We start from the raw sequence: 50,022 nt of genomic DNA, 5'->3' as shown, positions 1-50,022 counted from the left end.
AGGCCAGGGACCCAAGCATTACGTCATGATCTCGGATTACGCGGAGGGCAAATTCATGACACTCTTTCCGGCAGACAAGGGCTACGTTATCGAACGCGAAGTGATGGGCATCGACGACAAAGGCAAAGTACACAAGGAAAAACTTGGGCCCTTGCCGCAAGCCGATTTTTACGCAGCGATCCGCACCGTTCCTCTCGATCAGGCGAAAAAACTATCCGATCGCGAAATGGATGGACGGCTCGTCAGCGGCTTTCAATTAGTCGCAACACGCGAACGCGCCGCCGGCACGTCGACGTATACGCGCACCTACTGGGTCGACCCGCGGTCGAAGTTGCCGGTGCGTATCGAAACCACGATCCGCTCCACCGATCCGAAGATGTCGAACAGTGAATTCGTGCAGCGCGACATCGTCTTCGACGCCCCGCTCGATGAGGCGCTCTTCAGCACCGATCCGCCCGCAGGCTATCACGATTTGTCCGCGGCGACTGACGAAAAAGAGTAGAGCCTCACGGACTTGAGTGAGCTCGCATGCGATCGGAAAAACATCACCGGTGTTTGTTCAGGCGTTCCGCTGGTTCGAGGTAAAGTCGAGTGCGTACTCATCGTGGGCGTACCGATCGTAGAGTTCTCGCAGGGCATCGCGCACATTGCCCGCGTGACGCGCGAAAAGGGCCGGAACCGAGAAGGGAAATACGGCCGCCGGCTCGTTCAGCAGTCGCCGGACGATCGATTCGAGCAATTCCGGCGTGGTGCGCGTTTCGAGCAGCGTCGGCAAGCGACCGGCGCAATGGGTCGTCGCAATCAGCACACCCGCTTGACGGACGCGGAAGCGAAATCTGCGCCAGGCGAGCGGGTTCAGTTGCTCTGCGCCATCGCACAGGACGGCATCTTGCGCGCCGAGACGCTCGCTCAACGAGCACATGGTTTCGCGTGGGATCGTACGGCGTTCGGCCGATAGGCGCAGCAAGTACACACGTTGGCCGCGGCGCTCCAATCGCGCCGCAATGTCCTCGAGCAACGTCGTCTTGCCCGACCCGTGCGGGCCGACGATCGCGCCGCGTCCGCCAAGTCGCTCCAAGCGCGCGAGCAGGTCGTCAAGCGATTCGCCCGGTAGCTCGTAGCGAATCTCGAGCACGCGATCCACGGCAAAGGGATTCTCGCGGGCTTTCATCGTCGCGTACCGTCGAACGGGTCGTCATCTTCGCCGTCATCATCATCGTGGTCGTCGCCGACGATCGAGCTGGGTGGGCGCCAGGTGTTCAGCACGACTTCGCACGAGAGTGGAGAGACGACGATGTCGATCTGTTTCGACTTCGCCGCGCCGAACAATTCCAGCCGCACGGCCCAGATGAGTGAAATGAGTGTGCCCGAAAAGCTGTAGGGAGCCTCGGGCAGGTGCAACTTCACCGTGCGGCGGTCGTTGGCCTGGGGAGCGTCGAGCGTGATGGTATCGACCAGCGAGCGGTCGGTATCCCCCTTGCCGCGCGTGTACCAGAGCAGCCGCACCTCGGCGCGCTCGGGCGCCGGCGAACAGGCCCATTCGGCAACGAGCTGGATGGTTTCGCCTGGCTCGAACGCCTTGCGACCGTCGGTAACGCGCAGGCTCGATTTCGTCATTGTTGCAAATCCAGGGCACCGACGTGGGGCAAGACGATGATGGGATATTCCTCGCTGACGTCAGGCCAGAAGGCGACTTCCCCCTTGATGTGCAAGTGCCAAACGATCTTGTTGCGACCGCTATCGAACGAGTGCATGGAATGGGTCGGCACGCGAAAGGTCGTCGTGCCACTTTCCATCTCGACGGAGTCCGTGGTGTCGACGACGGTGATGCGCGCGAAAACGCTCTTGTCGGTGCTGGTCGAGGTGCCGCGGCGATAGGTGGCCTCTTCGCGCCCTTCCAGTTCGATCAAAACGCGATTCAGGCGACTCGTCGCGCCGGTAAAGACCCAGGTGAGATCGACATCGGCGCCGAGCGGAGCCGCGCCCGAGCTGAGCGTCATCGTCGGCACCGGATTGAAGGTCTGTAGAAATGTGTAGACGATGCCCCACAGCAGTGCCAGCCCGATGGCGACAAAGGGGAGCAGAAGGAGCGAGAGCGCCCAGTTGGGCGAGCCGCGCAGAAAGTCATGGGCGACGCTCCACACGCCCAGGCCGATGACGCCGTTCCAGCAGGCGCCAAAAACGAGCAGCGTGAAGAACATCGTCCAGCGACCGATCGTGGCCTTGAGCGTAATCGGCTCGGAGGTGATGCGATCCCAACCCAGCGGTCGCCAGTCGCCGCTTTCTTCATCGAGTTCGTCGTCGACATCGTATTCGTCGTTCGATTCTTGTGAGGGCATGGAGATCTAGAGTGTCCGTGGAGAGACGAAGAGAACCTAGAGCAATGTAGCGACCGACGCGCTAAGCCGATAAGTGCTGCCAGAAAAAAGGCTCATACGGAGCCGCGGAGAAGCTGCGGGAGGAAATGCTAGAATGGGACTGATTCTGGTTGAGGATAATAATGGATCCAGTCGGGCTGCTCATCAATTTCGGCGGAGCCACCATGAAGGAAGGTCTGCACCGAATCGTCAACAAATATGCCCCGACAACAAGTGTCGATGAGCGCGCCTACCAATACCAGGCAAGGCAATTAACCCTTTCGACTAATCCTCAAGCTTCTATCTCCGCGTCTCCTCCTCGCTCCGCGACTGCGTGACACGTATGCTCCCCGCCGTTATGCTACCGGCTACATGCAGCCAGAGAATCCCACCGACGATCCCGTCATCGCCCCGCCCCTCGATGGCCGCACCCTCGCGCCGGTGCTGGGGCTCTTCACCGCCGTCACGATCGTCGTCGGCGGCGTCATCGGCTCGGGCATCTTTATCGTGCCCAACCAGGTGGCGAAAGCGACCGAAGGCTACGTCGGGCTGATCCTCGGCCTGTGGGTCTTCTGCGGCATCGTCAATCTGTGCGGCGCGCTCACGCTGGCCGAGCTCTCGGCCATGTTCCCGCACGCCGGCGGCACCTACGTCTTCCTGTGCGAAGCCTACGGTCGCCTTTGGGGCTATCTCTGGGCCTGGGCCGAGTTCTGGGTCATTCGCAGCGGCTCGACCGCCGCGCTCGCCGTGGCGATGTCGATCTCGATGGTCGGCGTGTGCGAAGCGGCGGGCTTCACCTTCACCGACGCGAGCCGCGGCTTGTTCCAGAAGGTGACCGCCGCCTGGGCGATTGGCTTCCTGGGCGTGATCAACATCATCGGCACGCGCTGGGGCGGTGTTGTGCAGAACCTGACGACGATCGTTAAGGCGGGCTGCGTGGCCGTGCTGGCCCTGCTCCCCTTTATTGCTGCCGGACACGAACGCGTGGCCCTCACCGGGCTCTGGCCCGAGACGTGGACCTTCGGGCTCATCAGCGGCATCGGCCTCGCCCTCTCCGGCATCATGTGGGCCTACGATGGCTGGGGCATGGTCACCGTCGTGGCCGAAGAAATAAAAAACCCCAAGCGCAATATCCCGCTGGCCCTCGGCGGCGGCGTCATTCTGCTCACGGTCCTCTACGCCGGCGCGAACCTGGGTTACCACCTCACGCTTCCCTCGAGCGCGATCGCGGCCGCGCCGGTGCCGGCCGTAACGGTCGTCGAGACCCTCATCGGCCCCTGGGGGCGGAACGCGGTGCTGGCGCTGATGATGATCTCGATCTTCGGCGCGCTAAATGCGAATATCCTGGTCGGTCCGCGCGTGCTCTTTGCCGTGGCGCGCGACCACGCACCGCTGAAACCGCTACGGCACATCGACCCGCGCACCGGCACGCCCACCGTGGCGATCGCGGGCCTGTCGATCTGGTCGTGCGTGCTCGTATTGGCCGGCGACTTGAGCCCCGACCCCGATCACACGCTCTTCGAGCTACTCACCAGCTACACAGTCTTCGGGGGCTCGTTGTTCTACTTCGCCGCGGTAGCGAGCGTGTTCCTCTTCCGCATCCGCGATCCTGAGCGTGTGCGGCCCTATCGCACGTGGGGCTACCCGCTGGTGCCGCTCGTGTTCATCGCCTTCTATGTGTTCCTACTGGTAAGCATGGTCTGGGCGACGCCGCTGGTGTGCGTGATCGGACTCGGCCTAATCGCCACCGGTTTTGTACCGTACGCGTGGACGAATCGGCGCGGGCGCAGGTGATGCAGAGGGCTAGGACCATTAACGATAACGAACAAGCCACCAGCCATATTCGTCAAGCGGAATCGCCGAACGCATGGTAAGCGGCGATCCCAGGCCGCTTGTATACGACTTCGGTTCGCTGCCGCCAGGGTGAAATTCAATCTGGTATTCTGCCGGTCCGGTGACTGCGAATCGCAGCGCCTCCTCATCGGATCGCTCGATCAAGTGACCGAAATCGAGACGCCGAGGATTACCACGACGTTGGTACAAAGCCAACAGATTGGGATGCTCGTCGGGGTACGCAAAATACTCGCCAGCTTCAACCAACGTTCCATGTTCGGTTGGCCAGTGTCGCGATAGATCAACCGCCACGACGCGAAAACGGGACAACTCACGTCGAACGTGTCGCACTACGGCCCACTCATGAAGCCGATCGTACGAACTCCAGAACGCAAGCCAAACGCTCACGATACACACGATTGCCAACATGCGGCGGATCGTCCCGCGCAGTGCGAAGTGAATCATTGCTCCTATCGCGGCGAGAGTTGCTATCAATGCCAAGGCGCCGAAGAGCACGAGTCGCGGGCCGAGACGATCGCGTCCGCGCGCCAGCTCCATGACGAAATCAGCGGATGGATTGTTCTCATACGCGAGCACTCCCATCTGCCACTTTGCCAAGTGCAGAACTCCGGAGTACTGCGCATCCAGATGCATCCAGATCAGATACGAGGCGAGTATGCCGAGTGTCGTTGCGCAACACACGGCAAAAGATGGGACCGGGATCCAATGCCACCATCGCCGAGTCTGTGAACTCCGGGACTTTTCGTAGAGCGGTGGGGAACTCACACCACAGACGTCCCCCAAGCGCGGTGGCTCAGCATCAGTATCTAACATCATTATTCTTGCGTGCCGGAAACAAGTCTCAACTCGGCAATCGACGGCTCTACCTCTACATGAATGGTAGAATCACAACTGCATTCCAGTTTGTTGCAATGGCGGAGTCAAGAATTCATGCGGCAACGTCGCCTGTCGCGCGCCGCCGCCGTTCGTTGATTCCCCCATTCCACCTTCGTGGGTGGACCTCACCGCTTATTGAGACTGAACTTGGATGCGTTCCCTGCCATAAAACGCGCGATATCCACCCGCGCGGCTGGATTGCGAGAGAAACCGTGTATAGCCATCCAATAGCTCAAGCCCCGCTCGTAATCTTCACAGCGAACACCACTTGCACTACGTGCCAAAAAGAATCGGCCACCCGCGACCCACGCAAAGTGCCGTGGAATCGACCGCTCAAAACCACGAAAACGCAAAAGACCATCTTGAGACGATTCACACGCAAGACCGCGCAGCGAATTCGCATGAGCCGGCCCAACGAACGCCAAAAACCACTACGCCATTCGCGCCACGACTTCCAGCACCAGCTCCCGGAACCTGCCGGGGTTGACGTTCGGGTTGCGCTTTTTGGCCTGGCCGATCAGATTGCCGGCCGCTTGAAGTTTGCCCTCTTTAATGTCCGCCACGATCTTCGGGTTCGCCGCCAGCAGCTCTTCGCACAACGCGACCAGCTCGCTCTCGTCCACCTTCGTGATGCCACGGGCCTGCATCGCCTCGTCGGCCGATTGCCCCTTGTCGAGCATGTCGACGAAGACCTCGCGGGCACGGCTCGTGTCGAGTTCTCCCGCGCGGACTTTTTGCAGCAGACCCGCCAGACGATCGGGTCGCATGGAAAACGCCTCGATCGAGAGGTTTTTTTCCGACAGCGTGCGGAGCACGTCTTGCTGGATCCAGTTGCTGGCCATCTTCGCGTCCCCCACCAGATCGGCCAGTTCCGTGAAGTATTGCACCAGCGGCAGACCCTGATTCACCAGCACGTCGCTATCGTAAGCCGTAATGCCACGTTCTTTCACCAGGCGATCTCGCAGTGCCGCGGGCAATTCGCCCAGGCCGGCTCGGGCCGCTTCGATCTCCTGTTCGGTCACGGTCACCGGCACCAGGTCCGGCTCGGGGAAGTAGCGATAGTCGCTCGACTCTTCCTTGTGGCGCTGGCCGCGCGTGACGTTCGCGGCGTCGTCCCAGCCGCGCGTCTGCTTCGGCACGTCGCCGATCTTGTTGCCCGTCTCGACCCACACGTCGTACTGTCGCGCGGCTTCGTAGGTCAGCGCCCGCTCGACCGCGCGGAAGCTGTTCATGTTCTTCACTTCGACGATTGGCGTGGCGATCTTCCCCTCGGGCAAATGCACGTGCAGGTTCACGTTCGCATCAACCCGCAGGCTGCCTTCCTGCATGTTGCAGTCGGAGACGCCAAGATAGGTGAGCAGCAACTTGAGCTCGGTGAGGTACGCCTTCGCTTCGGCGGGGGAGCGCATGTCGGGCTGGCTGACGATCTCCAACAGCGGCGTGCCGGTGCGATTCAAGTCGATGCGGCTATCGGCGCGGCCGGCCACTTCGTCGTGCATGCTCTTGCCGGCGTCTTCCTCGAGATGCGCGCGGATGATGCCGATCCGCTTCGGCTCGAAGGCACCTTTCGCGTCGTTGATCTCGAGCCAGCCGTCGTGGCTGAAAGGCAAGTCGTATTGGCTGATCTGGTAGCCCTTCGGCAGGTCGGGATAGTAGTAGTTCTTGCGGTCCCACTTCGTGTAACCGGCGATCTGGCAGTTCAGCGCGATCGCCGTGCGCAGCCCCAACTCGTAGGCGCGGCGGTTCATCACCGGCAGCGTGCCCGGCATGCCGATGCACACGGGGCAGGTCTGCGTATTCGGCGGCGCGCCGAACTTCGTGCTGCAGCCGCAGAACAACTTGCTCGCGGTGGCAAGCTGCACGTGGACCTCGAGTCCGATCACTACGGTGTAGTCGTGCTTGTCGCTCATCGGAGGTGGGGCCTCCGCGTGTGCCAGTCGGTGGCCTGTTGGAACATGGCGGCGCCGCGGAGCAATCGTTCTTCCTCGAACGCCGGCCCCTGCAGTTGCAGGCCGATCGGCAAGCCACTCGCGCTGAATCCGCAGGGGAAGGCGATGCCGCCGATGCCCGCCAGGTTCGCGCTCACTGTGTACAAGTCGACGAGATACATCGCCAGCGGATCGTCGACCTTTTCGCCAATCTTGAACGCCGGCGAGGTGGTGACGGGGCCGACAATGAGATCGACCTGCTGGAACGCCTCGTCGTAGTCGCGGCGAATCAGGCGACGGACCTTGAGGGCCTTCAGGTAATAGGCGTCGTAGTAGCCGGCGCTCAAGGCATACGTGCCGAGCATGATGCGGCGCTTCACCTCGGCGCCGAAACCTTCGGCGCGGCTCTGGCGGTACATCCGCACCAGGGCGTTGTCGTGGTTGGCCAGCGCTTTCTCGTTGCCCGCCTTCTCGAGTGCGGCGTGCTCTTTTTCGAGCCGCGCGATCATCGGCTCCTCGGGCGTGCGATAACCGTAGTGGGCCGCGTCGTAGCGGGCCAGGTTGCTCGAGGCCTCGCTCGGGGCAATCACGTAATATGCCGCCACCGCGTACTTGCCGTGCGGCAGCGAGATCTCCTTCACCTTCGCGCCCAGCGACTCATACACGCGCACCGCCTCGCGCACCGCCTGCTCGACTTCACTCTCGAGCCCTGCTCCGAAGTGCTCGCGCACCAGTCCGAGTGTCAGCCCTTTGAGCGGCTGCCGGGCGCTCGCATGATAGTCGGGCACCGGCCGATCGACCGAGGTGGAATCCTTGGCGTCGTGTCCGGCGATCACTTCGAGTAGCAACGCCGCATCTTCCGCCGTGCGGGCGAGCGGACCGATCTGATCGAGACTGCTCGCAAAGGCCACGAGCCCGTAGCGGCTCACGCGGCCATAGGTGGGCTTCAAACCCGTCACGCCGCAGAGACCGGCCGGCTGGCGGATCGAGCCCCCCGTGTCGGTGCCGATCGACAGCGGCGCCATCGAGGCAGCGATACAGGCCGCGGCGCCACCGCTCGAGCCGCCAGGAATGCGCGTCACGTCCCAGGGGTTGCCCGTCGCGCCATAGGCGGAGTTTTCGGTCGAGCCCCCCATGGCGAACTCGTCCATGTTCGTGCGACCGATGAGCACGGCGTCGGCCGCCTTGAGCCGCTCGATGACGGTGGCGTCGTAGGGTGGACGGAAGTGTTCGAGGATCTTCGAGCCGCAGGTCGTCGGTTCGCCCTGGGTGCAGAGCACGTCCTTCACCGCGACCGGCAATCCGGCGAGTCGGCCCAGCTTGGCGCCACCGGCGCGGCGCTGGTCGATTTCGGCGGCACGAGCCAGGGCGGCGTCACGATCGACGCGCAGAAAGGCATGTACCGCGCCGTCGTGCGCGGCGATCCGATCGAGAAACGCCCGGGTCACCTCGACCGACGTGACCTTGCCGCTCGTCAGTTGAGCGTGAAGTTCCGTGGCCGATAGCTCGATCAGAGACGACATGGTTCAACGCACTCGCAGTCTGCTATTCGCCCAGCACGGCGGGCACGAGATAGCATTCGTCGTCGTGGTGGGGGGCATTCGCCAGCGCCGCTTTGCGGTCGAGCGAAGGGGTGACTTCATCGGCGCGAAAGACGTTCGACATCTCGACCGCGTGCGCCATCGGCTCGACGCCGTCGGTGTCGAGCTCGGCCAGCAGGTTCATGTAGTCGACCACCTGGCTGAGCTGAGTGGTCATCGTGTCGAGCTCCTCGGGCGAGAGGAGCAATCGCCCCAGCAGAGAGACCTTCTCGACATCGGCACGCGTCAGACTCATGGCTTACTCGCCATCCTGAAAAAGAGTCGATCCACAGATTTCACAGATTACGGATGATCGAGGCCGTTGGGAACCCGGTCAAACCCGTGGAATCTGACGCGGCGATTCGAAAGAACACTGGCATCGCCAGTGGCACCCCGGAGCCTGCGGCCAGAACTGTTTGAGCCAATGCCCGAGGCCCTAGGCCGTGCTGGTGGGCAGACGGAAGGGAGCCGCGGCGATGCGCTTCGTCACGGCGCCACTGCGGATACATTGCGTGCAGACGCGCAGGGTCTTGTTCGTGCCGTTCACGGTGACCCGCAGCGTCTGCAGGTTCGGCTTGAACTGGCGACGCGTAATGCCGGTGACTTTGGTACCGACGCCGCCGAGGTACTTGGCCTTACCGCGCGTGGTGACCCGATTGCCGACCTGGGGGCCTTTTCCGCAAACTTCGCAATTCCGAGCCATCGAACCTCTCCGCGCGCCATGCCATAGCCAAGATCGTTAATAAGTGTCGAACCGCCCAGTATATCGGTTCAGCGGGTGTACGCAAGGTGAGCCGTCTCCCGTCCGTCGGTCCATGGCCGGCCACGGCGAGGAGCCCGGGAAAGGGCATAAATTGCCTCGTCAGCGGAACTTCCGAGTGGACAAGTCCGTACAACTTCGCGACCATTGAAGGGCCAGGACCGCGGCGAGCGGCCCTGCTGCGTGCCTCGGACGCTGCCGAGAAGAGGCTGTCCCTTGGGCACCGTCCCCCCTCGCCCCGGACGAGAAACGCCATGCTGAGCCGCTGGTTCAATGTCGTGGTCGGGCTGTTCTGGCTGACGACCATGGGCTGGCTCATTTTGGCCAAGGTCGTCCCCTCGCTGCTGGTCGGAGAGCCCCCCACCTACCGCACGATCTTCGCCGGCGCCGAGCAAACGCCCGAAGAGGCGACTGTCGGTTGGAATATCTTCTGGGATGACCAGCCCGTGGGCGAGGCCGCCAGCACGGCGCGGCGCAATCTCGACGGCGTCATGCAGGTCGAATCGCGCGTCGATCTGCGCCAGGTACCCCTCGACAAGCTCAGCCCCTTCCGGCTCGGGGCGTTCATTAACCTGTTCAAGGGCGTGCCGCGCGACCTCGATATGTCGGTCGAAACGCTGCTCGAGATCGACCCCTTGGGACGCCTGGGCAGCTTCGAATCGATCCTCAAGGTCGGCACGCTCCCCGAGGCCGTCCGCCTGCGCGGCGTGGTCGAAGACAACCAGTTGCAGTTGAATCTCAGCTCGGGGGGATTCCACTATACGACGCGCGCCTACCTGGCGGCCGACAGCGTCGTGAGCGATTCGATGTCGCCGCACGCCAACCTCCCTGGCTTGCGCCTGCACCAGCGCTGGACTGTGCCGGTCTACAGCCCCTTCCACCCGCCCAACCATCCCATGGAGGTCTTGCACGCCGAGGTGGCGCGGCGCGAGCCGATCATCTGGGACAACAAGCTCGTGAATGCCTGGCTCGTCGTCTACCACGACGACAACCACGCCCACGGCGCCGAGGATCAATCGCCACGCGGCCGAGTCTGGGTTCATCCCGATGGCCGCGTCCTGCGACAAGACGCCGAGATGATGAATGGCTGGCTGCGATTCGAGCGGATGACCGTGGCGCCGCCCCCCGTCCCCTCGAAGGCCGCGGGCGGAATCCCCCAAGAGGCGGCCGCACCATGATCGAAATCAAGCAAGTCGCACGCAGTTACGGCCGCAAGACGGCCGTGGCGGGACTCGATCTCATCGTGCCCACGGGCGAGCTGTTCGCCTTTCTGGGGCCCAACGGCGCCGGCAAGACCACCACGATCAAGATGCTCGTCGGGCTGCTGCGCCCGACCGCCGGCAGCATTCAACTCAGTGGCTACGACGTGGTCCGCCAGCAGCGCGAGGCCAGCCGCGTGCTGGGCTACATTCCGGATGAGCCCTACCTCTACGAGAAGCTGACGGGACGCGAATTCCTCGAGTTCGTGGCCGAGATGTACGGACTGCCGCGGGCCGTCGCCGAGGAACGCATCGCCCGCGAAATCGCCTCCTTCGAGCTGGACGACTTCGTCGATCAATTGACCGAAAGCTACTCGCACGGCATGAAGCAGCGCGTCGTCTTCGCCTCGTCGCTGCTGCACGATCCCGAGGTACTGGTGATCGATGAGCCGATGGTGGGACTCGATCCGCGCAGCGTCCGACTGGTGAAAGACCTGCTGCGCCGCAAGGCAGACGAAGGGGTGACCATCTTCATGTCGACCCACACGCTCGACGTGGTCGAAGAGATCGCCGACCGCTTCGGCATCATCGATCACGGCCAGTTGCTCTTCCTGGGCACGGTGCCCGAGTTGCGCGCCGCCCTCGAAGTCCACGATGGTTCGCTCGAACGATTGTTCCTGGAAATGACGGCGGCCGCCGAGGAACGGACCCGCCGGGGGAGTTGACCAATCGAAGTGGCACGGGCCGCCGGCCTGTGCATAGCCAACACCAACACCGCACAGGCCGGCGGCCCGTGCCACTTTCACTTTCAGTCCGGTTCGTTCTCGCCCGTTGGCAACCGTTCATGTCCAGCCATCATCCAAGTCGCGCCGCGCTGCTCGATGTACAATCCGAAGCGCGCGCATTTCATCGCCTGCGGGCCAGGCTGGTGACGAACGGCTTGCGACAGACGCTCGCCGCGTCGCGGTTGCGGGTCACGCTCGTCATCTTCTTGACGGCCATCTTCTGGCTGGCGCTGTTCGTGCTCTTCTTCGACTCGTTCATCTTCTTGCGGTCGACGATGACGCATACCGCCACGCACGATCAGACCGTGCGGGCCATCTTCAGCATCTTCTTCGCCTCGTTGATGGTGATGCTCATCTTCTCCTCGGCGATCATTCTCTATGGCGGGCTGTATCGCACGCGCGAGGTCCGCTTTCTGCTCACCACGCCGGCGCGCAGCGAGCGCATCTTCCTGCACAAGTTCCAAGAGGCGATGCTCTTCAGCAGTTGGGGCTTCGTCCTGCTGGGCAGCCCCATGCTGCTGGCCTACGGGCTGGCCGCCGTCGCCCCCTGGTACTACTTCGTGCTGGCGATTCCCTTCCTCGTCACGTTCATCTACATCCCGGGGAGCATCGGCGCGATCTTGTGCATGGTGATCGTGCGCTGGCTGCCGCGCCGCTGGCGCCAGGTGCTCATCGCCGCGGGCCTGGCCGCCGTCGTGCTGACGCTGTGGGTGGCCTGGAACAACTGGCGGGCCCCCGAGGCCCGGCTGATGACCCCGGACTGGTTTCAAGACGTCATCTCGCGCCTGTCGTTCAGCGAGCATCGCCTCTTGCCAAGTTGGTGGCTGGCGACCGGCCTGCTGACGGGCGCCGCCCACGATCCGGCCGAAGCGATGATGTTCCTGGCCGTCACCCTGTCGAACGCGCTCGTGCTGCATCAGTTGGCCGTCTGGGCCTCGGGCTACCTGCTGCGCCCCGGCTATTGGCTCGTCGAGGGACAGGGGAGCAGCCGCACGCGCGCGGCGGCGCTGTGGTTGGATCGCATCTTTGGCTGGGGGCTGTTCTTTTTGCCCCGCACGATGCGCACCCTGATCGTGAAAGATCTGCGTCTCTTCCGCCGCGACCCGGTGCAGTGGTCGCAGTTTCTCATCTTCTTCGGATTGCTGGGGCTCTACTTCCTCAATATCCGCCGCCTGAGCTACGACATCAACCATAAGACCTGGGTCAACATGGTCAGTTTCCTCAACGTGGCGGTGGTGGGGCTGATTCTCTCCACGTTCACAAGCCGCTTCATCTTTCCGATGATCAGTCTCGAAGGGCGGCGCTTTTGGATCCTGGGGAGATTGCCGATCGATCGCGATACGATCTTGTGGAGCAAGTTTCTCTTCGCCTCGATCGGCGCCATCATCCCCTGTGCGACGCTCGTGCTGTTGAGCGATCTCATGCTCCGCGTCGAACCCCTCATCCTGGCGATTCATCAGGCGACCTGCCTGCTGCTGTGCCTGGGTCTCTCCGGCATCGCGGTGGGGCTCGGCGCGCGCATGCCGAACCTGCGCGAGGAATCCCCCACGAAGATCGCGGCCGGCTTCGGCGGCACGCTGAACCTGGTGCTCAGCGCCATTTACATCGTGGCCGTGGTGCTGCTCACGGCCGTGCCATGCCACTTCTACCTCGCCACGCAAGATGGCGATCCGCAGGGCATGGTCTTCGATCCCGAACGCCTGCGCTGGTGGATCGGCATGGGAGCGATGGCCAGCCTCCTGCTGGGCATCGCGGCGACGACGATCCCCCTCTCGATCGGGATGCGGGCCTTCCGGCGCTTGGAGTTCTGATCGCGCCTCTGGAAAGCTCACGCAGCCGCGGAGGGAGCAGGAGACGCGGAGTCTTGTAACGCAGAGGAGCCACCAGGGACAAAAATGGCACAGTGGCACCGGCTGCCAACCTGTGCGGGATTGTTGGGGAAGTCCTGTGATTGAAACGCACAGGCCGGCGACCTGTGCCACTTGCTTCCTTGCTTTGTATCGAACGAATATCCCTCGCGCTCCCCTCCGCGCCTCCTCCCCCCTCCGCGTGCGGCCTTCCTCGAAAGGCCGGTTATCTCCCTCGACCAACTGCGGTTGAAGTGGGGGGCCGCGAGCGTCGTTGCGGGCCGCAAGCGAAACTCTATAATCGATTTAGTGAAAGTATTCACAAGCGTGTCCTCCCCTTTGCGACACCCCGGGCACGCGGCAGGAAGGATCGGTAGCCCGATGAATGCGCGACCGAGAATCCGCGTCGGCGCGGTCAATTATCTCAATACGAAACCGCTGGTCTATCGACTGGGGGAGCTCGCGCCGCAGGCCGACGTGATGTTCGACTTGCCGAGCCGCCTGGCCGACCGGCTGTCGGCGGGCGAGTTGGACGTGGCCTTGATTCCCGTGGTCGAGGCCTTTCAAGACCCCGGCTACACGGTTGTGTCCGACGCTTGCATCGCCTGTCGCGGACCGGTGCTGTCGGTGAAGTTGTTCAGCCGGGTACCGGTCGAGGAAATCCGTACCCTGGCGCTCGACGAAGGCTCGCGCACCAGCGCCGCGCTCGTGCGAATCCTGCTCCGCGAGCGACACGGCATCGAGCCGACGTTGCTGCCCCTCCCCATCGGTCAGACGCTCGCCGATACGCAAGCCGATGCCGTGCTGTTGATCGGCGATCGCGCCATCCACTCCCCCGGCGGACGATTCGCCTTCGTGTGGGATCTCGGCGATCAATGGTGCCGCTGGGCCGAACTTCCCTTCGTGTTCGCCATGTGGACGGCGCGCTCGGGGGTCGAGTTAGACGGGCTCGACGCGGCCCTGGCCGAATCGCGCGATCAGGGAGTGACGCATCTCGAGGAGATCGCCGCTGCCGAAGCGTCGCCGCTCGGGCTGACGACGCCCGAGTGCTTGAGCTATCTGCGAAACAATCTGCATTTCTACTTGGGCGAGCGCGAACAGCGCGGCCTCGAGCTCTATCACCGCCTGGCCATCAAACTTGGGCTGGCGCCGCAAGGAGTCGAACTTGGTTTCCACCATTGCCGGACTGCTGGATAAGGCGGTCGCCGGCGAACGTCTCACGCCGGACGAAGGCCTGCGCCTGCTCGAATCTCACGATCTCACGGCGATCGGCCACGCGGCCGAGGCGGTGACGCGGCGACTCCATCCCGAGTCGTATCGCACCTACAACATCGACCGCAACATCAACTACACGAACATCTGCACCGCGGTCTGCGACTTCTGCGCCTTCTATCGCCAGCCGAAGAGCCCCGAAGGATACGTGCTGTCGCGCGAAGAGTTACTCACAAAAATCCAAGAGACGGTCGAGCTCGGCGGCGATCAGATCCTGATGCAAGGAGGCCTCCATCCCGAGTTCAAGCTCGAGTGGTACGAGGAGCTGCTCCGCGACATCAAGTCGCACTATCCGCAGGTCAACATCCACGGCTTCAGCCCCCCGGAGATCCACCATTTCACTAAGGTCTCGAAGCTGCCGCTGCGCACCGTCCTCGAACGCTTGCAGGAGGCGGGCTTGGGAAGCCTGCCCGGCGGGGGGGGCGAGATCCTGGTCGATCGCGTGCGCGCGGCCATGACCCGCGGCAAGGTGATGACCGACGACTGGTTGAATGTCCATCGTGTCTGGCACGAGTTGGGGGGCCGCAGCACCGCCACCATGATGTTCGGCCACATCGAGACCCTCGCCGAGCGGATCGAGCATCTCGAACGACTGCGCCAGTTGCAGGACGAAACGGGGGGGTTTACCGCTTATATCTGTTGGACGTTTCAGCCCGAACATACCGAAATGGCCGACGTCCCCCCTTCAGGTTCGTTCGAGTATCTGAAGACGCAGGCGGTGAGCCGCCTCTATCTGGATAATTTCCCCAACATCCAGTCGAGCTGGGTGACGCAGGGGCTCAAGATCGGTCAATTGGCCCTGCTTTATGGGGCCAACGACATGGGCAGCCTGATGATCGAGGAGAACGTCGTCGCGGCCGCCGGCACCGTCCACTACCTCACCCTCGACGAAATACGCGAGGCGATTCGCGAGGTGGGTTATACGCCCCGCCGCCGAAACGTCTTCTACGAGCTCGTCGATCAGGACGAGCCGGCGACAACCGCGGGCGTGTAAGGTACGTTGGTCTATAGGCCTTCGGGCGGCTCACTTCTTCCGCCGCTGGCCCACGGAACCCGCGGCGGGCCCCTTTCGTTTCCGGCCCCTCGCTGCAACAGACACACGATGGCTCGCCGCCGCGCCCCCCCAGCGCGCGGCGACGACGGACCTCTATGATCCACGTCCGCCAGCTCACCAAGTCGTACGACGATCTGGTCCGCGGCAAGTTCGTCGCCCTTTCCGGAGTGAGCTTCGAGGCGCAGCCGGGCGAGATCTTCGGCCTCCTCGGTCCCAACGGCGCCGGCAAGACGACCGCCCTGCGCATCCTGAGCACGCTGCTGCGGCCCACCTCCGGCACCGCCACGATCAACGGCTTCGACGTCGTGACGAATGCCTCGGCCGCCCGGCACCAGATCGGCTTCGTCTCGAACAACACGGGCGTCTACGATCGCATGACCGCCTGGGAGATGGTCGAGTATTTCGGCCGCCTGTACGGTCTCGAGTCCGACGAGCTGCACGCGCGGATGGAGGCCATCTTCGACCGCCTGCAGATGAACGAGATCCGCGATCGACTCGGCGCCAAGATGTCGACCGGCATGAAGCAAAAGGTCTCGCTGGCCCGGGCGCTGGTTCACGATCCGCCGCTCTTGATCTTCGATGAACCGACGACCGGCCTCGACGTGCTGGTGGCGCGGGCCCTCTTGCGCACCATCGCCGAGCTGCGCGAGCAGGGCAAGTGCATCCTCTTCTCGACGCACATCATGCGCGAGGCCGAGAAGCTATGCGACCGGATCGCCATCCTGCACCGCGGCACTATTCTGGCCGAAGGAAGACTCGACATCCTCCGCGAGGAATATGCCGAGCAGGATCTCGAAGAGCTGTTCTTCCGATTGATCTCGCAACACGATGCCGCGCGTTCGCCCGGCTCGCACCCGATCGAAGCTTGAGTTACCCGGCCCGCACCAAGAAGCGTCTGACGCCACCACGATGAACTGGACGAACGTCAAGCTGATACTGCTCCGCGAGGTCCGCGACCAGATGCGCGACCGGCGCACGATGTTCATGATCTTCGTGCTGCCGATTCTGCTCTATCCGTTCCTGGGAATGACGTTCTTCCAGGTCTCGCAGTTCGTACGGCAACATTCGACGGACGTGCTCGTCCTGGGGTTCGAGGAACTACCCCCCGATCAACGCCTGATCGAAGCGGACACGAAGCAATTCCGTCCCGAGTACTTCGGCTCGATCGATCAGGCCGCGTTGCTGAAACTGCACTTTCCGGAAACGCCGGACGGCGCCGACGCCAAGAAAAACGGGACGAAGGACGCGAGCCCCCTTCAAACGGCATCTTCGAGCACAACGCCCGATGCCCGCATGGCCGCGGCGGAAAACGCCTTGCGCGACGGGACCTACGAAGTCGTGCTGCTGTTTCCCGCGGGCTTTGGAGAAAAGCTGGCGCACTTCCGCGAGGAACTCGCGAGCCCGGGCGCCAATCCGCAGCAGGCGCCGGCTCCGCCCGAGGCCGAGGTGCTGTACAACTCGGCCAAGGAACGCTCGCTGATCGCTTTTGCGCGGGTCTCCGACGTGTTGCGCGAGTGGCGCGACAGCATCCGAGAGGAGAACCTGGCCCAGGCCGCCGCGCAGCATCTGGCGGCGTCGCCGCTCGATATCGAGACGGTCGACGTGGCTCCCCCCGATCACCGCGATGCCGCCGTCTGGTCGAAGGTCTTTCCCTTCCTGCTGGTGATCTGGGCGCTCACCGGCGCCTTCTATCCGGCGGTCGATCTTTGCGCCGGTGAAAAAGAGCGCGGCACGCTCGAGACGTTGCTCTCCAGCCCCGCCGAACGCACCGAGATCGTCTGGGGCAAGCTCCTCACGATCATGCTCTTCAGCATCTCGACGGTGATTCTCAACATCGCCAGCATGGCCATCACCGGCACGTTCATTCTGTCGCAGTTAGAACAGTTCGGCGCGCCGCCGATCTCGGCGCTAGGATGGCTTTTCGTGGCGCTCGTGCCGGTCTCGGCCCTGTTCAGCGCGTTGTGCCTGGCGCTGGCCGCCTTTGCCAAGAGCAGCAAAGAGGGGCAGTATTACCTGATGCCCTTGTTGCTCGTCACAATGCCCCTGGTCGTGCTGCCGATCTCGCCGGCGGTCGAGCTGAACCTGGGCAACAGCCTGGTCCCGATCACGGGGATCGTGCTGCTGCTGAAGGCGGTGCTCGAAGGGAACCACTGGCAGGCCTTGCCGTTCGTGCCGCCGGTGGTGGCGGTCACGCTCGGTTGTTGCCTGCTGGCGATCCGCTGGGCGGTCGACCAGTTCAACAGCGAATCGGTGCTCTTCCGCGAAGGGGAGCGTTTTCAACTCAAGGCCTGGTTCCGCCACCTGCTGCGCGACCGCGAAGCGACGCCGAGCGTTTCGGAAGCGATCTTCTGCGGCGTGCTGATCCTGTTGATCCGTTTCTTCCTCAGCTTTGCCGCCTCGTCCCCCGAGTCGTTCCACGACTTCATGAGCCTGGCCCTGGTGAGCCAGTTGGTGGTGATCGCGACGCCGGCCTTGTTCATGACGATCATGCTCACGCGCAGCCCGCGCGAAACGCTGCTCCTGCACGCCCCGCCGTGGGCTACGGTGCCGGCGGCGGCGCTGTTGGCGCTGTCGCTGCACCCCGTGGTCTTGTGGTTCCAGCAAAGCGTCATTCAACGTCTCTATCCGCTGAATCCCGAGATCGCCCAGGCGCTCGAAGGATTCATGAGCGAGCCAGGCACGTTCTGGCAACTGCTGATCGTCGTGGCCATCGTTCCGCCCCTGTGCGAGGAGTTGGCCTTTCGCGGCTTCATCCTCTCGGGCCTGCGGCATCTCGGCCACAAATGGCGCGCGATCGTCATCAGCAGCATCTTTTTTGGACTGGCGCACGCCCTGTTGCAGCAGTCGATCGTCGCGTCGCTCGTGGGGATGGTGTTGGGTTACCTGGCCGTGCAGTGCGGCAGCCTGCTGCCGCCGATTCTCTACCACATGTTGCACAATGGCCTGGCGCTGGGGGTCAGCCGCGTCACGCACGAGGCACTCGACGAGTGGCCTGTGCTGCGGCTGCTGTACGTCGATCAAGAGGGCACGCTCATCTATCGCTGGCCCGTCGTCGTCATCGGGGCTGCCGTGGCGGCGCTCGTGCTCTACTGGCTCCATCGCCGGCCGTACGTGCGAACCGCGGAAGAGCGGCTCGAAGAATCGATCGAGCGGCATGCCGGGCGGGGCTTGACCCTCTATAATGCGGAGGACGGAAACTCCGACGACTCGCGCACCGATTTCGCGAGCAACGCCCACCGCTAGATCTTCGCTCATGCAAGCCCCCCACGGCGTCTGGCGTCTCAAAGCCCGCTACGCCTTTCCCGTCTCGCGCCCGCCAATCGAAAATGCGCTCGTGACAATCGCCGGCGGGCGCCTCGTCGAGGTGGCGTCCGCCACGCCGCACGTCGACATACCCGACACGCTCGATCTCGGCGACGTGGCCCTCGTGCCGGGCTTGATCAATGCGCACACGCATCTCGAGTTCAGCCATTTTCGCCAGCCGTTGGGGCAGCTCGGCCAGAGCTTTCCCGATTGGATCCGCGAGGTCGTCGCCTGGCGGCGCCGCGGCGCCGCGCCCCCCACGGAACGGCCGGCCACGACCGGGCTGCGAGAACTGGCCGCCACCGGCACGACGACGGTCGGCGAAATCGCCACCGCCGGCTGGTCCCCCGACGACTTTGCCGCGTCGCCGGTCGCGGCCACCGTCTTCTACGAATTGATCGGGCTCGATCGTGCGCGAATCGAACCCAATCTTGCCGCGGCCTGCGACCATCTCGCACGACGCCGTGTGGCGAACGATGTGGTGAACTGGCAGGCGGGCCTCTCGCCGCATGCACCCTATACCGTACACCCGCAGCTTTTCGCACGGCTGACGACACTCTCCGCGGCCGAACAGATCCCGCTGGCCTTTCACCTGGCCGAGTCGCGCGAAGAGCTAGAGTTACTCAGCACGGGGAGCGGTCCATTTAGGACCTTGTTGCAAGATCTGGGTGCGTGGCAACCGGGGGCCATCGCGCGCGGCACGCGGCCGCTCGACTATCTGCGCGAGCTGACACGCGCGCATCGTGCCCTCGTCATCCACGGCAATTATCTCACCGAGGAAGAAGCCGCTCTGCTCGCACGGCACGCCGATCGAATGGCCCTGGTCTATTGTCCTCGCACGCATGCGTACTTCGGTCACGAGCGTTATCCGCTCGCGCGCCGACTCGCCGCGGGCGTCGCGGTCGCACTAGGCACCGATAGCCGAGCGTCGAATCCGGATCTCAGTCTGTGGGAAGAGCTACGCCACGTGGCGGCCCACCATCGCGAACTTTCTCCCGCGCAGGTACTAGAACTCGGCACGCTTGCCGGCGCGAAAGCACTCGGTTTGCAGGCCGACCGCGGAACGCTCGAAGCAGGCCGGCGCGCCGATCTCGCGGTGATCGCCCTGACGCAAGCCACCGGCGCCGATCCGCACGAGTTGCTCTTCGCCGAGGGCACCAGAGCGATTACCACGATCCGCGCCGGCAACGTCACCGCGGACGAATCGAATTTGCTGAGCCGAATCAGCAAGCTCCCTTGAGCACCTTCGCGATCCATGCCCTCCAAGCACGGCGGGCGTTCACAACCAACACACCGGCGCGGGCCTGTCGAAGATGCCGCTCAGTGATACAGAAACAGGGGCCGCGAGCAGGCGGTCAGCACCGTATTCGTGGCGGAACCCAAAATCAGATCGCGGATGCGCGCCTGTCCGTAAGCCCCCATCACGACCAGGGCCACGTCCAATTCCGAGGCGACGCGCACGATGATTTCGCCGGGACTACCACTCGTCTCGACGTGCAATTTTGCCTGCACCTTGTGGTGATTCAGATAATCGAGGGCCAACTCCCCCGTCTTGGCGGCCACGACGCGATTTTCTTCCACGGCCAGGACATGCACCGGGGACCCCGCGAGCAGACCCGACTGCTGCCACGCCTGCAAAGTCCGCGCGGCCTGCAAGCTGCCGTCGTAAGCAATCAGCACCCCGCTGCCGTCAGGAGTCTGTTCGGGAACGGCCACCACGGGGCGTGGCGGCGCGTGCAACAGGTCCCACAGCGAGCTGGCCAAACCCAACCGCGGCGCGTGCTGCGCACGAGCGGTCCAGCGCGGCGCGACGATCAGATCGTAGCGCTGCGCGAACTCGGCAATCTGCTCGGCCGCGTGCCCCACGCCTTCGAGCAGCTTGCACGATACCTGCTGCGCGGCACAGCGTTGGGCCAGTTCGGAAAGCACGGTCTCCGTGTTGACATAGGCCGCTTCGAGGCGTGCCGCGTCCAGCTCGCGCTTCGCCTGCCCACCACCGAGCGGCACCGCCTCGCGCGGATTGACCGCCGACTCGTCAATGATGCCCAGCCCCACCAGCAGGGCCTGATGCTGGAGTGCCCACTCCATCGCCACGCGCGTCGCGGCATGCTCGAGACCATCCGCGTCGAACGCGAGCAGAAGAGTGCGTAACATCCGTAGATTCCTTTTTGCGTCCGTCGACGCGATTCATCTGCATCGCCGCGGCACGCCAGCAAGCCGACCGCGCTCTTTACCGGCGTGATGCCAACGCCATTCTATCGGAATGAAGCGAAGCTTAGAACTCGTCGAACAGGCAGAACGATGGAACGTAGCCACGGAACGATTGCCGCGGTGCTGACCCCTCTTGGGCTCGCGGCAACACACCGACCGATTGTGCCTGAACTGGCGGGCAGGCTGCCGAGCATGTACGGAAGCCCCAAAGGGGCGATTTAAGACAGCCCAGGGCAACGCCCTGGGGGCAACTCGCCACGTAATGGCGCACGCTAGACAGGTTGGATTCGGAAACTGCAAAAGCTCCGTAGCCTGCTTGCCAGGCGAAGCCACGAAACTCTTGACCCTGCGTTTTAATCCACTTGGATGTGGACTTCTTTACGCGCTCGACAACGACGCTCACCGCCACGGTGCGTGCCAAGTCGAAGAGTAAATGGATGTGATCTTCTACAGAATTAATCAGCACGGGCCTGCATTCGATATCTTGCAGCACTTTGGCCATATAAGCGTGCAAGGAATCGCGCACGGCATCCGTGATCCATAGCTCGCGGTGCTTCGTGCTGAAAATGACATGGATGTGCAGACGCGCGAGTGATTGCCCCATCGCCGCCCCTGAATCGCCCTTACAGGGCTTCGTTGTTGCTTTGCAAAAGCCCCCAGGGCGTTGCCCTGGGCTGGCGTAACGCGCCCCTACGGGGCTCCAATACATCGTAAATTGCCATTACGGCGCCGCGTCGTCGACCAGCGCAATCAGCCGCTCGACATCCGCATCGTTCCACGGCTTCTCCGTCGTCCCCAACGGCGCTCGCGGCGGACCGATGTCGAGATCGAACTTCTTCTGCATCGAGGCGCGATGGAAACTCCACATCGCCCCGGAGCTCAGGATCTCGTCGATCGCCTTCTGAAAGGCAAGCATGAACCGTCGCGCCCCCTCGACGTTGCCGGCGATCATGGCCAGCCGGGCCTTCTGACAGCTCACGCCCCACTGATTGTAGAACGTGCCGATCGCGCCGACCGCGCCGCTCAACACGGCGTGGCACACCAGTTCATCCGCGCCGCTGAGGATGCGAATCTTGCCCGCCGTGTACGAGTGCAGCAACCCCATCGTATAGAGATCGTGGTCCGTGAATTTCATGCCGGCGATGTTCGGGATCTCGAGCAGACGCTCGGAGTAAATCCGCGCCGCGGGCAACGACTGCGCCAGGAAGCTCGCGTGGTAGGGGAAGAACGGCAGTCCCGTCGACGAGCCGATCCGCCGGTAATGCTCGAACACCACGTCGGCTCGTGCCGGATAGTAGATCGGCGGCACGCTCGACACCGAGTTCGCGCCGATCTTCTCGGCATGACGCGCCAGCTCGATGGCGTCTTGCGTGGCGACCGCTCCGACATGCACCATGATGTGCAGGCCGCCGCGCGCGGCGCGGACGGCGCGTTCGGCCACGGCGCGGCGCTCGTCGAGATCGAGCAGCACCCCTTGCCCGGTCGAACCGAGCACGAAGAGCCCACCAAGCTGCTGCTCGGCATAAAGCTCGACCAGCCGATCGATGACGGGCAGGTTGGGTTCGCCCGATTCGGCCAGAGGGGTCAGCAGGGCGGGCCAGACACGTCCTTCGACAAACAGCATGGCGAACAACTCCTCGCGCGCGTTGGGGAGCGGGCAGTACCATTGAGCTGCCGGCGCGAGTTCGTCAGCCGGCCGCTTCGCGCGGATAGGTGACGCTGCCCGGTTCGCGGATCGGCAGGATCACGGCCAGCGTATCTCCCACCGCCACGTGTGGAAAGGTCCGCAGCAGCAGAACGCGTCCGGTATCCGCGGCCAGCACGTCGTGGCGCTCGCGCCCCAACTCGTCGACGATGTCGCCAAGCGATTGTCCACGCTCAACCAGATCGCCCAGCGTAACGCAAGGCTCGAAGCAACCCGCCGCCGGTGCCGGATGTTGAATCTGCAAGTATCCGCTGTTGTCGCGGTCATCCTCGACGGTGTAGAGCACCTGGCTGATCGACGCCGGTCGGTCGATGAGCCCCAGCATGCCAGCTACATTCAAACAACCCTCGACGTACGCCTCGACCCCTTGAGGATCGCAGAGGCCACTGCCGCCGTACTCGGCGTAGATGGCAGGCACGCCAGCATCGCGCGCGACCGACAGCGAACGACCTTCAAGCCGAGCATTCGTACCCCACACCACGGGCAGATTCATGGTCTGCGCCATCCGGCGTTGCACGTCGAGTACCGCAGCGTCGGCGTGCAGCACGTACCCGGCCAGGGGCAGCAACTGCATCGTGGCGCCGCCACTGTGAAGATCAATGTAGAAGTCGACCTCGCGAATCAGGGCCGACAGATCGTGAGCCGTGCGCTCGGTGACGGAGCCTGCGGCGCTACCGGGGCAGGTGCGTGCCAGATCGAGCCCATCTTCCGCCGTGCGCGACCCGCGCTGGAAGGCCGCTCGATTCACCACGGGCACCAAGGTGACGCGGCCCCGCATCTCGCTAGCGGGCCAGCAAGAGATCAAGCGGCGAATGGCGACCATGGGTTCGAACTCGTCCCCATGCACGCCCCCGGTGATCAGCAAACGGCGACCGGGACGCGGTCCGACGATATCGTGCGTGCAAATTCCCATCAAACCAGCTAGCTGCTCGAACCGTGACGATCCTCGCGCGGCACCCCTGCCGCGCGCCTGCCCTTACCCTGTTCCGTTGCGCCGCGAGATTCGCTGACCCCGTGACGCACCGCAAAGTCTTTGCTGGACAGAGGTTTACTCATCAAGACGGCTTGGCGACGGATGCTGCCGTAGCGACTCTATGGATGTATCCACCTCGACGGTCGGCAGTTTCGGAAAAATTTAGTTCAACAAGTTGGGCCCGTTGGGGACAGAATTTTGAGCCGTGTCTGGCGTTTCGTGGGAATTTACGTAAACTCAGAGCCACTTCTGGGAGTAATATCGGGACCCCCTGACGCGTAGTTCTTGGCGTCAGAACGGCCGGCGAGCATGGCGCTCGTCATCGTCCCCCCGACGCGGCGAACGGACTCGGTTGAGCGTTGTTGCCGGCGCCGGATTGGCGGCGCCTCGGTTGGCACGCGCGTGACCGGACTCGCTTTCTGCGCCGGTGTCAGGTTCGCCGGTCGCACGATCCCGCCATTAAGTACGTCGCCCTGTCGGCGCACGCGCGCCGCGGCAGCCTGGCGGCGTTGCCTTGAGTCACAAGCTGTTCGTTCAGCGATAGTCTGCCCTTTTATTTGTTCGAGGAGACAACGACCGTGAAGAAACTAGCCCTGGCGGCCCTGACCGCGGCGCTCTTGTGGGTAGCGCCCTCCGGCGCTCGCGCCCAAGACGAGCCGGATATGAAGCCCTTGTTCGTCGTCAGCTTTGCCGGCTGGCAAGAGCTGGTCGATGACATCGAACTGGTGGGCAAGGAAACCGACGACCCCGAGCTGGCGCAAGGCATCGAAGGCCTGTTGACGCTGGTCACCCAGGGGCAGGGCCTGCAGGGACTCGACAAGGAACGTCCCTGGGGACTCGTCGTGCAGACCGATGAACTGCAGTTCCAGATCCTGGGCTTCCTGCCCGTGACGGATCTCGACAAGTTCCTCGAAGCGCTGGCCGCCGTGGGCGAGCCCGAGGACCTGGGCGACGGCGTCTTCAAGCTCGACATCCAGCCCATGCCGATCTTCTTCAAGCAGTCGGGCGACTGGACCTACATCAGCATCGGCAACGAGTTCCCCGAGGATCTGCCCGAGGATCCGGTCTCGCTGCTCGACGGTCTGAACAAAGAATATGACATCGCCGTCCGCGCCTACATCGCCAACATTCCCGAGATCTTCCGCCAGTTGGCGGTCGAGCAGTTGAAGATCGGCATGGAAGAGGGCTTTGGCAACCTGCCGATCCCCGGCCTCGAGAACCTGCCGATTCCCGAGCTGCCCGAGAACGAGTTGGCCAAGAAGATGGCCCAGGGTCAGATCGAAAGCCTCATCGAAGGCATCGAAGACACCGACCAGGTGACCTTCGGCGTGACGATCGACCGCGACGCGAAGAAGTCGAAGTTCGACATCGTGGCCACCGCGGTGGAGGACAGCAAGCTGGCCGAAAGCCTCGGCCGCCTGAAGGGCCAGACCACCCGCTTCGGCGCCTTCATGGTGCCCGATGCCACGCTGTCAGGCACCTTGTCGGCCACGCTGAGCGACAAGGAAATCGAGAACATGCTCGCCTCGGCCAAGACGCTGCGCGAAGAGGCGAACAGCCAACTCGACAAGGTCGATGCCCTCAGCGATGAATCCATCCGCGATCGCGTCAAGGAATTCGTCGGCAAGGTCTTCGACATCGTTGACGATTCGATCGAAAGCGGCCGCGCCGACGCGGGCGTTGCCCTGCTGGGCGATGGCCCCTTCACGCTGGTCGTCGGCACGCACGTGGCCGAAGGCAAGCAAGCGCAGGCCCTGCTCGACGAGTTCGTCGAGACCGTCGAGAACGAAGTCGGCTTCTACGGCTTCCAGCGCGACGTGGCCAAGGTTGATGACGTCCGCTTCCATCAGGTGGTCGCTCCGCTGCCGGGGGGCCCCGAGGCCGATAAGATCGCCGAGCTCTTCGGCGACACCCTCTCGCTCACGTTCGGTGTCGGCGAGACGAGCTTCTATCTCGGCATTGGCGAGGAAGGCCTCGACAAGCTGAAGGAGTTCGTCGAGAAGTCGAAGGAAACTTCCGACAAGGAAGTGGCCCCGTTGCAGTTGACCCTGAAGCTCAACCCGCTGCTTAAGCTGGCCTCGGAGCAGGAAAACGCCGATCCGAACCTAGCCACCGCCGCCGCGGTGCTCAAGGACGGTCAGGATCGCGTCAACGTGACGGTCAACCCGCTCAAGAACGGCGTGTCGATTCACGTCGAAGGCGAGCCCGGCTTGATGAAGCTGCTCGGCACGGTCGGCATGTCGCTCGGAGCGGGCCTCGGCTTGCCGACCCCGTAACGGCGAAAGATCGCTCGGCGCCGTCGTTGCTTCGATGAAGCGGCGCAGTGACCCAGCAATCTCGATCGCAACTCAACCACGGTACGGTGCCACTCCCATCGTGCCGTGGTTTTTTTGTCGCTGTAGCAACTGCCGAGGTTTGCACGATATACTTCTATTGAAATTGACCCGCAGGCTGAACTGGCACCGTATGGTGTTCATTCCCGCAAAACGGGATAGGCAGGCGGGTTTTTTCGTGCGCCCAGACTGCTTTCTTGCGTCTAGTCCTCAGGGACTAGTGTTGCGCAGCGATAAGCCATTGCCTTACCCATAGAATCGCAGAGGCAAGACTGACTTTCAGCAGCGAGAAACTATCATGCGAAAGAAGCGGGCAGCGGCTTTTGGGGTGATCGCGATCGTCTCCACGCTATGCATCTCCACGTGCATCTGCAGTGGGTTTTTCAGCGAACCCGAGGTCGTTACAACGATCAAGTCGGTGATGCGCGATGGCGACCGAGAAGTGCTATATGAATCGCCTGATGCTTTGGACACATTCCCAGACTGGGCATTCTACGCGAGTGCGCGAATGTCTCCGGACGAGTTTCAGGAACTTGTCGAGCGACTAAATCTCAAACCACGGGAAGACTGCGAGGCGACCGAGGAACAAAAGGGCTGGATCAGCTGGCGAATCGGTCAGTGGCTATCGCCGAGTTGGTGGCATCCTTCGGGAGACTTATCCGGAACCTATTGTGATGTGGATGGCGATGTCACCGTGTTATGCAAGTTGGAGGATGGCATTATGTACTACACCGAGTTCTCGCACTAAGGCCGGGCTAACGCCGAAGTACGGTTCCACCCCCCGCCCCCTTGGAGCCCGTTTTTCCCTCTGCTAGGCTGCGAACGCCCTCTGGCGGCGTGTGTCTTGTGTCGCATGACTTCCGCACCTTCGCACCCCGATCGACGAATTCCCCATGTCCACGATCGCTTCCCACCTGCGTCATGAGATTGCCGGACTCGACGCGGTCGAGCTGGCCCGGCGGTTTGGCACCCCCACGTACGTCTATGACGCGGCCAAGATCGTTGAGCGGATCGAGGACCTGCGGCAGTTCGATTTCATCCGCTACGCCCAAAAGGCCTGCTCGAACCTGGCCATCCTCGATCTCATGCGCCGGCACGGCGTGCTGGTCGATGCGGTCAGCGCCGGCGAGGTCCGCCGCGCGGTCGCCGCAGGGTACCGCGTGCATGGCGATCCGCCGCCGGTCGTCTACACGGCCGATATCTTCGATCGAGACGCGCTCGACCTGGTCGTCGAGCAGGGGCTGCACGTCAACTGCGGCTCTCCCGACATGATCGACCAGCTCGGCGAGCGGGCCCCCGGCCGCGAGATCACCCTCCGCATCAACCCCGGCTTCGGCCACGGTCACAGCCGCAAGACGAACACCGGCGGCGAAGGCTCGAAGCACGGCATCTGGCACGAGCAGCTCGACGACTGCCTGCGCCGCGCCGATTATCACGGCCTGGGCATCACCGGGCTGCACATGCACATCGGCTCGGGCACCGATCTCGAGCATCTCTCGCAGGTCTGTGCGGCACTCGAAACAACCGCCCTGCAGATCGGCCGTTCCATCCGCTCGATCAGCGCCGGTGGCGGCCTGCCCATCCCCTACCGCCCCACCGATCAAACCGTCGACATCGACGCCTACTTCCAACTCTGGGATGCCACGCGCCGCCGCCTGGCCGACAAGTTCGGCCACGCCGTGCAGTTGGAGATCGAGCCAGGCCGTTATCTCGTCGCCGAAAGCGGCTACCTCGTGAGCGAGATTCGTGCCGTGAAGCGGATGGGCGCGAACACGTTCTACCTCGTCGATGCGGGGTTCAATAATCTCGCCCGGCCAATCCTCTACGGCTCATACCACCCCATGTCGATCGCACCGGCCGATGGCAGCACCAGCCCGCGACCGTTGGCAGACGTGGTCGTGGGTGGCCCGTTGTGCGAGTCGGGCGATATCTTCACGCAGGACGAAGGGGGCTACGTCGCCACGCGCTCGCTGCCGGCAGCTCAGGTGGGAGACTTCCTGGTGATCGAATGTGCCGGGGCGTACGGACAGGTCATGGCTTCGAACTACAACTCGAAACCGACCGCCGCCGAAGTGCTCATCGTCGAGGGCCACGCCCACGAAATTCGCGCCCGCCAGTCGTTCGAAGACCTGATCCGCGGCGAACGAATCGTTCCGGCCGGGTAGTTCATCCACAGATTTCACAGATTACGCAGATTTGAAGAGACCGTGGTGCGGTTGCCGTACAGCGCGCCGGCTCCGTTTCGTCATGCACCAAATCTGTGAAATCTGCGTCATCTGTGGATGAATCCTCTGGTCTGGCTCAGAGTATCGCTCGCAGCACACTCGGAATCGCACGCATGAACGCGAAGCCCACGGCGGCTACTCTGCTGGCTCGGCTCTCGGCCTGGTTCCAGCGTCACTGCAACGACGATTGGGAGCACGAGTACGGCATCACGATCAAGACGTGCGACAACCCCGGCTGGATCGTGCGGATCGACCTGCCGGAGACGCCCTTGGCTGAAAAGCCGTTCGTGCCGGTGCTCGACGGTGTCGACGAAGAGGGCTGGCAGCTCGACGATGAATCCCCCTGGCTCCACTGCATCGTTGACGAAGGGGCGTTCCAGGGGGCTGGCGACCCCACGCGGCTGGAAGAAATCTTGGAAACGTTCCTGGCCTGGGCCGACGCCTGAGGGGCCAATGGACGGGAAAAACGAGCTGATTGTCCTCTGGGCTGGCCAAATTCGGCCCTGGGGTGCGGTTGGCCGCTCGGGCTTCAGGTCGTATCATTGAGCATGTTCGGTCGATATTAGCTTTACCCGGCGCTTGCACCCGCCGGATATCTGCCCAGCGAGGTTCACGACGCATGGCCAAGCAAGGCCCCCGCAAGAAGCTCCCCAAGGAGCTGGCGGTCATCAACGCCGACAACTGCACCGGTTGCGAAGCCTGTCTCGAGGTCTGCCCGGTCGACTGCATTATGAAGATCCAGCAGTTCCCCGGCATGCCCAACATGCAGAGCTTCTGCCAGATCGACCTCGAGCGCTGCGTGGGCTGCGAGGTCTGCGTCCACATCCCGCGCAAGAAGACCGACCCCTACGACCTGACGGTCTGCCCCTGGGACGCCATCGAAATGGTGCCGACGGAGAAGGTGGCGCAGGTGGTGGCGCAAGTCGGCGGCCCGCCAGAATACATCTACGAAAACTGGGACCGACTGGTCGGCACGGCCCAGCACTTGGCCGAACTCAAGGTACAAACGGGCTGAGCCTGTCGGACTGCTTTCTGGCGATCGCCGCCGACTGGGGTGATACCCCATCGAACGATTATTGCGGTGCAACTTCTTCCGACGGCTCAGGAATGCTACCGGATTGGAGATTCCCTCCAGTTTGGAGCGGTCGTTCGACGTCAAATTCTTGGCTCCAGATGGTCGTGTCGTACGTGCCCAGCCAGCATGTCGCAAATGATAAACCTGCTTTGACCTTCTCCGCCCGCTCGCGTACCGGTACGTTATAGACGACTGACGCACCGTTCTGAAATCTAAACTCATCGGGGAACTCTTTTTTCCACGATGGTCCCATACGCATCCGTTGTGCGGACCACTCCCATGTGCCGTCCACGAAATCGAGTGATTCCGTATCCGGGCTATTTAACGCAGCACCCCGATACCACAATGAATGTCCGGAGTGATTCGTGACGCGCACTATCGCGATCAGACCTGGTGGCTCATGAATTGCCTGGGGCACGTAGCTAAAACCTTCCATTTCAAACGACACCCTCGCGTAACCGGGAAGCAGATTACCGGGTCGTAAGGTGTATCCAACTAGCGATAAAAGCAACATCGCTACCAGAAGTGTACGAAGGCTGAAACGCACTCTAGACACACGAAAGAGAGTCGAGAGTTTCTCCGGCATTGCATGTCAGTCCAAATAGACAAACTCGTTCGCGTTGAACAATGCCAGCGCGAAATCGACGAGTGCCGCAGCCGCATAGGGATTCTCGCATAGCGATGCGTCGATATCGACCGGCAGCGCTAGCTCTGCGGCCGTTCGCCCTTCACTACGGAGTCGATCAGTCTGTTGGGACAAGAACAGTTGCGCTTGTTCCACTTCCTCTGCCGTTGGCACGCGGTTGAGGATGCGCTGATAGGCGCCTCCGATCTGTTGCTCGACGTCGTCGGGCGCGGCGCGGACGAGTTCTCCGGCGAGCCATTGGGCGCATTGCAGACTGAATTCTGAGTTGAAGAGCATCAGCGACTGTGTCGCCGTCGTCGACTCGTGGCGCATGGCGCAACTGGCGTTCGTGTCGGGGCGATCGAAGACGTCGAAGAGCGGGTAGCGCAGGTTCCGCCGCACGAACAGGTAGATGCTGCGGCGGCGGTGATCGTCGCTATCGCCTGAGATGTTCCACTGGTCCTTGAGTAGCGTCACCGTTACTTCCGGCGGCAGAGGCGGGCGGATGCCAGGTCCGCCGCGGCGATCGGAAAGATTTCCGCTGACAGCCAGCATTGCATCGCGAATCGATTCGCCATCGAGTCGCACACGCCGGCGCCGCCACAGCCATTTGTTGTCGGGATCGGCGGCCGACGAGCGCGCGAAGATCTCTTGCGCCGCGTGCGTCTCCTCGGCCGACCAGTTCGCGTCGTACGGTCCGCTCGCGAGTTGGTACGTTTTGCTCGTGACGAGCAGGCGATGCATCGCTTTCATGCCCCAGCCATCGGCGACGAAACGCCGGGCGAGCCAATCAAGTAGCTCCGGATGCGTCGGCGTCGAGCCCATCACGCCGAAATCGCTCGACGAGGCCGCGAGCCCCAGACCGAAATGCCACTGCCAGAGTCGATTTACCATGACGCGCGCCGTCAGCGGGTGCTCGCCACGGGTGATCCAAGCGGCCAGCGCGACGCGCGAGGGTATGGCATCGTTCTCAGAATCAGCCTCTACCGTAGAGTCCTTCTCTTCCGCCGACGCCAGAACTTGCGGCAGCCGGCAGGCAAGCTCCGGCCCTTCCTGCCGGAAATCGCCTCGCAAATAGAGATGCCCCGCGCGATGCTTGCCGTCGCGCACGACGCGCCCCATAGGCAGCTCGGGCAGCACCGGCAACTTGGCCACTACCTCGACCAGCTCCGCGTGCTCGGTGCGATCTTTCTCCTTCAGCTCGGCCAGTGCCTGCTCGAGCGTCGGCCGCTCGTCGGGGTTCTTCTCGCGGAACAGCCGTCGCGCCGTGTCTTCCAACTCGCGGCGGCGTTTGTCGCGCTGATGGTCCTCGGGGGCCCAGGCCGTTTCGGCGGCTTCGCGCGCCGCTCGTTCCTCGGCCGTGGGAATCGGGTGATCGCGGAAGATATCGACCGACTCGAAGTAGGCCCGCAGGTGATAGAAGTCGTGCTGCGTGATGGCGTCCCACTTGTGATCGTGACACTGCGCGCAGCCGAACTGCAACGCGAGCAGCGTCGAGCCGACCGTGGCGGTCATTTCGTTGAGCACGACGTGACGGCGTTCTTCCTGCAGATTGATGTCGGGCATGTCCGGCCCGCACAGTAGAAAACCGGTCGCCACGGCCGCCGCTGGATCGTCGGGCCGCAGGAGATCGCCCGCCAGTTGCTCGCGCACGAACTGGTCGTACGGCAGATCTCGGTTCAGCGCGTCGATCACCCAGTCGCGATAGCGCCAGGCGTTCGGTCGCAGCAGGTCGTGCTCGAAGCCGTCGGTCTCGGCGAAGCGGGCCAGGTCGAGCCAATGCTGCGCCCAGCGCTCGCCATACGCGGGCGAGGCGAGCAAACGCTCGACCTGCTTCTCGTACGCGTCGGGCGATGGGTCCGCCAGAAAAGCGTCGAGTTCCGCCGGCGTGGGGGGCAGCCCCGTCAGGTCGAACGAGAGTCGCCGCAGCAGCGCGGCTCGTCCTGCCTGCGGCAATGATTCGACCCCTGCCTCGTCCATGGCGGCTTTGACGAAACGATCGACCGGGTGCCGGCTCCATCGCTCGTCGTCGATGTCTGGGGGAGCCGGATGAGACATCGGGTGATAGGCCCAGTGGTCCCGTTCGCCGGGGGTGATCGTGCGTTCGACGGAAGTTGCCGATGTTGAGTTCTCGGCAGCTCGCAACACATGTACCTGAACAGTACACGCAACGCCGATCACGACGATTAGCCACCAGGAATTCCTCATGCGAGAATCTCCTTCACTACGCGACCGGCAACGTCGGTCAAGCGCTCATCGCGACCGTTGTGCGTATAGGTGAGAGACTCGTGATCCAAACCCAGCAGGTGGAGGATCGTGGCGTGCAGATCATGCACGTGAACTTGTCCCTCGACCGCGCGTAGGCCGAACGGGTCGGTCGCACCATAGGCAAACCCACGGCGTACCTTGGCGCCGGCGAGCCAGACGCTGTATCCCCAGGGGTTGTGATCGCGTCCTTTCCCCTGCTCGCTCATCGGCATGCGGCCGAACTCGCCCCCCCAGATGACCAGCGTGTCGTCGAGCAGGCCGCGGCGCCGCAGATCGCGCAACAGCCCCGCCACCGGCAGATCGGTCCGCCCGCAAAACAGGCCATGATTGCGCGCGACGTCATCGTGCGCATCCCAACCGTTCGTATCTCCCGAGTAAAGCTGCACGAAGCGCACGCCGCGCTCGACGAGCCGCCGCGCGAGCAGGCAGCGCCGACCAAACTCGTCGGTCTGCTTCTCGCCGATGCCGTACAGCGCCAGGGTCTCCGCCGTCTCATCGGCAAAATCGACCGCCAGCGGCGCGGCCGATTGCATGCGGTAGGCCAGCTCATAGGCCTCGACGCGCGCCGCAAGCACACTGTCTCCCCCGCGCAATTCGCTATGGCGGCGATTCATGCCGCGCAACAGTTCGAGCGTGCCCCGCTGTTGTGCGCCGCTGATCGAAGGTTGTGGGCGCAGGTCGACAATCGGCGTGGCGCCGGGGCGTAGCGTCGTCCCTTGATAGGTCGCCGGCAAGTAACCGTTGCCCCAGGCGAGCGGGCCCCCCTTCACGCCGCCGCCGGGATCGGGCAACACGACAAACGCAGGCAGGCTGTCGTTCTCGGTCCCCAGCCCATAGCTGACCCAACTCCCCAGGCTCGGGCGCCCCATCAGGATGCTGCCCGTGTTCATCTGGTAGACCGACTGCGGATGATTCACGCTGTCGCCGTGACATCCGCGCAGCACGCACAGTTCGTCGGCCAGCTCGACGGTGTGGGGCAGGAAGTCGCTGATCTCGAGCCCCGACTGCCCGCGCGGCCGGAAGGGTCTGATCGGCGCCAGCAATGGATTCTGCGCCACCTTGCGCCGCGTCATGACGGGGCCGACGCTGTCGGGCAGGGGTTGGCCGGCGAGTCGCTCGAGCTCGGGCTTCGGATCGAGCAGGTCGACGTGGCTCGGCCCGCCGTGCATGAAGAGATAGATCACCCGTTTCGCGCGGGGCGCGAAATGGGGTGTGCGCGGCGCGAGCGGGCTGGCCACCGTCTCGCCGGCGCGCAGCGTACGACGGCGATCATCCGTCAGCAGCGCAGCCAGGGCGACGGCCCCCAGCCCTGCGCCGACATCGCAAAGAAACCGGCGGCGGTCTCCCACGGCGCTGGCGATGGTCGACAGATAGCTCGCGCGATGCTGCACGTGAAAGGCCTCTCGCTCGCCAGGCGATGCCGAAGCAAGCCGTAGATAAATCGGGCGGGGGCTCGCGACCGCCCTGCATCAACCTAACGTGCGGCTGCGCGAGACTCAATTGAAACGGTGGATTTCAACGCCCACAGGCCACGATGCCAACGAGCAAGTAGGTCCGGTGCGCCGTACCTGACAATGCTCGACGTCGCTAACTCGAATGATTGTCAGGTACGGCGTACCTGACCTACGAAGCCTGGCGAGCGGGGCGGTTAAAGTGCGGCCGACTTGATTTTCAGCAGCGACTCGTATGCCCGCAGAATCTTGGGCCACGAGAATTGCTCCTCGAAGCGCCGCACGCTCGCACCGCGCATCAGCGACAGCTTACGCTCGTCGCCGAGCAGCACTTCGAGCTGCCGCGCGAAGTCGTCTTCGTCGTAGAAGTAGGCCGCTTCGGCCCCCGCCACCCAGCGGTTGAAGACGTTGTCGTGGGCCAGGACAGCGCAGCCGGCGCCGAGCGCTTCGACGAGTGCCGGGTTCGTCCCCCCCACGGTGTGCCCGTGGAGGTAAAGCCGGGCGTGAACCCGCAGGGCTGCCACAACGGCGGCATCGTAGACGCCACCCGGGAAGATCACCTCCTCGCTGGCCGCGGCCAGCGTCTCGCGGTGATAGGCGTTCTTCTCTGGCTCATACCGGCCGAGCACCATCAGTTTCATGCCGCGCGGACGGCGCGAGAAAGCTCGGACGATCTCGAGCAGCGAGTTCTCCGGCTCGGGGCGCGCCACGACGAGCGCGTAACGATCCGGCGTCACGCCGTAGGGCTCGAGCAGCGCGGGATCGGCCTCCTCAATACGGTCGGCCCCGTACGGAATCATCGTGATCTTGCGGATCGGCATCCGCGACATCAGGTGCAGCTCGATGCTGGGATGATCGGCGATGACGTGATTCGCGAAGCAACCGGCGCAGCGCTCGTTCAGCCAGAGCCACGCCTTCTGCGGCCTGCTCCATTTCTTGCGCTGCCACTCGAGGCCATCCATATTGATCAGGTTCGTGCGACGGTGCAGACGATACAACGCCGAAAAGAGGGCCGTGTTGTAACCCAGGGTGAGAATGGTCCCCTTTTCGCGGGCCGCCATGCGCGTCGACTTCCAGTCGAAGATCACCGTCCCCACGGCATCGTCACGCTTTACCGGGATGTGGATCAACCGGACGCCGTTCCAAGTATCTTCCCAGACGCGCGAGCCGGTCGACTCCTGGCAGTAGACCGTCACCTGCCAGCCACGCTCCACCATGTACTGCGAGAGCTTCTCGGCGAACGATTCGAATCCGCCGTGACGCGCCGGAATGCCGCGCGTCCCCAAGATCGCCAGGCGACGATTCGGCGCGGCCGGACTAAGGGCTGTGCTCTCGCCGGCCACCGTCGCAAGCGCGGAGCTTTCCGTCTGCATACCGACCGGGAATTCGAGCGGAGGCAACGTCGGCTGCAGCGGAGGGGGGAGTGTCTGGCTCATCGTCGTTCGTTCGTGACGGGGCTAACGTGGACTCTCAGATGCGCGGCAATCAAACGCTGGTCTGCAAGGACTCGGGATCGGCGATGGCCGTGGCATGCTTGTCGTGCTCGACCAACGACGTCCGTGGCATGCGGCCACGCGCGGCCAGCACGCGGCGATAGACTTCGGCCACTTGCTGATAGTGAATCTCGGGATTGAATTGCGTCTCGATCTTCTGGCGTCCGGCGATGCCCATCTCGACGGCTTCCGCGGGATCGCGTGCCAGGCGGCGCATTTGGGCAGCCAGGTCGTCGGCGTTGCCTGGCGTGACCAGCAGGCCGTCGCGCTCGTGCTCGACCAGTTCGGGAATGCCGCCGATGCGCGAACCGATTACCGGCCGGGAGAGCGCCAGCGATTCGAGCACCGACATGGGGCAGTTGTCGTAGCCTTCGGAAGGTAGGATCGTCGCGATGCTGCCGCGAATCGTTTCATGCAACTCGGCGCCGCCACGGAAACCGAGCAGGCGCACGTGGTTGAGTCCACGGCTCTTCACGATCTCGGCCACCTGGGCATCGGCGTCCCCCGTGCCCACGATCCACAATGGCACGTCGCGCACCTGTTCGGCGGCGGCGAGCAACGTGAAGATACCCTTGAGTTGCTCGACGCGACCGAAGTAGAGCAGGTAGCCTCCCCGTCCCGTGGCGGGCTCGAATTGCGCGGGATCGGCAAAGTTGCGCACGGTGGTCATCTTCTCCGCCGGCACGCCCAGCTCGATGCACTTGCGACGTTGGAAGTCGCTCACCGTGATGAACTGGTCGATCCGCCTCTCGGCGCCGAGCCAGTGCGTCAGATAGGTCTCGGCGGCGCTCAGGGCCGAGCGGGTGAGCGAGCCGCGATTGCAGCGGTTCGTCACGGCGCGATAGAAGTGCTTCCCCTCGCACGCTTCGCAGATCTTGCCGTGCGACAAGAGCGAGTAGACCGGGCAGACGAGCTTGAAGTCGTGCAACGTCTGAACGATCGGCACGCCGGTGTCATCGAGCGGCGCGAGGATCGAACCGGTCAACTGCCCATAATAAATATGCAGGTGGGCCAGATCGATCTTCTCGTCGGCCAACAGTCGGCGGAGGGCCCTCTTCGCGGGTCGCGAGTAGAGAAAACGGGCAATGTCGCGCGGGCCCGGCTTCTGAAAATCGACGCCGGCCGGAAAGTAGCGCGACCACTCGCTCGGCTCATCCTTCGGCTGACGCGAGGAGAAGGGAATTACCCGATGGCCATGCTGTTGCAACAACTCGCTCAGCACGAAAAAGTACCGATCCGATCCGCCGCGCACGTAGAAATTCTGCGAGGCGTTCAAGATCGTATAGCTGGCGTGATCGTCGATGGTGCTCATGGGCTACTCGTCGCTGGTTTCTGGCTGTTGGGCGTCGCGGCGTGCGACTCGGGACTGGTGTCGCTGGTCCACAGTGCTTCGACCCAGCGGGCCAGGGTCTCGCCTGCCACGCGCTGTCCCAGGACGTTGTAGTGGGGATCGTCGGGAAAGACGTGCGACGCCTGTTCGCGCGTCACGGCCTCCTTGAGGGCATCGGTCAGGTCGAGGTACGGAATACCCAGCCGCTCGCAGATCGGGGCGACCATCTCGCGCCCCATTTCGAAGCGGCGCGGCCCCAAGCAATAGGGATCGTCGTCGACCGGCGGCTTCCAGTGTATGGCGCCCTCGCGGGCCGCTTCGATCTCGAGCATCGATCCGCGGTAGGCGATCGCCAGGCGCGTCCCGTTCTGCTCGCAGAGGGCCGCCGTTGCGGCGATCGTCTTCTCGATCAGCTTCCACGTGAGCTGCTCGCGCTCTTCCAGCGGCAGCTTGAGCAAAGGATCGGTGACTTCCGGATGCTCGATCAGCGCGGCCTCGCGAAGTGGCATGTTCAAGTGGTCGGGAATGTTGTTGCGATTGATCAGGAAGCCGCGCTGCAGGACGAACCAACGAATGACGTCGGAGTGCATCGCCAGGCGCTTCCAGAAATCGCGTTCCCAGAACTGCGGCTGGCGGTAGACCAACTCGTCCTGGGGGCCCAGCACGTAGCTGGCAATCTGCGGTTCGATCGACACGAGATACGGCGACGTGTCGTAAGGATCGTTCTCGACGAACAGCAGCACGACCAGATCGGGCTCATAGTCCAACGCGTAGTGGCGGATGACCTGGTATTGCTGCGCGCTGCCCCAACCCGAATTACCCAGCGCGTACCACTCGACCGGGCGTTCGGGGGTGGTCATCGCCTGCTCGGCGACGTGGAACATCGATTCATCCTGGTTGACTTGCAGCGCTTCGACGAACGAATCGCCCACGAGCACCACGCGGCGCGTGCCGGGGGCCTTGGTCGTCGAATAGTCGCGCGACGCATTCCAGCCTTGCGCATTGAAGTGGTAGTGCGCGTCGATGTTGTTCCCCGAGACGAATCGTCCCGCGGTGTTCGGCACGCGGCGGGGGCCGACGACGGGATCCCAGAAATACTCGGGCGTGGAAATGACGGGCACGAACAGCCGGAAAGCAAGCTCGACGATCAACGCGGCGGCTGCCAGCGCCAAGGCGAGCGCAATGTTCCCCATCACAAAGCGGTTCGCGCGGCGCCGTTCGAGGCGCGGCTGCCGGCGCGGACTGTGTGTCGCCGTTTCTTGGGGATCGTTTTCCAACAGAATCGTCACGAAGGTATTCCCTCGGGAGTGCGCGACCATTCCCACCAGGCTCGGCGCGCCGACACATGCGTACGACCTGGCCGTCGGCACTTATTGGTCCGAAACCTGCCCTGGCCTTGTGGATATGGAAACCTAGGTCACCCCTGATGGGACTCGTTGCCTTACGGAAACATGCCCCCGCGACAGCATCCACCTCCGTAAACCAAGCTGCCAATAGTGCCGAATTTGCCGCTCGTAGGGCGCCAAGGGCTCGCGGCGGGCAGGGAACGACCACTCAAGTACGCGCGGGCATGTCACGATTCCTCGTTGCAGAACCGTCGGCGTTCCGTCGCCGCCGATCCGCTACCAGGGTGCAAAGCATGGCGTCGCGACCGTGCGTGCCATGCCCTGTGCTCAAACGCTCTTGCCGAGACACGGCAAGACTATGAACCGCGAAAGACGGCCATTTCGCAGGAAATGCAGTCCTTGCTCGGCGGCGCCAAGGACCGTGGCAGCGAGGCTTTCCGTCGGTTTCTCGGGCAGCGCGTTCGGGCTATAATCCCTGGTTCTCTTGCCCACCCAACATCCCGCTTGGTTGCCCTGCCGATGAAGCTTGCCTTCAGCTCGAACGCCTATCTGCATTTCTCGATTGAAGAAACGGTCGCCGCGGTCGCTTCGCTGGGTTACCAGGGAATCGAGCTTCTGGCCGACGTCCCGCACGCCTGGCCGGCCGGCCTGCTCGATGCGCAGCGGCAGGCGATTCGCGAATGCCTTTCGCGACATGGGCTGACGATCTCGAACGTGAACGCGTTCATGATGAACGCCGTGAACGACCCGCGGCAGCCCTACTGGTACCCCGCCTGGACGGAGCCCTACGCCCCGTATCGTGCCATCCGCCGCGAGCACACGATCCGAGCGCTGCAACTGGCGGCCGACCTGGGGGCGCCGAACATCACGACCGAGCCCGGCGGCCCGCTGGCCGAGGGGCAATCGTGGAAGGATGCCGCCGCACTCTTCTACGAAGAGTTGATGCCCTGCATCGAGGTGGCCGAGCAGGTGGGCGTGACGCTGTTGATCGAGCCAGAGCCCGAATTGCTCATCGAGAAGTTCGACCAGTACCTCGAGTTTGTGTCGCGTATCGACTCGCCGCGCGTCGGTTTGAACTTCGATATTGGCCATGCCTACTGCGTGGGCGAGGATCCCGAGAACTGGGTCGCCCGCATGGCCGAGCATACGGTGCATTATCACTTCGAAGACATTGCCTCGACGCGCGTCCACAAGCACCTGATTCCCGGGCGAGGCGCCATCGACTTTGCCGCCACGCTCCAGGCCATCGCGACGACGAACTACGACGGCTGGATCACCGTCGAACTGTATCCTTACATTGACCGTCCGGACGATGCCGCGCGTGAAGCGCACGCCTATCTCTCGAAGCTCATGTCCGACTTGGGGCTGGCGACGAGCTAGCCCGAGGACGTTTGCACCGGCGGTCGGCTGCTGAACGGCGTCCGGGTCACAAGTTTCAACGATGCCCCAGGGCCGCGCGGAAAGCAAACGACCATGAAACCGAAGGCCTACCTGCAGCTCTTCCGCCTGCCGAACGTCTTTACGGCGCTTGCCGACATTGGGCTAGGCTACTGGCTCACGCACGAAGGACTCGGCGACTGGGCTGTTCTGGCCCTGCTGGCGTGTGCCTCGGGCCTGCTCTACACGGCCGGCATGGTCTTGAACGACGTCTTCGATCTCGAGGCCGACGCGCAGTCGCGCCCCGAGCGCCCCCTCCCCTCGGGGCGCATCGATCCCGTCTGGGCGCGTTGGCTGGGCCTCGAGTTGCTGCTTTCCGGCATCGTGTTGGGCTGCCTGGCGGGCTATCTCGCCGGCACCATCCGGCCGGGAATCACGGCCGCGGCGCTCGCCGGCATGGTGCTGCTCTACGACTACGTGTTGAAACGTACGCCCGTCGCACCGCTGGCCATGGGCGCCTGCCGCACGCTGAATGTCTTGCTGGGCGCCAGCGCGGGGGCGATCGCGTGGCACACGATGCACGTCGTGATCGCGCTCGGCGTGGGGCTGTATATCGTTGGGGTGACGTGGTTCGCACGCACCGAGGCCTCGACGAGTCATCGCCCCCCTCTCACGGCGGCGCTCGCGACGATGTTGGCGGGCATCGCCATGCTGGCCCTTTACCCACATTGGTCGAACGATGCGCTCCCCGACTGGGCGCAACCTGTCTATGCCGAGAATCTGCCCGATCGTTGGCAACTACTGTGGCTGGTCTTGGGTGTCTTGATCGGTTGGCGCTGCGTGTGGGCGATCCTCGACCCGCAACCGTTTCGCGTCCAGTACGCCGTGCGGCAGGGTATCTTGTCGCTGGTGTTGCTCGACGCGGCGGCGTGCCTCGGCGTGCGGGGGACCGAAGCGGCCGTGATGATTCTGTTTTTGATCTTGCCGGCGATGTTTTTGGGGCGCTGGATCTATTCCACGTAAAGAAGTTTCGCGAGAGACGAACCCGAGGTCGAGCTAGCGATGTCCGCGCGAGTGATCCTGCTGTCGATTCCCGGCCTCCGCACCGAAGATCTGGCGGCGATGCCGCATCTGCGCGCCATGGCCGCCGCAGGGGAACAAGGAACGCTTGTTCCCAGTTTTCCCTGCGTCACGTGTCCCGTGCAGGCCAACATGACGACCGGTCGCTTGCCGCGCGAGCATGGCGTGATCGCCAACGGCTTCTACTACCGCGAGCGGCACGAATTCGAGATGTGGACCGCTTGGAACGAGTGCATCGAGGCGCCGCAGATCTGGGACATCCTGCATCGCGAGCGCCCCGGCACGACGTCGGCCGTGTGGTTTCCGCTGCACAGCAAAGGCTGCGGCGCGGACTACATCTGCACGCCGGCTCCCAAGCATAATCCCGACGGCACTGAATCGCTCTGGTGCTACACGCGGCCCGAGGACTTGTACGAAGAGCTCTTGCCGCGGCTCGACCACTTTCCGCTGCAACACTTCTGGGGGCCGCTGGCAAATATCTTTTCGACCGAGTGGATCGCCGATTCGGCCATCGAGGCGGCACGACGCTACCGGCCCGACTTCTTCTACATTTACCTGCCCCACCTCGACTACGCCGCGCAAAAGACCGGCCCCGACAGCGAGATTGCCCGCGTCTCGGTCGGGCAGTTGGACGAAGTCATCGGCAAGCTCCGCGCGGAAATGACAGTCGCTTACGGTGAGCCGGAGCCCCTGTGGCTCGTGGCCAGCGAGTACGCCATCGTTCCGGTCGATCACGTGACGTACCCGAACCGCGTCCTCCGTGAAGCGGGCCTGCTTACCATTCGCGAGGAAGTTGATGGCGAATATGTAGATCTCCACCGCAGCCGCGCCTGGGCCATGGCTGACCATCAAATCTCACACCTCTTCATCGAAGGGCGCGACGCGCGCGTCATCCAACAGGTCGTCGAATTGTTCACCGGGTATCCAGGCATCGCCGAGGTGCTGCACGGCCCAGGCCTTGCCCGCTATCAACTCGATCATGCCAACTGCGGCGACGTGGTCCTCGTCTCCGAGCCGCATAGCTGGCAGGCGTATTACTACTGGCTCGACGATGCCCGCGCCCCCGGCTTCGCGCGGAAAGTGGATATCCACCAGAAGCCGGGCTACGACCCGGTCGAGTTGCACGTTGACCTTGCCCGGTGGAGCATTCCACTCGATGCCACGCTGGTCCGGGGCTCGCACGGCGCGCCGGCGGTGACCGATCAGCAGCGGGGGCCGATCGTGGCCTCGCGGCAAGGGGTGCTGGGGACTCATATCGTGGCCGACACCGACGTGGCGGCCATCGTGCTGCGACAGTTCGGCGTGGACCCAGGTGTGGGGTAGTGTTCTGTCAAAGCCATCCATTCGGGCGGATACATCTTAACCCGAAGCGTCAGCGAGGGGATTTCTGCAAAGAACGTCGAGCAAAGTGTTCCCTCGCTCACGCTTCGGATTACGACTCAGCGAAAAGCGCAACTTCAAAACGGATGCTTCGGGTTAAGCCCCGAGTTCCGCGAATCCGCCCGCCCGGGGTCGATTTTTCTCTGCTACCGGCGAAGAATGCTCCAGGTGGCGGGCGCCGCCCCTTGCAGACGCCCGGGCCGCCATGTTTCCTTAAGGAATATGCCTGTCGCACCGATCGAGCCGACCGGGGCAGTAAGCTAACTTGGTTCATCCGACCTCAGTTGTCGACTTCCGACGAGGATCTCTATGAAGGCCCTGGCCTTGCTGAATAGTTTGCTGCGTACCTTCCTGGCGACGGCCCTGGCCGCGGTCCTGGGCTATGGCGCCTGGTTGGGCTATCAGACCTACCACGCGCACGAATTAGCGCTGCAAGCCAAGGACGAGGAGCTCGCCGAGCGCCAGGCGCAGATCGACGCCCTCGAGCTCGACGTGGCCGCCAAGGCTCAGCAGATCGAGCGTCTCGAGACCGCCATGCAACTGCTCAAGGTCGACGAGCGCGTGGCGCAGATCGTCGTGCTCGATCAGACGGCGCCGCGCGAAGGCGATCACGGCAAGACGCTGTTTCGTTTCAGCGAAGTTGACCAAGAGGGCAATCCCATCGGCGACGCCAAGACGATCACCATCGAGGGTGATATCGTCTATCTCGATGCCTGGGTCGTGAAGTACCTCGATGAACACGTCGAGCAAGCCGATCCACTGCGTGCCACGTCGGTCTGCTTGTTCCGGCGGATCTTCGGCGAGTTCCAGCAACCGACCGAAGGTTTTGTGATCGATGCGCAAGGCTCGCGTCCCTCCGCCTACGGCGGCGCCGAGATGTCAGACTTCGAGCGCGAAATCTGGGCGAACTTCTGGGAGTACGCCAACGATCCCGAGCGAGCCAGGGCGTCGGGCATCCGCGCCGCGCATGGCGAGGCCCCCTCGATCAAGCTGCAGGCCGGTAAATTGTACCGCGTGCAATTGCGCGCCTCGGACGGCTTGTCGATCGTGGCCGACGATCTGCCCGCCGCCTTGCGCGGCCCGGCGCTGTAGTGCGTTCCGACACCTTTCATGTGCGATACCACTTGTGAAAGCAGGCGCCTGGATCGAGGCCGAATAGCGCATCGCCGGAAGCCCCAACGGGGCGGACTAAGGTAGCCCCAGGGCAACGCAATGAGCGAGCTGTACCGCCTGGTTCGCGACAAGTTCCTGCGCCGCGTGCGCCGCCGCCTCCAACGCTGGCCCGCCTATGCCCTCCGCGGTCACCGACTGCTGCCGGGGGTGATCGCCTCGGGCGAGCGTGCCTATCGCTGTGCCGGCGGGCAGATTTATCTCGACATCCGCGAAAAGCCCTGGATTCGCACGATCGCGATCGAGGCCTTCGAACGCCCCAAAGTCCACGCCTTGGCCCACTTTCTGCGGCCCGGCATGACGCTCGTCGACGCCGGAGCGAACATCGGCTTCTTCAGCCTTGTCGCCGCACGATGCGTGGGGCCGACGGGGCGCGTGCTCGCCGTCGAACCCGAGCCCCTCAATCGCGCCCGTATCGCGCGGAACGTCGAGCTCAACGCCTACGCGAACATCGAAATCGTCCAGGTCGCCCTGGGCGATCGCAACGGCGAGGTCACCCTGCACCTGGCGACCGATCACGGGCATCACAGCCTGTTGGATTGCTCGCCCGATCGCGCGGGTAGTACGATGCTGGTGCCCATGCAAACGCTCGACGTGCTGCTCGCGTCGCGGAATATCGGCCGCGTTGACGTGCTGAAGATCGACGTCGAGGGATTCGAAGTCGAGGTGCTGCGCGGGGTGGCGGAAACGATTCGCTCGAACCCGGAGATCGTCATCCTGATGGACGTCCACGAATCGCTCGGCGTAAACGCCGCCGACGTGTGCGGTCTGATCGAGTCGTACGGACTGTCGACATACGAAGTCCGCGCGCCGTATAGCCGACCGACCTCAGCCCGCTGGCATCCTTTGGAGCTATTAGCGAAGCGCTCAACCAGGTGATCCGATGGCACGTCGACTATCTCTCGCCGCGGTGGCCGTTTTCGACGTCGCGATGCTACTTGCCATTGGCGCCGTAGCGTTCGGTTACTTTGGCCAGCGCACTTGGATGAACCTGAACGACCAGATCACCTTATGGACTCCACTCGCAGTCGCCGCGCTCGGCTTGGCCTCAACGATGTGGGTGCTGGGCAGATCGCTTCGTGCCGCATGGGTGACTTGTGGGGCGGTTTTTTTCGCCCTGCAAATCCAATTGGTAGTGATGGCGGCTTACTTGTCGAGTCATTATCACTTGATTGCCCACGATGGCACTGCTTACTGGGGGCTCATGTTCATTCCATGTCTGCTTGTCGGCGCACCACTTTTGTTCGCTGCACTGATGGTCGGCGGAAGCGCGGACATCATTCGCGCCGTTCGCAGAAGAAAATCCGACGCTTCAGTCGGTCAGGTACTCCGTACCTGACCCTGCTCGACATGGCCAACTCGAAGGATTGTCAGGTACGGCGTACCTGACCTACGAAACGAGCGGTCACTCGTCGTTCACTTCCCCGACCTCGCCCATGGCGGGCACCAGCTTGCCCAGCACGCCGCGGAGATCACGGAGCTTGATCGGCATCGACAGCACGAGACGATGGTCGCTCGTCTCGGCCTTGGCGCGCCAGGCAGCCTGCTTTTCGCCGAGCAACAACACGGCGGGAATGCCCCGCGTCGCCTCCTCGACCCCCAAGCGATTGAACGCCTCGAGCGCCGAGGCCCCCAACTTGCCGGTGCTGAACACCACGCAATCAGCCGCCTTGGCGTCGTTGGCAAAACGTCCCAGCGCCCGCTCGGGATCGCTGGTCAGCAGCACGCGGTAGCCGCAGCGTTTCAGGCCGTCGCGGAAGATGTCCTGCATGCGGCTATCCGATTCGACGAACATCAGTACCTTCCGCTGCGAGTCGGGCAGGAACTGGGCCGCCTGCTTGCGCTCTCCCTCGGTGATCTCGATGACCGGCTCGCCCGAGCCGGCCGCTTCGGTTTCGCCCGCCGAGAGCCTGGCCATGGCGATGTTCAGATCGACGAGCATCTCTCCCGGCGACTGGTAGCGCCGCGCGGGATCAAGCTCCATCGACTTATTGCACACGGCCGCCACGACCCGCGGAATCTGCGGATCGAGACGGTGGATCGGCACCACGTCGAGAAATCGCGATTTGGCCAGGCGCTGGATGCGCTCCTTCGTCTCCAGCAGCGCCGGCTGGCCGGAGAGCAGGTGGTAATAGATGCAGCCCAGGAAGTAGATGTCGCTACGGTTGTCGTCCTTGCGCACGCCGGTCGCCCGTTCGAGCCCCGCGTAGTCGATCGTGCGCGGATTGGCCAGTGGATCTTCGACCGATCCCTCGTCGGCGCCGGCCAGGCCGAAGTCGACCAGCTTCGCCTGGCCGCGGCTCGAGATCAGCACGTTGGTGAGCTTGAGATCGCGATGCGAGATGCCCCGATCGAAGGCATATTGCAGTCCGGCCGCGGTGTCGGCGATGAGGCGCGTCGCTTCGAGCGCTTCGACCTTTTTTCGAATGCGGATGAAGTCGCGCAGGTTGCCCCCTTCGACAAACTCGAGCACCAGGTAATGCTCGCGCCCTTGGGAACGCACCTCCAGCGTCGGCACGATGTTCGGGTGCCGCAGCGTGCGGCCCAACTCCCCTTCCTGCAGGAAATGCTCGACCTGGGTGGTGTCGTCGCAGTAGCGCTTGCGCAGTACCTTCAAGGCGACCACCTTGGCCGAGTCTTTGTGGACCGCGCGATACACCCGGGCAAAACTGCCGGTGGCCACGCGGTACAGGGCCTTGAAGTCGCCGTAGAAGAAGCCGGTGCGATCACCATTGAGCAACCGCTCGACCTGGTAGTTGGTCAGCAGCTCGCGCCGGACGAGCATCTGGAGAAACTCGTCTCCCGGCACGTCCTGCCGGCCGAACTCGCCCCACACCTCTTGCAACTGGCGGTCGCTGATGAGGTTGAGGTCCGTAACCCGCTGGGCAATTTGTTCGCCAGTAAGCTCGCCCATGCCAGGTATCGTCGTCGAAAGCGGTCCGGAAAGGGCCCGAGCGCCAGCGGGCCGAGATACGGGGCGCATAGCCGTGGGGGTGCGCCCGCCCTGCTCGAGCCCGGTTCCCCTAGCCCATTCATACTAGCGCCGATTCGCGCGCGCCGCAATCCGCCAATTGATGCGGGTAACAAGGGGCCCGTCAGGTACCCCGTACCTGACAATCCTCTGAGTTGGCCCCATTGAACACTGTCAGGTACGTGCGTACCTGACTTACGGGCCATTAGTTGCCGTGGGCGTCTTCCAGATAGGTGTAGCCGCGCAGCCCCTCTTCGTAGAAGCGGAGCAACTGCCCGGCCTGCTGGAAGTCGAGCTTCCCTTCGCGGACGGCCGTTTCGACATCGGTCCGCAGCCGGCGCACCAGCGCCGAGGGTTGAAACTCGACGTACTCGAGCACCTCGGTCACGGTGTCTCCCTCGATCACCGCGTCGAGCACCACCTCGCCATTGCTGTCGAGGCTGATGTGTACGGCGTTCGTATCCCCCAGCAGGTTGTGCAGGTCTCCCAGGATCTCCTGGTAGGCGCCGACGAGGAACACGCCCAGGTAGTAGGGGTCGCCGTTAAACTGGTGCAGCGGCAAGGTCCGCTTCACGTCGCGCAGGTCGATGAACTGGTCGATCTTGCCGTCCGAGTCGCAGGTAATGTCTCCCAGCACGGCGTGCCGCGTGGGGGGCTCGTTCAAGCGATGAATGGGCATCACCGGGAAGAGCTGCTTGATCGCCCAACTGTCGGGAATCGACTGGAAGAGCGAGAAGTTGCAAAAATAGGTGTCCGAGAGCATGGCGTCGAGTCCCTGCAACTCCTCGGGCACGTACTCCATCTGCCGCACGAGCGATTGCAACTTGCGGCAAATGGCCCAGAAGATGTTCTCCGCGCGGCTCCGCTGGAGGAGGGGCAGGTAGCCGCCGTTGAACAGGTGCATCGCCATCTCGAGCGCCTGCTGCGCGTCGTGGAACCCCTCGAGCGCGTTGCGCGTCGTGAGGTTGCGATATGTCCCCAGCAGATCGACGAGGGGCTGCTCGAGCGACTCCTCGTCCACCTCGGTCGGAATGCCGTTCTCCCCCTGCCCCGACACGCCCAACACGTTGAACACGAGCGCCGAGTGGTAGGAGACGATCGCGCGTCCACTCTCCGAAATGATGTTCGGGTGGGGAATGCCCGCCTCGTCGCACACCGTCTGCACGTGGTAGATCACGTCGCCGGCGTATTCCTCGAGCGTGTAGTTCACGCTCGATTCGAAATTCGTCTGCGAGCCGTCGTAGTCGACCCCCAGTCCGCCCCCGACGTCGAGATACTCGAGCCCCGCGCCGGCCCGGGCGAGCTCGGCATAGACGCGAGCTGCTTCGTTGAGCGCCTCTTTGATGTGGCGGATGTTCGGCACCTGGCTGCCGAGATGGAAGTGGAGCAGCTTGAAGCAATCTTCCATGCCGTGCTGCTTGAGCTCGTCGAGCGCTCGCAGGATTTCGGTCACCGTGAGCCCGAACTTCGAGCGGAACCCCCCCGACGACTTCCAACGCCCAGCACCGGCGGTGGCCAGCTTGACGCGCATGCCGATCTTCGGCCGCACGCCTACCTTCGCCGCATACTCGAGAATCAATCCCAGCTCGGTATACTTCTCGACGACCGGGATGATGTTGCGGCCGATCTTCTGCGCGAGCATCGCCATCTCGATGAACTCGGCATCCTTGAAGCCGTTGCAGATGATCGGCGTGTCGTTCGATGCCACGGCGACCACCGCCAGCAACTCCGGCTTCGAGCCCGCCTCCAGCCCGAAGCCGAGCGGCCGGCCGAACTCGACCACCTCTTCGACCACCTGGCGCTGCTGATTCACCTTGATCGGGTAAACGCAGGCGTACTTGCCGTGGTAGTCGTTCTGCGCGATCGCCGTCTGGAAGGCATCGTGAATATCTTGCAGCCGATGCTTCAAGATATCGCCGAAGCGAATCAGGATCGGCAACTGAATGCCGCGCAACTGCAGGTGATCGATCAACTGCTTGAGATCGATCGCGCGCTGCGGATTCTTCTCCGGATGCACGCAGACGTTGCCCAGGTCGTTGACGGAAAAGTATCCTTTGCCCCAGCGCTGCACCTCGTACAACTCCGAGGCATCGAGCGCCGACCAGGACTTGACCGTATCGAGCGTCAGCTTGTTCGAACCGATAATAGTGCTCATAGCCTGTTAATGATAGCGGCTTTTCCCCTAGCGTCGAGACTCTCATGACGACCCGCCTGAACTGGCAATCCCCCCGCGCGCCGAGCTGCTGGCACGCCTGCGCGGCGCTCGCCACAGGCGCGTCGCTCGTCGATCCAGCGCTCGCCCAGGCACTCGCGATCCCCCTGGCCGAACTGAGCGCCGCGATCGAAGCCGCCGGCGCCACGCCGCGCGATTTTCTGGCGCAGCTTCCCCCCCTGTGCCTGGACACGGCCAGCTCGCGCGAGCTGGCGCTGCTAGCGCTCACCAGGTTGCTCGGTCGAGAGAAAGCGAACGCCTCGGCCGAGTCGCTCGCCGGTTGCCTGGGCGCCCTCCGGCGCGCCTACGACGAACGGCGTCCCAAGCTCGACGAAGAGCTGTCGTTGCGCGCCGGCCCCCTCACCGAACAGTGGCAGGCGCGCGGTCCTGGGCTGCTCGCCGCGATCCGGCGACTGGCCGAACCGGAGCTCTTGCCGCCGGAGGCGAAGGTGATCCTCGTCGAACCTGCATTGGGAGGAGGCGGAGAGGCGTTTCCTCGTTCGAACGTCGTGACGTTCGAGGCGCTGTTGGCGAACCCCGAACCGCGGCTCCCCGAGGTGCTGCGCCTGTCGTGGCTCGTCGCGCAGTTGAATCTCGACCTGCCGCGCTACGCCGACCACCTGCACGCCGCGCGACTGCACCGCGCGGCGCGCCTCGCGCTCGTGCCGCTGGTGCTGGCGGCGGCCGAAGACGTGGAACTCGCACGCGCCGATTGGGAGATGTTCGCCCTGGCATTGTCAACCTGGCACGTACACGAATCGGAACCGCAGCGCGTGGCTCCGCTCCTCGACGAGTGGTGGCAGACCTACCGCGACTCGCGCCCCGCGCTAACTGCCTCCTTCGTGGCACTCGATCGTATGCTCGACCCAGGCTAGCTCGTGCTGCGACGGGTTGCCCGGAAGGAGACGACCGCGGTCGGCACGGTCGTCCGGCGTGGTCGAACCACCGGGGCGCCTCTGGGACACTTGGGATGCCTTTGTCAGAGACCGAACTCCGGTGGCCGGCAGGTGCCGCTTTAGTCGGCTGCCGGCGGGCGGTAAAATGCCGGGTATGAGTTCCCTGCAGGGTCATCTACTGATCGCCGCGCCCCAACTGCTCGATCCGAACTTCCTGCGGACCGTGGTGCTGATGGTGCAACATTCGTCCGAAGGCGCCCTGGGCCTCGTGCTCAATCGCCCCACCACGGCTACCATCAAGCAGGCCTGGGAACAGGTGCGCGACACCGGCTGCGTGCGCGACGATCTGCTCCGCTGGGGTGGACCCTGCCAGGGACCGCTGACGGCGCTCCACATCACACCGCAACTGGCCGACATCGAAGTCCTCGAGACGGCCCTCTTCTTCTGCGGCGAACCCGACAAGCTCACCACCCTGGTCGACGAGCCAACCTACCAGGCTCGCTTCTTCGTGGGCTACGCCGGTTGGGGCCCCGGCCAGCTCGAGTCGGAGATGGAACAAGGGGGCTGGCTCACCATGCCGGCCAGGCCCGAACACGTCTTCAGCGACGACACAGACCTGTGGCAGCACGCGCTGAAACAAGTGGCCCAAGGGCAGCTACTGTCAGCGATCAAGGTAAAGCACGTCCCGCCCGATCCTTCGCTGAATTAGAGCTGCAGCGAGGCTTCTGTCCGGGTAATTGCGTAGAGGTGCCACGATGGCCTGCACGTCAACGCAATTGCTTCCGGCGATCTGAGTTCAACCGGTTGAAATGCGCCGGCAACCATGCTCCGCAGCGGCGTGGCCCGGCCTAAAAGGGGACCGTGACTTTGTACTGAACGACCGTTTGGCCCAGTGCCACGCCCTCGATTTCGACACGCCTGGAGCTAGCCTTGCCGTCTACGATAACGAGCAATTCGCCCTCTGTGCCCGGCGGCAATTCACACTGCTCTGCGAGCACGAACGTGCAACCGTTCGATTTCGCAAGGGGAATGCGTCTCTTGTTGACGACGAAGTACCCCTCTACATCAGCAGAATAGCCGTCGCTG

At 63.5% G+C, this 50,022-nt stretch carries 44 protein-coding genes; 23 read left to right on the top strand and 21 right to left on the bottom strand.

Annotation, left to right across the window (positions count from 1 at the left end):
* On the top strand, window positions 1–502 hold a 502-nt coding region (locus tag KF708_23190), incomplete at its 5' end, for a hypothetical protein (GenBank protein ID MBX3415609.1).
* A gap of 57 nt (window positions 503–559) precedes the next feature.
* On the opposite strand, the gene KF708_23185 is transcribed toward KF708_23190, so the two are convergent.
* From KF708_23185 to KF708_23175, 3 genes are read right to left on the bottom strand one after another with little or no spacing between them, the layout of a single operon-like run.
* A complete protein-coding gene (locus KF708_23185; protein MBX3415608.1) occupies window positions 560–1,171 on the bottom strand; it encodes a hypothetical protein in 612 nt (203 codons plus the stop codon).
* On the bottom strand, window positions 1,168–1,617 hold the full coding sequence (locus tag KF708_23180) for a hypothetical protein (GenBank protein ID MBX3415607.1): 450 nt from the start codon (window positions 1,615–1,617) through the stop codon (window positions 1,168–1,170). Before KF708_23180 ends, KF708_23185 begins: the two co-directional genes overlap by 4 nt.
* A complete protein-coding gene (locus KF708_23175) occupies window positions 1,614–2,339 on the bottom strand; it encodes a hypothetical protein (GenBank protein MBX3415606.1) in 726 nt (241 codons plus the stop codon). The genes KF708_23180 and KF708_23175 overlap by 4 nt, the downstream gene beginning before the upstream one ends.
* 390 nt (window positions 2,340–2,729) lie before the next feature.
* On the opposite strand from KF708_23175, the gene KF708_23170 reads away from it, so the two are divergent.
* Window positions 2,730–4,151, top strand: a complete 1,422-nt coding sequence (locus KF708_23170) for an amino acid permease (protein MBX3415605.1) — start codon at window positions 2,730–2,732, stop codon at window positions 4,149–4,151.
* A gap of 18 nt (window positions 4,152–4,169) precedes the next feature.
* Here the strand turns inward: KF708_23170 and KF708_23165 are convergent, their stop codons facing one another.
* From KF708_23165 to rpmB, 5 genes are all read right to left on the bottom strand, one after another.
* A complete protein-coding gene (locus tag KF708_23165; protein MBX3415604.1) occupies window positions 4,170–4,808 on the bottom strand; it encodes a hypothetical protein in 639 nt (212 codons plus the stop codon).
* Window positions 4,809–5,518: 710 nt separating this feature from the next.
* Window positions 5,519–6,997 (bottom strand): Asp-tRNA(Asn)/Glu-tRNA(Gln) amidotransferase subunit GatB, encoded by a 1,479-nt coding sequence (gene gatB, locus KF708_23160; protein ID MBX3415603.1) that lies wholly within the window; start codon window positions 6,995–6,997, stop codon window positions 5,519–5,521.
* Complete coding sequence (gene gatA / locus KF708_23155) at window positions 6,994–8,526, bottom strand: Asp-tRNA(Asn)/Glu-tRNA(Gln) amidotransferase subunit GatA (GenBank protein MBX3415602.1); 1,533 nt, start codon at window positions 8,524–8,526, stop codon at window positions 6,994–6,996. Before gatA ends, gatB begins: the two co-directional genes overlap by 4 nt.
* A gap of 34 nt (window positions 8,527–8,560) precedes the next feature.
* A complete protein-coding gene (gatC, locus tag KF708_23150; GenBank protein MBX3415601.1) occupies window positions 8,561–8,851 on the bottom strand; it encodes an Asp-tRNA(Asn)/Glu-tRNA(Gln) amidotransferase subunit GatC in 291 nt (96 codons plus the stop codon).
* A 180-nt stretch (window positions 8,852–9,031) separates the two neighbouring features.
* The gene (gene rpmB / locus KF708_23145; protein ID MBX3415600.1) at window positions 9,032–9,298 is read right to left on the bottom strand and encodes a 50S ribosomal protein L28; all 267 of its coding nucleotides are present in this window, start codon (window positions 9,296–9,298) and stop codon (window positions 9,032–9,034) included.
* A gap of 311 nt (window positions 9,299–9,609) precedes the next feature.
* On the opposite strand from rpmB, the gene KF708_23140 reads away from it, so the two are divergent.
* The 8 genes from KF708_23140 (at window position 9,610) to KF708_23105 (ending at window position 20,055) form a co-directional block, all read left to right on the top strand.
* Window positions 9,610–10,533 (top strand): hypothetical protein, encoded by a 924-nt coding sequence (locus tag KF708_23140; GenBank protein MBX3415599.1) that lies wholly within the window; start codon window positions 9,610–9,612, stop codon window positions 10,531–10,533.
* Window positions 10,530–11,279 (top strand): ABC transporter ATP-binding protein, encoded by a 750-nt coding sequence (locus KF708_23135; protein ID MBX3415598.1) that lies wholly within the window; start codon window positions 10,530–10,532, stop codon window positions 11,277–11,279. Before KF708_23140 ends, KF708_23135 begins: the two co-directional genes overlap by 4 nt.
* A gap of 119 nt (window positions 11,280–11,398) precedes the next feature.
* Window positions 11,399–13,150, top strand: coding sequence for a hypothetical protein (locus KF708_23130; GenBank protein MBX3415597.1), 1,752 nt, complete (start codon window positions 11,399–11,401; stop codon window positions 13,148–13,150).
* A 417-nt stretch (window positions 13,151–13,567) separates the two neighbouring features.
* On the top strand, window positions 13,568–14,383 hold the full coding sequence (locus tag KF708_23125; GenBank protein MBX3415596.1) for a menaquinone biosynthesis protein: 816 nt from the start codon (window positions 13,568–13,570) through the stop codon (window positions 14,381–14,383).
* On the top strand, window positions 14,352–15,452 hold the full coding sequence (mqnC, locus tag KF708_23120; protein ID MBX3415595.1) for a dehypoxanthine futalosine cyclase: 1,101 nt from the start codon (window positions 14,352–14,354) through the stop codon (window positions 15,450–15,452). The genes KF708_23125 and mqnC overlap by 32 nt, the downstream gene beginning before the upstream one ends.
* Before the next feature lie 155 nt (window positions 15,453–15,607).
* On the top strand, window positions 15,608–16,381 hold the full coding sequence (locus KF708_23115; GenBank protein ID MBX3415594.1) for an ATP-binding cassette domain-containing protein: 774 nt from the start codon (window positions 15,608–15,610) through the stop codon (window positions 16,379–16,381).
* Window positions 16,382–16,421: 40 nt separating this feature from the next.
* Window positions 16,422–18,755, top strand: coding sequence for a CPBP family intramembrane metalloprotease (locus KF708_23110; protein ID MBX3415593.1), 2,334 nt, complete (start codon window positions 16,422–16,424; stop codon window positions 18,753–18,755).
* 10 nt (window positions 18,756–18,765) lie between these two features.
* Window positions 18,766–20,055, top strand: coding sequence for an amidohydrolase family protein (locus tag KF708_23105; GenBank protein ID MBX3415592.1), 1,290 nt, complete (start codon window positions 18,766–18,768; stop codon window positions 20,053–20,055).
* 80 nt (window positions 20,056–20,135) lie between these two features.
* On the opposite strand, the gene KF708_23100 is transcribed toward KF708_23105, so the two are convergent.
* The 4 genes from KF708_23100 to KF708_23085 all read right to left on the bottom strand — a co-directional run bounded on the left by KF708_23100 (window position 20,136) and on the right by KF708_23085 (window position 23,644).
* Window positions 20,136–20,969 carry a universal stress protein gene (locus KF708_23100; protein MBX3415591.1) on the bottom strand — a complete coding sequence of 278 codons (834 nt, stop codon included), beginning with the start codon at window positions 20,967–20,969 and terminating at the stop codon, window positions 20,136–20,138.
* 121 nt (window positions 20,970–21,090) lie between these two features.
* Window positions 21,091–21,630, bottom strand: coding sequence for an IS200/IS605 family transposase (gene tnpA, locus KF708_23095; GenBank protein ID MBX3415590.1), 540 nt, complete (start codon window positions 21,628–21,630; stop codon window positions 21,091–21,093).
* Window positions 21,631–21,747: 117 nt separating this feature from the next.
* Window positions 21,748–22,650, bottom strand: coding sequence for a dihydrodipicolinate synthase family protein (locus tag KF708_23090; GenBank protein ID MBX3415589.1), 903 nt, complete (start codon window positions 22,648–22,650; stop codon window positions 21,748–21,750).
* Window positions 22,651–22,714: 64 nt separating this feature from the next.
* The gene (locus KF708_23085; protein ID MBX3415588.1) at window positions 22,715–23,644 is read right to left on the bottom strand and encodes a succinylglutamate desuccinylase/aspartoacylase family protein; all 930 of its coding nucleotides are present in this window, start codon (window positions 23,642–23,644) and stop codon (window positions 22,715–22,717) included.
* A gap of 638 nt (window positions 23,645–24,282) precedes the next feature.
* Between KF708_23085 and KF708_23080 the strand changes: the two genes are divergently transcribed.
* The 5 genes from KF708_23080 (at window position 24,283) to KF708_23060 (ending at window position 29,277) form a co-directional block, all read left to right on the top strand.
* The gene (locus tag KF708_23080) at window positions 24,283–25,980 is read left to right on the top strand and encodes a hypothetical protein (GenBank protein ID MBX3415587.1); all 1,698 of its coding nucleotides are present in this window, start codon (window positions 24,283–24,285) and stop codon (window positions 25,978–25,980) included.
* 355 nt (window positions 25,981–26,335) lie between these two features.
* Window positions 26,336–26,785 (top strand): hypothetical protein, encoded by a 450-nt coding sequence (locus KF708_23075; protein ID MBX3415586.1) that lies wholly within the window; start codon window positions 26,336–26,338, stop codon window positions 26,783–26,785.
* A gap of 145 nt (window positions 26,786–26,930) precedes the next feature.
* The gene (gene lysA / locus KF708_23070) at window positions 26,931–28,202 is read left to right on the top strand and encodes a diaminopimelate decarboxylase (protein ID MBX3415585.1); all 1,272 of its coding nucleotides are present in this window, start codon (window positions 26,931–26,933) and stop codon (window positions 28,200–28,202) included.
* Between the two features lie 173 nt (window positions 28,203–28,375).
* Window positions 28,376–28,708 carry an immunity 53 family protein gene (locus KF708_23065; GenBank protein MBX3415584.1) on the top strand — a complete coding sequence of 111 codons (333 nt, stop codon included), beginning with the start codon at window positions 28,376–28,378 and terminating at the stop codon, window positions 28,706–28,708.
* Between the two features lie 173 nt (window positions 28,709–28,881).
* Window positions 28,882–29,277, top strand: a complete 396-nt coding sequence (locus tag KF708_23060; GenBank protein ID MBX3415583.1) for a 4Fe-4S binding protein — start codon at window positions 28,882–28,884, stop codon at window positions 29,275–29,277.
* 58 nt (window positions 29,278–29,335) lie between these two features.
* Here KF708_23060 and KF708_23055 read toward each other — a convergent pair whose 3' ends face one another.
* The 6 genes from KF708_23055 to KF708_23030 form a co-directional block, all read right to left on the bottom strand.
* Window positions 29,336–29,773: a hypothetical protein gene (locus tag KF708_23055; GenBank protein MBX3415582.1), complete on the bottom strand. Its 438-nt coding sequence runs from the start codon at window positions 29,771–29,773 to the stop codon at window positions 29,336–29,338.
* 156 nt (window positions 29,774–29,929) lie between these two features.
* Entirely contained in the window at window positions 29,930–32,170 is a 2,241-nt protein-coding gene (locus tag KF708_23050) for a DUF1553 domain-containing protein (GenBank protein MBX3415581.1), read from the bottom strand.
* The gene (locus tag KF708_23045; GenBank protein MBX3415580.1) at window positions 32,167–33,600 is read right to left on the bottom strand and encodes a DUF1501 domain-containing protein; all 1,434 of its coding nucleotides are present in this window, start codon (window positions 33,598–33,600) and stop codon (window positions 32,167–32,169) included. Before KF708_23045 ends, KF708_23050 begins: the two co-directional genes overlap by 4 nt.
* 278 nt (window positions 33,601–33,878) lie before the next feature.
* The gene (locus KF708_23040; GenBank protein MBX3415579.1) at window positions 33,879–35,117 is read right to left on the bottom strand and encodes a DUF1972 domain-containing protein; all 1,239 of its coding nucleotides are present in this window, start codon (window positions 35,115–35,117) and stop codon (window positions 33,879–33,881) included.
* Between the two features lie 49 nt (window positions 35,118–35,166).
* Window positions 35,167–36,486: a glycosyltransferase family 4 protein gene (locus KF708_23035; protein ID MBX3415578.1), complete on the bottom strand. Its 1,320-nt coding sequence runs from the start codon at window positions 36,484–36,486 to the stop codon at window positions 35,167–35,169.
* Window positions 36,483–37,793, bottom strand: coding sequence for a hypothetical protein (locus tag KF708_23030; protein MBX3415577.1), 1,311 nt, complete (start codon window positions 37,791–37,793; stop codon window positions 36,483–36,485). The genes KF708_23035 and KF708_23030 overlap by 4 nt, the downstream gene beginning before the upstream one ends.
* A gap of 576 nt (window positions 37,794–38,369) precedes the next feature.
* On the opposite strand from KF708_23030, the gene KF708_23025 reads away from it, so the two are divergent.
* From KF708_23025 to KF708_23000, 6 genes are all read left to right on the top strand, one after another.
* Window positions 38,370–39,230: a sugar phosphate isomerase/epimerase gene (locus KF708_23025; protein ID MBX3415576.1), complete on the top strand. Its 861-nt coding sequence runs from the start codon at window positions 38,370–38,372 to the stop codon at window positions 39,228–39,230.
* 93 nt (window positions 39,231–39,323) lie between these two features.
* A complete protein-coding gene (locus tag KF708_23020) occupies window positions 39,324–40,250 on the top strand; it encodes a UbiA family prenyltransferase (protein MBX3415575.1) in 927 nt (308 codons plus the stop codon).
* Window positions 40,251–40,289: 39 nt separating this feature from the next.
* Window positions 40,290–41,630 (top strand): alkaline phosphatase family protein, encoded by a 1,341-nt coding sequence (locus tag KF708_23015; protein MBX3415574.1) that lies wholly within the window; start codon window positions 40,290–40,292, stop codon window positions 41,628–41,630.
* A 366-nt stretch (window positions 41,631–41,996) separates the two neighbouring features.
* Window positions 41,997–42,779, top strand: a complete 783-nt coding sequence (locus KF708_23010) for a hypothetical protein (protein ID MBX3415573.1) — start codon at window positions 41,997–41,999, stop codon at window positions 42,777–42,779.
* Window positions 42,780–42,899: 120 nt separating this feature from the next.
* Window positions 42,900–43,736 (top strand): FkbM family methyltransferase, encoded by an 837-nt coding sequence (locus KF708_23005; protein ID MBX3415572.1) that lies wholly within the window; start codon window positions 42,900–42,902, stop codon window positions 43,734–43,736.
* 4 nt (window positions 43,737–43,740) lie between these two features.
* On the top strand, window positions 43,741–44,196 hold the full coding sequence (locus KF708_23000) for a hypothetical protein (GenBank protein ID MBX3415571.1): 456 nt from the start codon (window positions 43,741–43,743) through the stop codon (window positions 44,194–44,196).
* Between the two features lie 66 nt (window positions 44,197–44,262).
* Here the strand turns inward: KF708_23000 and KF708_22995 are convergent, their stop codons facing one another.
* Both KF708_22995 and speA read right to left on the bottom strand, forming a co-directional pair.
* Complete coding sequence (locus tag KF708_22995; GenBank protein ID MBX3415570.1) at window positions 44,263–45,771, bottom strand: protein kinase; 1,509 nt, start codon at window positions 45,769–45,771, stop codon at window positions 44,263–44,265.
* A 262-nt stretch (window positions 45,772–46,033) separates the two neighbouring features.
* Complete coding sequence (gene speA, locus KF708_22990; protein ID MBX3415569.1) at window positions 46,034–47,983, bottom strand: biosynthetic arginine decarboxylase; 1,950 nt, start codon at window positions 47,981–47,983, stop codon at window positions 46,034–46,036.
* A 44-nt stretch (window positions 47,984–48,027) separates the two neighbouring features.
* Between speA and KF708_22985 the strand changes: the two genes are divergently transcribed.
* Both KF708_22985 and KF708_22980 read left to right on the top strand, forming a co-directional pair.
* Window positions 48,028–48,915 carry a hypothetical protein gene (locus tag KF708_22985; protein MBX3415568.1) on the top strand — a complete coding sequence of 296 codons (888 nt, stop codon included), beginning with the start codon at window positions 48,028–48,030 and terminating at the stop codon, window positions 48,913–48,915.
* A gap of 175 nt (window positions 48,916–49,090) precedes the next feature.
* Window positions 49,091–49,645: a YqgE/AlgH family protein gene (locus KF708_22980; protein ID MBX3415567.1), complete on the top strand. Its 555-nt coding sequence runs from the start codon at window positions 49,091–49,093 to the stop codon at window positions 49,643–49,645.
* Window positions 49,646–49,784: 139 nt separating this feature from the next.
* Here the strand turns inward: KF708_22980 and KF708_22975 are convergent.
* Window positions 49,785–50,022: hypothetical protein (locus tag KF708_22975; GenBank protein ID MBX3415566.1), on the bottom strand; the 238-nt coding region annotated here is incomplete at its 5' end.

Source organism: Pirellulales bacterium (genome assembly GCA_019636335.1).
Classification (GTDB): Bacteria; Planctomycetota; Planctomycetia; order Pirellulales; family JAEUIK01; genus JAHBXR01.
This window is presented reverse-complemented; position numbering and strand designations above follow the sequence as displayed.

What these genes read in the sequence shown, in the direction of transcription:
- KF708_23185 (MBX3415608.1), bottom strand. Translation starts at nt 1,171, where the DNA reads ATGAAAGCCCGCGAGAATCCCTTTGCCGTGGATCGCGTGCTCGAGATT.
- KF708_23180 (MBX3415607.1), bottom strand. Translation starts at nt 1,617, where the DNA reads ATGACGAAATCGAGCCTGCGCGTTACCGACGGTCGCAAGGCGTTCGAG.
- KF708_23175 (MBX3415606.1), bottom strand. Translation starts at nt 2,339, where the DNA reads ATGCCCTCACAAGAATCGAACGACGAATACGATGTCGACGACGAACTC.
- KF708_23170 (MBX3415605.1), top strand. Translation starts at nt 2,730, where the DNA reads ATGCAGCCAGAGAATCCCACCGACGATCCCGTCATCGCCCCGCCCCTC.
- gatB (MBX3415603.1), bottom strand. Translation starts at nt 6,997, where the DNA reads ATGAGCGACAAGCACGACTACACCGTAGTGATCGGACTCGAGGTCCAC.
- gatC (MBX3415601.1), bottom strand. Translation starts at nt 8,851, where the DNA reads ATGAGTCTGACGCGTGCCGATGTCGAGAAGGTCTCTCTGCTGGGGCGA.
- rpmB (MBX3415600.1), bottom strand. Translation starts at nt 9,298, where the DNA reads ATGGCTCGGAATTGCGAAGTTTGCGGAAAAGGCCCCCAGGTCGGCAAT.
- KF708_23140 (MBX3415599.1), top strand. Translation starts at nt 9,610, where the DNA reads ATGCTGAGCCGCTGGTTCAATGTCGTGGTCGGGCTGTTCTGGCTGACG.
- KF708_23135 (MBX3415598.1), top strand. Translation starts at nt 10,530, where the DNA reads ATGATCGAAATCAAGCAAGTCGCACGCAGTTACGGCCGCAAGACGGCC.
- KF708_23130 (MBX3415597.1), top strand. Translation starts at nt 11,399, where the DNA reads ATGTCCAGCCATCATCCAAGTCGCGCCGCGCTGCTCGATGTACAATCC.
- KF708_23125 (MBX3415596.1), top strand. Translation starts at nt 13,568, where the DNA reads ATGAATGCGCGACCGAGAATCCGCGTCGGCGCGGTCAATTATCTCAAT.
- KF708_23115 (MBX3415594.1), top strand. Translation starts at nt 15,608, where the DNA reads ATGATCCACGTCCGCCAGCTCACCAAGTCGTACGACGATCTGGTCCGC.
- KF708_23110 (MBX3415593.1), top strand. Translation starts at nt 16,422, where the DNA reads ATGAACTGGACGAACGTCAAGCTGATACTGCTCCGCGAGGTCCGCGAC.
- KF708_23105 (MBX3415592.1), top strand. Translation starts at nt 18,766, where the DNA reads ATGCAAGCCCCCCACGGCGTCTGGCGTCTCAAAGCCCGCTACGCCTTT.
- KF708_23100 (MBX3415591.1), bottom strand. Translation starts at nt 20,969, where the DNA reads ATGTTACGCACTCTTCTGCTCGCGTTCGACGCGGATGGTCTCGAGCAT.
- tnpA (MBX3415590.1), bottom strand. Translation starts at nt 21,630, where the DNA reads ATGGGGCAATCACTCGCGCGTCTGCACATCCATGTCATTTTCAGCACG.
- KF708_23090 (MBX3415589.1), bottom strand. Translation starts at nt 22,650, where the DNA reads ATGCTGTTTGTCGAAGGACGTGTCTGGCCCGCCCTGCTGACCCCTCTG.
- KF708_23085 (MBX3415588.1), bottom strand. Translation starts at nt 23,644, where the DNA reads ATGGGAATTTGCACGCACGATATCGTCGGACCGCGTCCCGGTCGCCGT.
- KF708_23075 (MBX3415586.1), top strand. Translation starts at nt 26,336, where the DNA reads ATGCGAAAGAAGCGGGCAGCGGCTTTTGGGGTGATCGCGATCGTCTCC.
- lysA (MBX3415585.1), top strand. Translation starts at nt 26,931, where the DNA reads ATGTCCACGATCGCTTCCCACCTGCGTCATGAGATTGCCGGACTCGAC.
- KF708_23065 (MBX3415584.1), top strand. Translation starts at nt 28,376, where the DNA reads ATGAACGCGAAGCCCACGGCGGCTACTCTGCTGGCTCGGCTCTCGGCC.
- KF708_23060 (MBX3415583.1), top strand. Translation starts at nt 28,882, where the DNA reads ATGGCCAAGCAAGGCCCCCGCAAGAAGCTCCCCAAGGAGCTGGCGGTC.
- KF708_23055 (MBX3415582.1), bottom strand. Translation starts at nt 29,773, where the DNA reads ATGGAAGGTTTTAGCTACGTGCCCCAGGCAATTCATGAGCCACCAGGT.
- KF708_23050 (MBX3415581.1), bottom strand. Translation starts at nt 32,170, where the DNA reads ATGAGGAATTCCTGGTGGCTAATCGTCGTGATCGGCGTTGCGTGTACT.
- KF708_23040 (MBX3415579.1), bottom strand. Translation starts at nt 35,117, where the DNA reads ATGAGCCAGACACTCCCCCCTCCGCTGCAGCCGACGTTGCCTCCGCTC.
- KF708_23035 (MBX3415578.1), bottom strand. Translation starts at nt 36,486, where the DNA reads ATGAGCACCATCGACGATCACGCCAGCTATACGATCTTGAACGCCTCG.
- KF708_23025 (MBX3415576.1), top strand. Translation starts at nt 38,370, where the DNA reads ATGAAGCTTGCCTTCAGCTCGAACGCCTATCTGCATTTCTCGATTGAA.
- KF708_23020 (MBX3415575.1), top strand. Translation starts at nt 39,324, where the DNA reads ATGAAACCGAAGGCCTACCTGCAGCTCTTCCGCCTGCCGAACGTCTTT.
- KF708_23015 (MBX3415574.1), top strand. Translation starts at nt 40,290, where the DNA reads ATGTCCGCGCGAGTGATCCTGCTGTCGATTCCCGGCCTCCGCACCGAA.
- KF708_23010 (MBX3415573.1), top strand. Translation starts at nt 41,997, where the DNA reads ATGAAGGCCCTGGCCTTGCTGAATAGTTTGCTGCGTACCTTCCTGGCG.
- KF708_23005 (MBX3415572.1), top strand. Translation starts at nt 42,900, where the DNA reads ATGAGCGAGCTGTACCGCCTGGTTCGCGACAAGTTCCTGCGCCGCGTG.
- KF708_23000 (MBX3415571.1), top strand. Translation starts at nt 43,741, where the DNA reads ATGGCACGTCGACTATCTCTCGCCGCGGTGGCCGTTTTCGACGTCGCG.
- KF708_22995 (MBX3415570.1), bottom strand. Translation starts at nt 45,771, where the DNA reads ATGGGCGAGCTTACTGGCGAACAAATTGCCCAGCGGGTTACGGACCTC.
- speA (MBX3415569.1), bottom strand. Translation starts at nt 47,983, where the DNA reads ATGAGCACTATTATCGGTTCGAACAAGCTGACGCTCGATACGGTCAAG.
- KF708_22985 (MBX3415568.1), top strand. Translation starts at nt 48,028, where the DNA reads ATGACGACCCGCCTGAACTGGCAATCCCCCCGCGCGCCGAGCTGCTGG.
- KF708_22980 (MBX3415567.1), top strand. Translation starts at nt 49,091, where the DNA reads ATGAGTTCCCTGCAGGGTCATCTACTGATCGCCGCGCCCCAACTGCTC.